Consider the following 55928-nt stretch of genomic DNA (forward strand, 5'->3'; position numbering starts at 1 on the left):
ATCGGCCCAATGCGCTGGCCCGGGGGCTTATCACCGGGCGCAGCCGGATCATCGGCCTTGTCGTCGCCTATCTCGACAATCCGTTCTATCCCGACGCCATCGAAAAGCTGAGCCATGCGCTCCAGGCCGAGGGCTATCACCTTCTGATCTTCACCACCGGCAAGCACGGGATCGACACCGAGCGGGTCATCTCCGAACTGATCGACTACCAGGTGGATGGCATCATCACCGCCTCGATCAACCTGTCGGGCGAATTGACCCGCGCCTGTGCCGCGGCGGGCATCCCGGTGGTCCTGTTCAATCGCGGCATTCCGGGCTCGGGTCTTTCGGCGGTGACCTCCGACAACCAGTCGGGGGGGCGCAAGGCGGCGGAATTCCTGCTGGCGGGCGGGCACGCGCGGATCGCCCATATCCAGGGGTTCGAAAAAGCCTCGACCTCCATCGACCGGCTCATCGGGTTCGAGATGGCGCTCGATGCGGCGGGTCAGGGTCTGCACGCCCTGGGCAACGGCAAATACGACCGGGCCAGCGCCGCCGAAGCCGCGCGCGTGATGATGGACGCGCCCGATCCGCCCGACGCGATCTTCGTGGCCAACGACCACATGGCGCTGGCGGTAATGGATGTGCTGCGCTTCGATCTGGGCCTCAGCGTGCCGGGCGACGTCAGCATCATCGGCTATGACGACGTGCCCATGGCGGCCTGGCCGTCCTATGACCTGACCACCCTGCGCCAACCGACCCGGCGCATGGTCGCGGCCACCGTCGAGGAGCTTCTGGCCCTGCTCGACGCACCCACGCGCCCCGCGCGCCGGATCGAGATCGACGGCCCGCTCGTCGTGCGCACCTCTGCCCGTATTCCCGATGGATGGACCCAATGAGCTTCGACAACCGTTTCAAGGACTTGCCCGACTACATTCTGGGCATCACCCGCGAAATCTGGGAGGATCGCGGCATCGCCACCCTCCACGAATACTACGCCCCCGACATCGTCGTCCGCTCGCCCGCCTCGGTGGTGGTGGGCAACCAGTCGGTCATCGGGGCCACCATGGCGACGCTGGCCGAATTCCCCGACCGGGAACTGTTGGGCGAAGATGTGATCTGGTCGGGCAATGACGCCGACGGCTATCTCAGCTCGCACCGCATCCTGTCGACGGCCACCCACGCCGCCGATGGCGTCTATGGCAAGGCGACGGGCACCCGCCTGCGCTACCGGATCATCGCCGACTGCCGCGTCCTGGGCATCACCATCGACGACGAATGGCTGATCCGCGATCAGGGCGCGGTGGTCCGTCAGATGGGCTGGACGCCCGAGGCCTTCGCCGCCGACCTCATCGCGCGCGAAGGCGGGCCCGCCAAGTGCGTCCGCCCCCTGACGCCCGAAACGGATCAGCCCGGCCCCTACAAGGGGCGCGGCAACGACAACCCCTGGGGCGCGAAACTGGCCGAGATCCTGACCCGGATCATGGGCGCCGACATGGCCGTCATCCCGCAGGTCTACGACCGCGCCTGTCACCTGGAATACCCCGGCGGCGTCACGGCCCACGGACACGCGGCGGCCGACCGCTTCTGGATGTCTTTGCGCGCCGCCTTCCCGAACGCGGCCTTCGCCATCGACCACGTCATCGGGCGCGACGATCCGATGATGCCGCCGCGCGCCGCCGTCCGCTGGTCGCTCTGGGGCCGGCACGAAGGCTGGGGCGGTTTCGGCATCCCGACCGGCGCGATGGTCTATGTCCTGGGCATCACCCACGCCGAATTCGGCCCGGACGGCCTGCGCCGCGACTACACCCTTTTCGATGAAACCGCGGTCTGGAAACAGATCCACCTGGGGTCCGCCGCATGATCCGCACCCTCGCCGCCCTCTGCCTCCTCGCGGGCCCCGCCGCCGCGCAGGGCTTCGCCACCAAGGACCTGACCCGCGTCACGGTCCCCACCGACCTGCTGGCGGGGCAGGCCAACACGACCCGGGCCGAGCCCGCGCGCCTGACGATCCTGTGCACCGACTGCGGGGCCGATTTCGTCGCCATCGACGTCCTTCTGGGCCGCCAGACCGACGGGACCGAAGCGCGCTTCCGCTCGGGCCAGACGACGATCGCCATGCTCGAGGCGCAGTGCAAGGCCCGCGCCCCCGAATGCACCCTGTCGCCGGTCTCGGTCGGCGGGGCGGTCGGCTGGATGTCCAGCTTCGCGTCCGGCAACGGGGCAGGGGCGACCGCCGTCCTTCTGCAAGACGGCGACATGCTCACCATCCGGTCCCTCGCCCCGACGGCTGACACCGCTGTCGCCAATGCCACGGCGGTCGCGAACCGGCTCGCCCCCCAGATCGTCAGCCCCTGATAGGCCGCCCGACTGAATCGACGACCCTCCGCATCATCGCCACCGACGATCCGCCGCCGAACGGTTTGGTTCGCCCCAATATGAACAATGTTCAAAAACTGCTTGACTGAACGTCGTTCATCGTGGCATCACGGACTTGAACATCGTTCAAGGAGCGCTGCCATGTACTACGTCGCCGATTCGAACCGCCTTCTCTCGGAAGGCGTCCTGACCCCGGATCAGGTCAACACCCTGCGCGAACAGGCGCGGGAGACGATGATGAAACTCGGGGTGAACACCCTGCTGACCGGGGGGATCATCGCTGCGACCCTCGGCTTGATCTTCTGGCTGGCCGCTCCGCTGCCGGTCGCCATCTGCGGCATCCTGGCCCTTGTCGCGGGCTTTGCGGCGCTGGCCATGGGTGGTGAAACCCTGCGCTTCTTCGGCAATGCCGCGGCCCTGATCGGGGCGGGGCTTCTGCTTGGCGGGGCTGGGTTCGAACTGGTCGACAGGCACGAAACCATCGCAGGTCCTGCCATGCTTGCCCTGGGCGGCGCGGTGGCCACGATCTTCGGTCTGGCGTACCGCCGTCCGCGCTTCACCTCGCGCTTCGCCTGCGGCTCCATCTTCCTGATGGGCGTGGCCCTCCACCTCTGGGGCCTGGGCTATCTGTCCGAACACAACGACTGGACGGGACTGCCCGTCGCCCTGGTCTCGCTATATGCCGCGCTCCTGATCGCCGGGGCAGGGGTCTGGACCGATGTCCGCCTGGTTACCGCGCTGGCCATCGTCCCCTTTGCCCAGGCCCTGTCGACCGGCACCGCTTACTGGCACGCGGCCTATGCGTTCTACTCCCCGGAATCGACGCTCACCATTCTCCAGATGACCACCGTCGTCCTGGCCGGCACCTATGCCGCCAGCCACCTGGCCCCGCGCTTTGCCCGCCACGGCGCGATCCTCGCGGTGATGGCCATGGTGGTCGCCAATCTCGCCGCCCTCGTCGGCTCTCTCTGGGGAGACTTGGTGGGTCAGACCGTCTGGGGCCCGGGGACAAGCTACTATCGCTCCGGCATGAGCTCCGCCGACTACCAGATCGCCTTCGAAACGTTTCAGGAAACCGCTCTGCACATTTCCCGCGAGGTCTACTCCGTCCTCTGGGCCATCGCCCTCGCTGTCGCGATCTTCTGGTCCGCCCACACGGCGCGTCGCGGCCTCTTCAACACCGCCGTCACTTTCGCGGGCCTCCATGCCTATACCCAGATGTTCGAAAGCTTCGGCGACGAACCGCTGGCCTATGTCATCGGCGGACTCGCTGCGATCCCGCTGGCCTGGGGTCTCTGGCAGGTGGACCGCCGCTATCTGGCCCCGCGTGCGTCGGGCCAGGCATCCTCTGCTTGAGCAGGGTGCCGATCAACCCCCGTGCGCCGCGCGTCTGTACGGGGGGTGTACAGGGGGTGTACGGGGGGTGACCCCCGTTTTTCCCATGAAAACTTGCCCTTTGCGGCCTGTCGTGGCACCCCTTTTCACAACCTCGTGAACAGGAGCCCCCCATGCCCATCCGCGTCACCCACACCGGCAGCCTTCCCCGCACCCAAGAGGTCGTGGACCTGATCTTCGCCCGCGAAAACGGTGACGCCTACGACCCCGCCACCTTCGATTCCGTGATGGCGAAGAACTGCTCCGAGACGGTCCGCAAGCAGGTCGAAGCGGGCATCGACGTCGTCTCCGACGGCGAGACGTCGAAGATCAGCTATGCCACCTACGTCAAGGACCGCTATACCGGCTTCTCCGGCGATTCCCCCCGCAACGCGCCCGCCGATCTCAAACTCTTTCCCAGCTTTCTCAAACGGTTGGCGCAGGATGGCGGAACGCCGAAATACGCCCGACCCATGTGCACCGGCCCGGTGAAATCCAAGGGCCAGGACGAGCTTCTGAAGGACATCCACCACCTCAAGGACGCCATGGCGACCCACGGCGCGGCCGAGGGATTCATGAATGCGGCGTCGCCCGGCGTCATCTCGCTCTTCCTGCAGAACGACCACTATGCCAGCCGCGACGAATACCTCGCCGCCCTGTCGGACGCGATGCGCGACGAATACCGCACCATCCTCGACGCGGGCCTTTTTCTGCAACTCGACTGCCCCGACCTCGCCCTGTCGCGTCACATGCTATTTGCCGACCTGTCGGACGACGCCTTCCTCAAGATCGCCGCCAGCCACGTCGAGGCCTTGAACAACGCCCTGCAAGGCCTTGATCCGTCACGGATTCGCGTTCACATCTGTTGGGGAAACTACGAGGGGCCGCACGTCTGCGACATCGACATGGACAAGGTGTTCTCCACCTTCCTGTCGGTCAACGCGAGCCAGCTTCTGTTCGAAACGTCGAACCCGAGGCATGCCCACGAATGGCAGGTGTTCCGCGACCGCGCGTCCGAAATTCCCGATGACAAGGTCCTGGTGCCCGGTGTCATCGACAGCACGTCGAACTTCGTCGAACACCCCGAAGTCGTCGCCGAACGCCTGACCCGTTTCGCCCATATTGTCGGCACCGACCGCGTCATCGCCGGCAGCGATTGCGGCTTCGGCACCTTCGCGGGCTTCGGCGCCATCGACCCCGATATCGCCTATGCCAAGCTCAAGAGCCTGGCCGAGGGCACGGCCCTCGCCAACGGCCGTCTCTAACGGCGGCTGACCGACCGGCGGTTCTGCAGGCCCTGCACCACGATTGTGCGGATCCCGGCCAGTTCTTGCGTGGTAAACGATTGACCGGCAAGGACTTCGCGCGACGGCTGCGTGCCCACGGGCTCGGGGCTGAGCGGTGGCAGGATCTGGAAATCGAGGACAAGGACGCTCGGGTCGTCGGACGGCATCCGGATCAGGTCGGCCTCCCAGAAGCCCTGGGTCGGCGGCAAACCGACGCTCGACACGATGGCCCCCGACGGCGTTGGTGCGACGTCCAGCGACACGACCTGCGCCACAAGGGGCCGCGCCACGTCACCGCGGGCCTGTGCGATCTGCTCCTCGCGCTCGGACCCGAACCAGTTGAACGGGTTGAGCCGCGATTGCCCCAGGCTGCATCCTGCAAGCGCGGTCACCGCCAGCACTGCGCCGATCCGTGTCGTCCAACCCATCGTGTCCCCCGTATCCTTTGCCCTTGGGCTAGCCCATTGTGCGAGGTTTGGGAAGCGGGCTGGACCTTTGCGGGATCCGCCCCTAGGTCGACGGGCAACGAAGGGGGCACCATGGCACAGGATCGCTTTGAAGAGCTTGTCGAGACGTTCGAATTTCTGGACGACTGGGAAGACCGCTATCGCCACGTGATCGAGATGGGCAAAGCCTTTCCGCCGCTCGAGGATGCGCTGAAGGTGGAGGCAACCAAGGTCGAGGGCTGTGCCAGTCAGGTCTGGCTGCATCCCCGGATCGAAGGGCAGGGCGCGACCGCCACGTTCGATTTCGCGGGCGAGTCCGACGCGATGATCGTGCGCGGTCTGATCGCCATCCTGCACGAGCTCTATGCCGGGTTGTCCGTGGAAGAGGTCACGAAGGTCGATGCCCGCGCCGAATTGGCCCGCCTTGGCCTGAACGAACACCTGTCGTCACAACGCTCCAACGGCCTGCGCGCCATGGTCGAACGGATCCGGGCGACCGCCGCCACGACCGCCGCGACATAAAAAAAGGCCGAGCTCAAGGCTCGGCCGAAGTCCAACAGGGAGGTGAAGGCGGCAATGCCGTCCTTCAAGCGTCCAATTATTGGTCACCCTGCCACCGATCAAGGCAGAAACTGAACGGATCGGTGCATTCCCGCTATGCGTTTGGTGCAGGGCTTTGGTCAGGCGCTGGCCTGGCGCGACTTGCGATAGGCCACCACTTCCTCGACCACGAAATCGCGGAACGCCTCGATCCGCTTGGAGCCCCGCAACTCCTCCGGGAAGGCCAGGAATACCGGAACCTCGTTCGACTCGATGTTCGGCAAGACCCTGACAAGCTGCGGGAAATCCTGGCTCAGGTAGTCTGGCAGCACGCCGATGCCGAGGTTTGCTAGAACCCCCTGCAAAACCCCGAAATAGTTGTTCACGGTCAACGTCCGGCCCACTTCGTAGGACAGCAGTTCCCGCACCAGAATGGCGCCGGCGCTGACTTGCGTCGCGGCGGCGGCCTGACAGATCAACCGGTGGTTCGGCAGGTCGCGCACGTTCTTGGGCGTCCCGGTCTTTTCCAGATAGGCGGGCGTCGCGAAAAGCTGCATCCGGATATCCATCAACCGCTTGCGCACCAGGTCGGCCTGGCTCGGCTCCTTCATCCGGATCGCCACATCGGCCTCTCGCATGGGCAGGTCCAGAACCCGTTCCTCCAGCATCAGGTCGATGCTCAGATCGGGGTATTTGTCATAGAGTTTCGACAGACGCGGGGCCAGCCAGATGGAGCCGAAACCGATGGTCGTGGTGACGCGCAGGTTGCCGAACACCTCCTCCTCGCTGTCGCGGATGCGCGCCGACGCTGCCTCCAGCCGCTTGTTCATCGCCTGCGCGGCGTCGAACAGCAGCTCGCCCTGTTCGGTCAGGATCAGGCCGCGCGCATGGCGGTGGAATAGCGTCGTGCTCAGACTTTCCTCGAGCGCGCGAATCTGTCGGCTGACGGCAGACTGCGACAGGTGCAGCGTATCGCCCGCATGGGTCAGGCTGCCCGCGCTGGCCACTGCGTGAAAGATGCGAAGCTTGTCCCAGTCCATCTGTTCGTCGTCCCATGTGTCCTGAAATCGTGTTTTGCTTATGACACACGGTCAGTTGAAGACCAGACAAAGACACGACCCCAAGAAAATGCTTTATAGGTCAGCAAATGTGACCTATATTGCTGCCAGGGAGGGCGTTCACATGCGTCACGATGTTTGTTTGAGCGATCGCTATGACCTGACCAAGGATCATGTCCTGTTGAACGGGACACAGGCCCTTGTCCGCCTGATGCTGATGCAGAAGGAACGGGATCGCAGGGCCGGTTTGAACACGGCTGGCTTCTGCACCGGATATCGCGGATCGCCGCTCGGGGCGGTCGATCTGATGATGACGAAGGCCGAAAAGGTCCTGACGGCGAACGACATCACCTTTCGACCCGGCCTGAACGAAGACCTGGCCGCCACGTCGGTCTGGGGCACGCAGCAGGCCGAATTGCGCGGCGAGGGGCGTTTCGACGGCGTCTTCGGTCTGTGGTACGGCAAGGGGCCGGGGGTGGACCGGTCGGGCGATGTGATGCGCCATGCCAACATGGCCGGCACCTCGCGCAATGGCGGCGTGTTGATGGCCATGGGCGACGACCACACCGGCGAATCCTCGACGACCTGCCACCAGTCTGACTGGGCGCTTGTCGATGCGCATATGCCGGTGCTGTCGCCCGCGGGCGTGCAGGAGATCCTGGATTTCGGCGTCTACGGTTGGGCGTTGTCGCGCTATGCCGGTGTCTGGGTCGGCCTGAAGACGATGAAGGACACGGTCGAGGTGACGTCGGTCGTCGACGGGCGTCCCGACCGGCTGTCCTTCGTGACGCCGGAGTTCGACATGCCGCCCGATGGCCTGAACATCCGGCTGAACGACCACTGGATCCCGCAGGAAGACCGCCTTCTGGGCTATAAAAGATGGGCGGCCGAGGCGTTCAGTCACGCCAACAAGATGGACAAGCGGATGCACGGCAAGCCGGGGGCCAGGATCGGCTTCGTGGCCGCTGGCAAGAACTGGCTCGACCTTGTGCATGCCATGGGTCTGCTTGGGCTGGACGACGCGGAATGCGAGCGGCTCGGCATCACCACCTACAAGGTCGGACAGACCTGGCCCATGGACATGAAGGGCCTGCATGACTGGGCCGAGGGGCTGGACCTGATCGTCTGCGTCGAGGAAAAGCGCAAGCTGATCGAGGTGCAGGTCAAGGAAGCCATTTTTGACGACCGCCGGGGTCGCCGAGTCTATGGCTACCGCAAGCAGAGCGGCGGGCCGATCCTGTTTCCGCAGGCCTATGCGCTCGACCCGGCCGACATCGCCGCGAAACTGGGGGATATCCTGACCGAGGAGGGGCGTGGCACCGACCGCATCGCCGCCGGTCTGGCCCGCATCGCCGAGGCGCGCCGCGCCGACAACGCGCCCGATATCGCCAAACGCACGCCCTGGTTCTGCTCCGGCTGCCCGCACAACACCTCGACCAAGGTGCCCGACGGGTCGCGTGCGGGCGCAGGGATCGGGTGCCACGTCATGGCGCTCTGGATGGACCGTTCGACCGAGGGCTATACCCACATGGGCGCCGAAGGCGTGAACTGGGTGGGCGAGTCGCTCTTCTCCACCCGCAAGCACGTGTTCCAGAACCTGGGCGAGGGGACGTACAACCATTCGGGCATTCTCGCCATCCGCGCGGCCCTCGCTGCCGGGACGAACATCACCTACAAGATCCTCTACAACGACGCCGTCGCCATGACCGGCGGTCAGCACAACGAGGGCGATCTGGCCCCCGAACAGATCGCCCGCGAACTTCAGGCCATGGGCGTCAAGACCATCGCCGTCGTCTTCGACCCCAAGGAAGGCGTGGACCGCGGGAAATTCCCCGGTGGCCTCGACTGGCACGAACGCGATGAACTGGATGCCGTGCAAAAGCGCATGACCCAGGTCGAGGGCGTCAGCGCCATCCTCTATATCCAGACCTGTGCCGCCGAAAAGCGCCGCCGCCGCAAGCGCGGCACCTTCCCCGACCCGGATCGCCGCATCTTCATCAACACCGACGTCTGCGAAGGCTGCGGCGATTGCGGGGTGCAATCCAACTGCGTCTCTCTTGTCCCGGTCGAGACTGAATTCGGCACCAAGCGCGCCGTGGACCAGTCGAGCTGCAACAAGGATTACAGCTGCGTCAAAGGGTTCTGCCCGTCCTTCGTGTCGGTCGAGGGGGCGCAGCTGAGGAAGAAGGCCACCGCCGAGGTCGAGATCGGCGATCTGCCCGAACCCGCCCTGCCGACGATCGACGGCACATGGAATACGGTCATCACCGGCGTCGGCGGCACCGGCGTGGTCACCATCGGCGCCGTCATGGCCATGGCTGCGCATCTGGATGGCAAGGGTGCGGGGATGATGGAAATGGCGGGTCTGGCGCAAAAGGGTGGGGCCGTGGCGCTGCACGTCCGTCTGGCCGAAAAGCCCTCCGATATCAGCGCGATCCGCGTCGCCCTGGGCGAGGCGGATGCCCTGATCGGCGGCGACCTCGTGGTGTCCGCCGATGCCAAGATGCTGTCGCTGACGACGACCGGTCGCACCGGCGCAGTGGTCAACAGCCACGAAATCGTCACCGGCGATTTCACCCGCAATGCCGATTTCAAGCTGCCCGCCGACCGCCTGTCCCTGTCGCTTCAGGCGCGGTTGCGCGAGGGGCTGACGCTGTTCGATGCGTCGAAACTGGCCGAGAAACTGCTGGGCGATACGATCTTTTCCAACATGATGATCCTCGGCGCGGCCTGGCAGCGGGGTCTTGTCCCGCTTAGCCGCGCGGCGATCCTGAAGGCGGTCGAGCTGAACGGCGCGGCGGTGGAGCGCAACCAGCGGGCCTTCGATCTGGGACGGTGGGCCATTGCCCGCCCCGAGGAGGCATCGAGCGTCGTGCGCGATGGCACCGTGGTCGCCCTGCCGAAGTCGCCCGAAGACAAGATCGCGGTGCGCGTCGCGCATCTGACCGCCTATCAATCGGCCCGCTATGCGCGTCGCTACACCCGGATGCTGGACCGGATTTCGGATCCGGCGGTCAAGGCTGCGGTGGCGCGGGGCTATCACAAGCTCTTGGCCTACAAGGACGAATATGAAGTAGCCCGCCTCTTGCAGGGGACGCGCGACAAGGCCCGCGCTGCCTTTGATGGCGATCTGAAGCTGACCTATCACCTGGCCCCCCCGATGCTCAGCCGGACGGGCCCGGATGGTCGCCCGGCCAAGCGCGACTTCGGCCCCTGGATCGAGCGGGCCTATCCCTGGCTCGCCCGAATGAAGCGGTTGCGCGGCACCCCCTTTGACGTGTTCGGCCGCACCGCCGAGCGGCGGATGGAGCGGGCGCTCATCAAGGAATACGAGGCCGACATGGCCGAGGTCCTGCCGATTCTGTCGGAGACGACGCGCGACGCCATCGTGGCGCTGGCCGAATTGCCGTTGCAGATCCGGGGTTTCGGCCCGGTCAAGGACGCGAACGCACGGCAGGCCGCAAAACGGCGCGAGGAACTGCTCGCCGTGATCCGCGCCGGTGGCCCGAGCGTCGCGCAGGCGGCGGAATAGGCGGCTATCTTTTGCGCAGGGTAAAGGTCGTGCCGGTCGCGCCCATGAAGTCGTGACCCGCTTCGGCACAGAAATGGGGCACATCCACATGGGCCGCCGGATCGTCGGCCAGAAGCTGCACCACGGCACCGGGCGGCAGGTCGGTCATTCGTTTGCGCAGGCGCAGGACGGGCAGGGGACAGAGCAGCCCCAGGGCGTCAACGACAAGATCGGGGGTATCGGACATATCCGGGTCCTTATTTTTGCCTTCGCGATCTGCCATCCTATGCGCAACCGACGCAAGCCAAGACCTTCCCCATGCGCCCAGTGAAACGCCGCCGCGTTTTGTACATTCCGGGGTACGACCCCTTCCACCCGCGGCGCTACCGTGAACTTTACCGCAAGGAAGGCGCGGCGCAGGCGGCCATTTCGGCTTATGCGCTGGACCTGTCCAAGGGGGACGGGCCCTATTCCTGGAACGTCCGCGCCGAGATGGACGGTGCGGTGACCGACACAAGGGTCGAGGTTCTGGTCTGGTCCGACATCGTCGCGGGCAGCATGTCGGGGTCGATCCCGGCGACCTATCTTCAACTGCTTCGCACCTCCTGGATCTACATCGGATCGGGCGCGCTGTTTCGCCTGATGCGCCTTCGCAAGGGGCCGGTGATCGCCGCGCTTTATCCGGTGGTTTTCCTGTTGGCTCAATTGCTTGTGGCGGTCCTGTTGGGGGTCTTTGCCTTCTGGCTGGTGCGCGCCGGGGTTTCGGCGCTGCCGGTCGGGGTGCCGTTGACGGTGACGGGTTCGATCCTGGGGGCCTTGGCGGGACTTGGGGTCGGGGTCTTGCTGCTGCGCTGGTTCAAGGCCAAGGATTCCAAGGTCTTCGCCTACTATCTGATGCACGACTACGCCTTTTCGGCCCGGTGGAAGGGGGCCAATCCTCCGGCACTCGAGGCGCGGATGGCGGATTTCGGGAAAAAGGTTCTCGACGCGCTCGACAGTGACGCGGACGAGGTGCTGATCGTCGGCCATTCGTCAGGCGCACATCTGGCGGTCTCGGTGCTGGCCGACCTGATCCGCGCGGGGCAGGTGCCCGAGGGTCGCCTGTCGTTCCTGAGCCTCGGTCACGTCGTCCCGATGGTCAGCTTTCTGCCGGATGCCAGACAGTTACGGCGCGATCTTCATGTGATGGGTGGCCAGAGCCTGATCCCTTGGGTCGATGTGACAGCCCCCGGCGATGGCTGTGCCTTCGCGCTCTGCGATCCTGTCGCGGTCAGCGGGGTCGCTCCCGATCCACAGACTGGCCCTCTTGTCCTCTCGGCGGCCTTCACGCAAACCCTGTCACCCGAGCAATGGAAGGCCATGAAGCGGCGGTATTTCCGACTGCACTTTCAGTACCTTTGCGCCTTTGACCGACCCGGCGACTACGACTATTTCCGGATCACTGCGGGGCCGATGACACTGGGCCAACGATACGAGGGGCGCGCGCCGAGTCCGTCGCGCCTGACCCGTCCGGTCAATGGCTATCCGGACATGGCCCCGTGATCCCGCCCAAGCCCCCGTCGCGCGAGGGCCGCGTGGGTCTGATCGGCTATGCCCGCCGTTTCCGGCAAGACATCCTGAGCGCGCAGCCCGCCCGGCTTTATCGCGCGTGGATGGCGGAATTTCGGACACCGTTCTTTCGCAGCTACATGATGAACGACCCGGAACTGATTGATCTGGTTCTGAAACAGCGGCCCGATGATTTCCCAAAATCCGACCGGGTGCGCGAAGGGCTGGCCCCGCTTCTGGGGCGGTCGGTTTTTGTCACGAACGGCGAGGAGTGGAAACGCCAGCGCCGCATCATCGACCCGGCCTTCGGCAAGGGCCGCCTGAAAGAAGCGTTTCCGGCAATGCTGGAGGCCAGCGACGCGATGGTCGCGCGACTGTCTGATGGCGTGCACGAAGTCGAGGAACTGGCCAGCTACGCCGCCGCCGATGTCATCTTTCGCACGCTGTTTTCCGTGCCCATCGAGGACCGGTTGGCGGCGCAGGTCTTTCAGGAATTCCGCGACTATCAACGCACACAACCCCTTCTGAACATTGCCGCTTTGCTGCCTTTGCCGCGCTGGATGCCGCGCTTTCACAAGCGGCGGACGCGGGCGGCGGCGGCGTCGATCCGGGCGGCGATTGCGGCTTTGGTGGACCGGCGGGCGGCGGAGATCGCGGCGGGGAGGGCGCCAGACGATCTGGCGACCAAGATCATGACCTTTGCCGACCCCGAGACGGGGCATCGCTTTTCCCCCGAAGAGATGGTCGATCAGGTCGCGATTTTCTTTCTGGCCGGTCACGAGACTTCGGCGTCGGCGCTGGCCTGGGGCTTGTACCTGTTGGCGCGGGATGCGCAGGCGCAGGACCGGGTCGCGAGCGAGGCGGCGCTCGATTGGGAAAACTTCACGTTTTCCGAGCTTTCCAAGCTGGTGTTCACGCGCGACGTGTTCCGCGAGACGCTGCGCCTCTATCCGCCGGTGCCGATGATGGTGCGCGAGACAACGCGGGCGGAGACGTTTCGGGGACGGGAGGCGCCAGTGGGGGCGCAGTGCGTGCTGAGCCCCTGGCACCTGCATCGGCATGAGCGGATGTGGGACGATCCGGACGCATTTGATCCGGGGCGGTGGCAGACGGAAAAAGGACGTGAAAGCAGCCGCTTGGCCTATATGCCGTTCAGTGCGGGACCGCGGGTCTGCACCGGGGCGGGCTTTGCCATGGCCGAGGGCGTTCTACTTTTGGCGCGGTTTATCAACGACTTCGAGGTCGCGCCCGACGGGCCGGAGCCGGTGCCGGTGGCGCATCTGACGGTGCGGGCGAAGGACGGCATCCGCCTGCGCCTGACCCGCCGGAACCGCCCGAAATCGACGTATTCAGAGCGGGTGATCCACGGGTGATCTGCGTCCGACGTGAATTCAGGCCACCCGCGCCCCCGGATCAATCCTTGCCGCGATAGGGCTGAACGTATTGCAGGGCCATGTCCCAGGGGAAGAAGATCCAGGTGTCCTGACTGACCCCGGTGATGAAGGTGTCGACCATCGGCTCGCCCTTGGGCTTGGCATAGACGGTGGCGAAATGCGCCTTGGGATACATCTGGCGCACGATTTCCAGTGTCTTGCCGCTGTCCACAAGGTCGTCGATCACCAGAATGCCGGTGCCGTCGCCCACCATCGCCTCGTCGGGCTTGGACAGCACCTGTGCATCGCCCTGGGCCTGATGGTCGTAGGACTTGATGGAGATCGTATCGACCAGCCGGATATCGAGTTCGCGCGCGACGATCATCGCCGGGGCCATGCCGCCCCGCGTGATGGCGACGATGGCCTTCCACGCGCCGTTGTCGGGGCCCTTGCCATCCAGCCGCCAGGCGAGCGCGCGGCTGTCGCGGTGGATCTGGTCCCAGGAGATATGGAAGCCTTTTTCGTGGGGGAGTTGGGTGGACATGGAAACCTCCGGGATCAGGACGTGATGAGAAGCCGCAGCCCGAGGCCGCCGAGGACAAGCGCCATGGCGCGCGACAGCGAAGGCTTGAGCGCGATGTAGCGGGCGCGGATGCGGTCGCGGGACATGAGATAGGCGAGGGCCGAATAGAGCACGATTTCAAGGACGATCTGGTTGACGGTGATCAGCGCCATCTCGGCCGCCGAAAGGCCCGGCGGGAAGATCACCAGAAGGACACCGGCAGCGAAGAGGATGCTTTTGGGATTGCCGAGGTTCAGCAGGAAGCCGTTGAGGAAGGCGCGGCGGCGCGACACGGGCGGCGCGGCCCCCGGCGGGTCGTTGGCGCCGCGCCAGATCAGGACGGCGAAGACCAGGACAAGGACCGCGCCACCGATGCGCAGGAACGTGTAGGCGGTCGGGATCACCTCGAACAGGGTGGCGAGGCCCAGAAGGGCGGCCAGCGTCCAGAGGCCCGCCATGACGCCAAGGCCGACGCCCGTCATCACGCCTTCGCCACGCCCGCCCCGCAGGGACGCCTGCACACAGATCAGGAACGCGGGGCCGGGGGCCGCGACGGCGAAGAACAGCGCCAGGTTGAAGGCCAGAAGATGCGTCGCGGTCAGCACCGCGTCAGCCGTCCTTCTTGTCCAGCGTCATGTCGGGGGCGTCGACGTTCTTCATGCCGACCACGTGATAGCCCGCGTCGACATGGTGGATGGTGCCGGTCACCGCCGACGACAGGTCCGACAGCAGATACATGGCCGATTGCCCGACCTCGTCCTGGGTGACGGTGCGGCGCAGGGGAGAATTGTATTCGTTCCACTTCAGGATGTAGCGGAAGTCGCCGATGCCGGACGCGGCCAGCGTCTTGATCGTGCCCGCCGAAATGGCGTTCACGCGGATGCCGTCGCGGCCCAGATCCTCGGCCAGATATTGGACCGAGGATTCGAGCGCGGCCTTGGCCAGACCCATGACGTTGTAATGGGGCATGACCTTTTCGGCGCCGTAGTAGGAGAGCGTCAGGGCCGAGCCGCCGTTCTTCATCATCTTCTCGGCGCGCTGCATCACGGCGGTGAAGCTGTAGACCGAGATGTTCATCGTCATCAGGAAGTTGTCGAGCGAGGTGTCGATGTAGCGGCCGCGCAGTTCGTTCTTGTCGGAAAAGCCGATGGCGTGGACCACGAAATCGAGGTTGTCCCAGAGATTGCCCAGATCGGCGAACATCTGGTCGATGGTCGCCCCTTCGCCCACGTCGCAGGGCAGGACGATGTTCGACCCGACCTGCGCGGCCAACGGCTCCACCCGTTTCTTGAGCGCCTCGCCCTGATAGCTGAACGCGAGTTCGGCCCCCTGCGCGTGGCAGGCCTTGGCGATCCCCCAGGCAATGCTCTTGTCGTTGGCGAGACCCATGATGAGTCCGCGTTTGCCTGCCATGATACCGGCCATAGTCCCCTCCGACTTGTCTTGGCACCGGCTTTAGGCGAAAGGCTGATGTGCAGCAAGGTTATCGGGCGCAAGGGGGTCGGGATGGCGGCGGAACGGAGCGGGATTTTCGAGGGCAACGACCCGATCGCGATTGCGCAGCGTTGGCTGTCCGAGGCCGAGAAGACCGAACCCGAGGACCCGAACGCCATCGCGCTGGCCACGGTGGATGCCGATGGGTTGCCCAATGTGCGGATGGTTCTGTTGAAGGAGATCGAGGCGGACGCCTTTGTCTTCTATACCAATTTCGAGGGCAAGAAGGGTCAGGAGCTGGCCGCCCATCCCAGGGCCGCCTTCGTCATGCACTGGAAGTCGCTGCGCCGTCAGGTGCGGGTGCGCGGCCCTGTAGAGCGGGTCGAGGATGCGCAGGCGGATGCCTATTATGCGTCGCGGTCGTTGCAGTCGCGTCTGGGGGCCTGGGCATCGGACCAGTCCCGACCGCTCGAAAGTCGGGCCAGCCTGATGGCCAAGGTCGCCAAGGTGACGGCGACCAAGGGGACATCCCCGGCGCGACCGCCGTTCTGGGGCGGGTTTCGTATTCGCCCCGTCGAGATCGAGCTCTGGGCGGACGGGCCGTTCCGGCTGCACGACCGGTTCCGGTTCGTGCGCGGGACAGATTCGCAGGGCGGCTGGACAGCGGCGCGCCTGAACCCGTGAGACACGGACGACAGTAAACGAACATTAACGAAAATACGGAAATGGTTAACGAAGATTAACCATTTTTATCGTCTGCCCGGCGGAGACGCGCGCATGACGCAACGGAAATGGCCGGGGAGTGTTCTGAAACTGCGAAAAATAGTTGCTTTGCGGTTCTGCGTCAGTTTTTCACCACCGTGCGCCAACGAGAATACCCTGATGGATTTTAGAAAGGGAACGTTGTGAGTAACGTTGAGGTATCGATAGCAGCTGCCAGAACGACCGGAACCGTGAAGTGGTTCGATGCAACCCGGGGGTTCGGGTTCGTGGTGTCGGACGAGGTGGAACGTGATGTTTTGCTGCACGTGAATGTCCTGCGGAATTTTGGACAGAGCTCGGTCGCCGATGGCAGCCGGGTGGAATTCAGTTATCAAGCCAGCGACCGCGGTCTGCAGGCCGTTGAGGTATTCGATATCGTGGCCCCCGAGGTGGAAGTGACCGAGGACGAGCCCGAGTATCTGCAGCCCGTGCCCGAAAACCTGCCTTATGAACCTGCCCGCGTGAAATGGTTCGACAAGGGCAAGGGGTTCGGCTTCGCCAACATTTTCGGGTCGGCCCAGGACATCTTCATACATGTCGAGGTATTGCGCCGCTTCGGACTTGCGGACCTGTTGCCCGGCGAGGCAGTCTGCCTGCGTGCCATGGACGGCACGAGGGGCCGTCTGGCCGTAGAGGTGCGCCGTTGGGAAGACTACAGTCGCTAGCCATCGCTCTGGCCGGTCTCGTCGTATCGACGGGGCTGGCTTATCCGGCCTGCGCCCCTGACCGCGTCGATATCCGGGGAGACTTCGGGTCGGCGCGATTCTCGGTTGAGCTGGCCGTCACGCCGCAGGAACAGGCGCGGGGTCTGATGTTTCGCGACTCGATGCCGAAGATGGACGGGATGCTGTTCCTCTATGCGCAGGCGCGCGATGTGTCCTTCTGGATGCGCAATACGCTGATCCCCCTCGACATGCTGTTCATCGACGCCGAAGGCCGGGTTCTGCGGGTGCATGCCAATGCCGTGCCGCTGGACGAGACGCCGATCAACGCGGGCGGGCCGACGATCGCGGTCCTGGAGATCAATGGCGGATTGGCCGAAACGCTCGGGATCGAGGCGGGGGCAGAGGTGCGGTCGCCCGCCTTGCCGCAGGAAAACGCGGCCTGGCCCTGCGACTGAGGTCGCGGGGCTTTTCCCCGTCGAACAACGCTGCTAGGGGACGGGCGTCGGGGCGTGGCGCAGTCTGGTAGCGCACCTGTTTTGGGTACAGGGGGTCGGAGGTTCGAATCCTCTCGCCCCGACCATTTTCCAAATCCCATCGCTGAAAACCTGTGAGTGGTTCTGTATGATCCACTCCGTTGCAGCCATGCCATAGTTTCTTGACGCAAGGTTAACATGGGGCCTGTGACGGCCAAAGTGGCGCGGACAAGGGGTTTTTATGGGTGTCATGAAAGTGACGTAAACGCCCCGAATCGCGCACCCCCGAGTCAACAGAAATTTCTTCCGGTTATCCCCGTTATCCACATTGACCGGGCAAGAACGGCGCAGCTATTGGTAGCGCCGTGCAGAGGTGCCACCATATGTAGTGGTCCCGCACCGAGGTCGAGCAGTCGCCTCAGACGAGACCAAAGGGGTCGGACGCGCCAGGTTGGCGGCCGCTCCCCTGTCGTCTGGCGAGGGGTCGGGTGGATGGATGGACGATTGGGCAGCCCATTGGTTCGGGCGCCTACTGCAAAATGAAAACACGGACTGGGGACGACACATCATGCGGCTTGAGCGGAAATTCACGGAAGCGGGCAAGGACGCCTACGCTTCGCTTGGTTTCACCACAACGACATCGGAGATCCGCAATCCCGATGGCACGGTCGTGTTCCGGCTCGACGCCGTGGAGATCCCCGAGGGCTGGAGCCAGGTCGCCTCGGACGTGATCGCGCAGAAGTACTTCCGCAAGGCCGGTGTGCCCGCCGCATTGAAGCGCGTGAAGGAAAAGGACGTCCCCGACTTCCTCTGGCGCTCTGTCCCCGATGAGGACGCGCTGGCCGAATTGCCCGAAGAGGAGCGGTTCGGCGGCGAGACGTCGTCCAAGCAGGTGTTCGACCGTCTGGCCGGGGCATGGGCCTATTGGGGCTGGAAGGGTGGCTATTTCAGCACCGAAGCTGACGCCCGCACATATTTCGACGAGATGCGTGTGATGCTGGCCCGCCAGATGGCCGCGCCGAACTCGCCCCAGTGGTTCAACACGGGCCTGCATTGGGCCTACGGCATCGACGGCCCGGCGCAGGGTCACCACTACGTCGACTTCAAGACCGGCAAGCTGACCCGCTCCAAGTCGTCCTATGAGCATCCGCAGCCCCACGCCTGCTTCATCCAGTCCGTCGCCGACGACCTGGTGAACGACGGCGGCATCATGGACCTCTGGGTCCGCGAAGCGCGTCTATTCAAATACGGCTCGGGCACGGGAACAAACTTCAGCCACCTGCGCGGCGAGGGCGAAAAGCTGTCGGGCGGCGGCAAGTCGTCGGGCCTGATGGGCTTTCTCAAGATCGGCGACCGCGCGGCGGGTGCGATCAAGTCGGGCGGCACCACGCGGCGCGCGGCCAAGATGGTCATCGTCGACATGGACCACCCCGATATCGAGGCCTTCATCGACTGGAAGGTGATCGAGGAGCAGAAGGTCGCGGCCATCGTCGCGGGCTCCAAGGCGCATCAGGCGCAATTGACCAAGGTCATGGAAGCCGTGCGCGCCTGGGACGGCGCCCTGGCCGATGCCTGCGATCCGGCAGTGAATGACACCCTCAAGGGCGTGATCCGTGCCGCCAAGAAGCACATGATCCCCGAGGCTTACATTCTACGCGTGCTGCAATACGCCAAGCAGGGCTACGACAGCATCGAATTCCCGGTCTATGACACCGATTGGGACTCGGAGGCCTACAACTCGGTCTCGGGCCAGAATTCCAACAACTCGGTCCGCGTCACCAACGCCTTCCTGCACGCCGTCGAAAAGGACGCCGACTGGGAGCTGACGAACCGCCGCGACGGCAAGGTCGCCAAGACCGTTCGCGCCCGCGAGCTGTGGGAGAAGGTCGGCCATGCCGCATGGGCCTGTGCCGATCCGGGGATCCAGTTCCACGACACCGTCAACGATTGGCACACCTGCCCCGAAGACGGCGCGATCCGGGGGTCCAACCCGTGCTCCGAGTACATGTTCCTCGACGATACGGCCTGTAACCTGGCGTCGATGAACCTGCTGAAGTTCCTCAACGCGGATGGCACCTTCGACCACGAAGGTTATGTCCACGCCTCGCGGTTCTGGACCATCACGCTCGAAATCTCGGTCGCCATGGCGCAGTTCCCGTCCAAGGAAATCGCGCAGCGGTCCTATGACTTCCGCACCCTCGGTCTGGGCTATGCCAACATCGGCGGTCTTCTGATGAACATGGGTCTGGGATATGACAGCCGCGAAGGTCGTGCCCTGTGCGGTGCGCTGACGGCCGTCATGACCGGCGTGTCCTATGCCACCTCGGCCGAGATGGCCGGCGAATTGGGCGCCTTCCCGGGCTATGCGCGCAACGCCGACCACATGCAGCGCGTGATGCGCAATCACCGCACCGCCGCCCTTGGCATGACCGACGGATACGAGGCCCTGGCCGTCAAGCCGGTCGCACTCGACATCGCGGGTTGCCCCGACAAGACGCTGACGGCCATGGCCGCGCAGATCTGGGACGATGTGGTCGAACTGGGTTCCAAGCACGGCTTCCGCAACGCGCAGTCGACCGTGATCGCGCCGACCGGGACCATCGGTCTGGTCATGGATTGCGACACCACCGGGATCGAGCCGGACTTCGCGCTGGTCAAGTTCAAGAAGCTGGCCGGTGGCGGCTACTTCAAGATCATCAACCAGTCGGTGCCCGCCGCCCTGCGCAAGCTCGGCTATGGCGAGGCGCAGATCGGCGAGATCATCGCCTATGCCGTGGGTCACGGGTCGCTTGGCAATGCGCCGGGCATCAACCACACCGCGTTGGTCGGCCACGGCTTCGGCCAGGCGGAGATCGACAAGATAGAGGCGGCGCTGCCCTCGGCCTTCGACATTCGCTTCGTGTTCAACCAGTGGACCCTGGGCGAGGAGTTCTGCACCCAGACCCTCGGCATCCCGGCCGCCAAGCTGAACGATCCGACCTTCGATCTGCTGCGGCACCTGGGCTTCTCCAAGAAGGAGGTCGAGGCGGCGAACGATCACGTCTGCGGGACGATGACGCTGGAAGGCGCCCCGGGCCTCAAGCCTGAGCATCTGGTGGTCTTCGACTGCGCCAACCCCTGCGGCAAGAAGGGCAAGCGCTTCCTGTCGGTTGAAAGCCATATCCACATGATGGCGGCGGCGCAGTCGTTCATCTCGGGGGCGATCTCCAAGACGATCAACATGCCCAATTCGGCCACGATCGAGGATTGCCAGCGCGCCTATGAATTGTCCTGGTCCCTCGGGGTGAAGGCCAATGCGCTCTACCGCGACGGCTCCAAGCTGAGCCAGCCGCTCGCCGCCTCGCTGGTCGAGGATGACGACGAGGCCGCGGATGTCCTGGAATCGGGCAACCCGCACGCCAAGGCGCAGGTCCTGGCCGAGAAGATCGTCGAGAAGGTGATCGTCAAGGAGTACCTGAAGGCGGCCCGCGAAAAGCTGCCCGAGCGGCGCAAGGGATATACCCAGAAGGCCGTCGTCGGCGGGCACAAGGTCTATCTGCGCACCGGCGAGTACAAGGACGGCAAACTGGGCGAAATCTTCATCGACATGCACAAGGAAGGCGCCGGCTTCCGCGCGATGATGAACAACTTCGCCATCGCGGTGTCGGTGGGCCTGCAATACGGCGTGCCGCTCGAGGAGTTCGTGGACGCCTTTACCTTCACCAAGTTCGAGCCTGCCGGCATGGTGCAGGGCAACGACTCGATCAAGAACGCGACCTCGGTGCTGGATTACATCTTCCGGGAATTGGCGGTGTCTTACCTGGACCGCGAGGACTTGGCCCATGTGAAGCCGCAGGGTGCCAGCTTCGACTCGATCCACGATGGCAACGAGGCGGGCCCGGAGGAGGGCAACCTCAACCCCGTGGGCGACGCCGCCGCGCGCAAGTCGCTGGAAGTGTTCAAGTCCGTGGCCTCGACCGGCTATCTGCGCAAGCGTCTGCCCCACGATCTGGTCGCCCTGCGCGAAGGGGTCGACCGGGCCGCCGCCGAGATCGCGGGCACGGCCACCATGGTCGTCGCCAAGTCCGAGACTTCGGTCGCCGCCGTCTCGACCGGCATGGACGCCCGCACAAAGGCGAAGATGCAGGGCTACGAGGGCGAGGCTTGCGGTGAATGCGGCAACTACACGCTGGTCCGCAACGGGACCTGCATGAAGTGCAACACCTGTGGCGGGACGTCCGGCTGCAGCTGAGTTGAGCAGGGGGAAGGGGCGGCTGTTGGCCGTCCCGGGGGGCCGCCACTTGCGGAACCGAAGAACACCTGAGCAGTGCGAAGGGGGGCCGAAAGGCTCCCCTTTGTCACATCCGGAGGACAGCGGCGGGATCAGCGATAGAGGCGCAGCCCCGCCACGGCGACATCGGCGTTCATCTTGCGCCCCACGGCAAGGATACCGATTCGGCGAAGTCGGGTCAGGTTGAGCGGCACATCGGTGCGGTTCGCCTCGAGTGCCGTGAAGGGCACGCGGATCACCGTCCAGTCATCGGTGGCGGTGAAGTCGGTGCGATAGCTTTGCCAGGGCCGGGTCAGGTCGGTCGTGCGCAGGCGCAGATCATAGGTCTGGCCGTTGCCCCGCACCTCGACCTCGATGCCGGTCCAGTCGCTGGCGTCCAGCACGTCGCCTGTGCCCAGATCGGCGGCCATCTGCACGAAACCGCCGTTGTTCTCCAGCGACACATCGCCGGTCAGCCGCGTGGCGCGTTGCCCGTCGATCATCGCCGTTTCGATCCCGCCGCGTGACACGCCGCCCATGACGGTGTCGGCGACATATTCCCAATTGGGGCTCAGGTTCATCGACGCCTCCTGCGCGAGTGCGGGGGAGGCGAGGGCCAGCGCGGCGATCAGAGCCTTGAGGATCATGTGCATCCCTCCGTTCCCGTTCGACCTAGGGCGGATTTGCCGCGCGAACACCCCGCTTTCGTCCGGCAGCCGCCCGCCCTAGAAGGCGGCCATGACCTATGATGCGATCATACTGGGGGCCGGCGGCGCGGGCCTGATGGCGGCGGCCACGGCGGGACAGGCCGGGGCACGGGTTCTGGTGATCGACCACGTGGAAAAAGCGGGCAAGAAGATCCTGATTTCCGGCGGCGGGCGCTGTAATTTCACGAACATGGGCACGGAGGCGGGGTGCTTCCTGTCCGAGAACCCGCATTTCGCCAAATCCGCGCTCAGCCGCTACACCCAATGGGATTTCCTGGCCCTGGTCGAGGCGCATGGCATCGCGTGGCACGAAAAGACCCTGGGACAGCTTTTCTGCGACGGATCGGCCCGGCAGATCGTGGCCATGCTGCTGGACGAATGCGCCAAGGGCCGGGTCGAGGTGCGCCTGTCGACCCCTGTGGGCCGGATCGAACACGCCGACGGGCGGTTCCGCGTCGGCGGCGCGACGGCTCCGGCGCTGGTCGTGGCGACGGGTGGTCCGTCGATCCCCAAGATGGGGGCGACCGGGCTGGCCTATGACATCGCGGCGCAATTCGGGGTGAAGGTTGTCACGCCGCGCCCGGCTCTGGTGCCCTTCACGCTCGGCGCGCGGGATCAGGGGTTCAAGGATATCTCGGGCGTGTCCTGTCCGGCGGTGGCTCGGGTGGGGGATGCGATCTTTGCCGAAGCCGCGCTCTTTACGCACAAGGGCCTGTCTGGTCCGTCCGTCTTGCAGGTGTCGTCCTATTGGCGGCCCGGTCAGGCGGTGTCGCTGAACGTGCTGGAGGATGCGGCGGCCAAGTTGCGCGACGCGCGCTCCCGGATGCCGCGCGCGCATCTGAAGGCTGCGCTGGCCGAACATCTGCCGACCCGGTTGGCCGACGCGCTGGCCACCCGGATCGGCCTTGCCACGGAACTGGGCAATGCGTCGGACCGCGTCCTGGACGAGGTGGCGCAGACCCTGACCGACCTCACCTTTCAGCCCACCGGGACCGAGGGCTATGCCAAGGCCGAGGTGACGGCGGGCGGCATCGACACCGCCGCCCTGTCGTCGCGCAGCATGGAGGCGCGGGAGGTTCCGGGCTTGTTCTTCATCGGGGAGGCGGTGGATGTGACGGGGTGGCTTGGTGGCTATAATTTCCAGTGGGCCTGGTCGTCGGGGGTGGCCGCAGGTCAGGAGATTGCGGCGCGCTCAGGCGGCTGAGACCCGCGCCTCGTTGCGGCGAAAGGCGGTCGGGGTAAGCCCCGTCTCGCGCCCGAAGGCCCGGGTGAAATAGGCCGCCGAACTATAGCCGAGATCGGTCGCGATCTGCCCCGCGGGCGCGTCGGTATCGGCCAGCCGCCGCTGCGCCTCGTGCATCAGACGGGCTTGCATGTACGCGGCGGCGGTCATCCCGCAGGTGTCGCGCAGAGTGCGCGTCAAATGGGTGGAGGTCACGCCGAGCCAGGCCGCCAGCTCTTCGAGCGAGGCCATGCGGCCCAGGTTATCCTCGACGATGCGGGCGAATTTCGCGGCCAGTTTCGCCTGGGTCGTGGGCTTTTCGGGGGCAATCTTGCCGCCTTCGCGTTCCAGGAGCGCCGAAAGCAGGACGATCCGCCCGATGGCCGCGCGGCCCGTCGGTGGGTCGGCAAGGTCGCCGTGCCGTTCCAGCCGGTCGACAAGCCCCGAAAGCTCTCCCTGGGTCGAGACGTCGGACAGGCGGAGGTGACGCGGCACGGCCGAGAAGGGCGCTTCGAACATGTCGGGCAAGCGGATCAGCGACCCCTCGGTCATGGCGCCCGGGTCGATGCTGAACGGGGTTTTCGGCGGCACCACGATGGCCGTCGCGGGCCCGAACCCGCGGGTCCGGCCCAGAACCGTGACGCGCCCCTGACCCCGGGTGATCCAGATGACGACGGGCAGCAGCTCCACATGGGGCAGGGCGCGCCGCCAGCGGCCATGACGCTTGAGCGGCGTGACCATTTCCAGCGACAGACCGGCCAGGCGTTCCGCCTCGCTCAGCCCCCGCGATTCGAAGAGGCGGATCTTGGACATTCGCCCAAGGTGACCACGGTCGGGCCGTTGCTGTCAAAGGTCCGCGCCCGAAACCCGCTGCCAGCCCGCCATGCGGGCTCGAAACCACGTTCGTTGCCGCTTGGCATAGCGGCGCGAGGCGATGATCGCGCGGTCGCGTGCGGTCGCGAGGTCGGTTTCGCCGCGCAGATGGGCGATGAGTTCCGGCGCGCCGATGGCCTGTGCCGCATTCAGCGACGGGTCCCAGCGGGGCAAGATGGCGCGCGCCTCGTCCAACGCGCCCTCCGCCAGCATCAGGTCGAAACGCCGCTCGATCCGGGGGGTAAGCCAGTCGACCGGCGCCTCGACCAGAAGGGGCGTGCAGTCGGTCAGCGGGATCAGCGGCGGCGGCGTTGCGGCCTGCCACGCGCGGATCGACCGGCCCGTGGCGCGCTTCACCTCCCAGGCGCGCAGCACCCGCATCGGGTTTTGCAGGTCCATATCGGCGCGCACGTCATCGTCGAGTTCGGCGGCCAGCGCGGGCAATCCGATGTGGTCCAGCCGGTCCTGCGCCTCCTGGCGGATATCGGGAGGCGTGGGCGGAATGTCGGCCAACCCTTCGGTCAGGGCGCGAAAATAGAGGCCGGTGCCCCCCACGATGATCGGTCGCGCCCCGGACAGCAGCGGCGCGACATCGCGCAACCAGTCACCGACCGAAAAGGCGCGCGTCCAGTCGACATGACCGTAGAGCGCGTGCGGGGCCAGAGCCGTCTCGGACTCGGACGGGCGGGCGGTCAGAATACGCCAGTCGGCAAAGACCTGGAGTGCATCCGCATTGACGATCACGCCACCGTCCCTGTGCGCGATCGCAAGCGCCAGCGCGGATTTGCCCGATGCCGTCGGTCCGGCGATCAGAACGGGGCGATCTGCGGGGATGGTTTTCAGCAATTCCAGCATCTTGTGCGTCGATGTTCATTCATGTCAGGGGGCGCTTCAACCCGGTTGCCCCGCCGGGGTTAATGGGCCATACGTCACGGCGCAACTGACGACAGGGGGATGATGCGATGGAAGACCAGACGCCAGAGGGCCCTGGCGGCCCCCACCTCAAGCGCGTGATGCTCAAGATCAGCGGCGAAGCCTTGATGGGCGATCAGGGGTATGGCCTCAATCCCCCCACTGTCGAACGCATCGCTCGCGAGGTTCAGTCGGTCCACCAGATGGGCGTCGAAATCTGCATGGTCATCGGTGGCGGCAACATCTTTCGCGGCCTTCAGGGCAGCGCCCAGGGGGTGGAGCGGACGACGGCCGATTACATGGGGATGCTGGCGACGGTGATGAACGCGCTGGCGATGCAGGGGGCGCTGGAATCGCTCGGCATCCACACCCGCGTCATCAGCGCCATTCCCATGGATCAGGTTTGCGAGCCGTACATCCGCCGCCGCGCCGTTCGCCACCTCGAAAAGAAGCGCGTCGTCATCTTTGCCGCCGGAACGGGCAACCCGTATTTCACCACCGACACCGCCGCCGCGCTGCGCGCCAACGAGATGGCCTGCGAAGCGATTCTGATGGGCAAGAACGGGGTTGACGGGGTCTATGACAAGGACCCGGCCCGGCATTCCGACGCGGTCCGTTACGACAAGATTTCCTATGACGATGTGCTGTCCAAGCACCTGAAGGTCATGGACGCATCCGCCATTGCGCTCGCGCGAGAGAACAGCCTGCCGATCATCGTGTTCCCGCTGGATGCGCCGGGCGGCTTCAAGTCGATCCTGGCCGGGCAGGGCACGTACACGCGCGTCGGCGACTAACCGGGCCTTGTGCCCCAAGGTCGGCTGGTCCGACACGGGTTGGCCCGCGTGGACGCGCTATCGGTTATGGTTCGGCTCTTGGAGCTGTTTCGATGTTTTCCGGCGCTGCCGGGATCAGGAACGCATAGGGCTGCCCGGGCGCGTCGTAGGCGCGGATCAGCAGTTGGTGGTTCGAATAGCTGCCTAAGTAGTAATGCGCGAGGATGTCCTCATCCGTCGGAAGCACCTCCGGGAGATCTCCTCGCCGGCCAATGCGCCAGAGGCCAACATACCGCGAGAGAGCATCACGATGCTCTCCGAAAAAGACGCCCGGCGGATCGTCGGCACGTTTGCAAATTTTCGCCCAACCGTGCCAGTCGATGCCCCCGATCTCGCTCAGTCCTTCGGGCAACGGCGCATCCCAGACCCGCTCGACCAATGCGATCTCGTCTTCGAAAGCCTGCGGCTCGCCATATTGGGCGATGCATTGTTCGATCATGGGAGCCTCCTGAGGTGGGGGGTCGGCATTAGGTGCCAATTGAAGTGCGGCAGTGACGCCAAATATCGCCAATATAGCAAGGACAAGGCGATACATTTAAAGGCCGTTGAGCGTGGTTGGAAACTGTTCATTTCCGATGAGGGCTCCAGCACTGCTGAGGCGGTAGTCCCGGTAGCGCTCTTGCATCACGTTGATTTGGCGGGCGGGAACCTCGAAAGTTGGTGAGAATGTCCGCAGCGCAAGGCGGGTCGACATATTGCCGCCAACAATCACGATATCGAGGTCGGGCGCACCCGATACATTGGTATTAACGCCTGCACTTCTCGCAACCTCTAGGGCGAAGGTGACGCAGTGATTGGCCGAGACGTCGTAGGCGTCCGCACGCCCCGCGTCTCGGCCAGCTGCAACATTGGCCATGCGCGTCCCGACAAAACTCACCATCGTATCGAAAGCACCGTTAGCGAGTTTGACCCAGACCCCCTCGACAGCCCGGCCTACGCCGTTTGTGCGGACCAATTCGCGTCCCAAGGCTGCCATGCTGGCCGGATTAGGGTTGCCCCCCTCGGTAAATGTGACCGTGACGCCTGCGACCTCGGGGATGAACCGAACCTCGCCAAAGCCGGCCCGATCATATCGCCCGTATTCAGCGTATTTCACAGCTCCCGTCAGCCCGTTGATCACGGCTATACCAGCATGACCCAGGCCAAGAACTTTGGGGCCGCTAGCGGTGGCACTTTGGATCGACAGAGGGGGATCGCTATCAGGATCTGTGAAAGTTTGGCGCAGCGTCTCGCGGACATCGATTTCGAATGGAATTTGGCGCGCCACCTCAGCTGTCGGAATCAGGATTGGTTGGTTGGGATAGACCGGAGGGATGGCGACGTCACAGGGGTTGTCACACGGGCTGACGGGGTTATCGATTTCACGCATCAGATCATTGCCTCGACGTCAATGCAGCCGCGATCGCGTGCAACATTGATCAACCTGTCCGCCCGAATCGCGGCCGGAAGTCGGTGGCCATCGGCAAGTTCGGCCAAAGCCCAATCTTCAGCCAAGCACATTCGCCCCATTCGGATCTGAAGGCGCGACAGGGATTCGACGGCGTCGGCATCGGTTAGCCCGTGACGTTCGACTGTCATGCGGAACCCGTCGAGATCGCTTTGCGATAGCCCTTCGCGCTGGAACTCCGTCCCTCTGTCGCACCAGAACCTCTCGGATGCGTGGTGCCCATAGGCTTGCCTAAGACGGTTCGTCAGGTAAACAAGTCGGCGCGGAAGCGGCATGTCGGGTTTGGGGCAAAGCCAACATCCGCTGTTCGCTATGCATAGTGCCGCCTCGACGTGTCCGCCGTCAAAGACGGCAGGCCCGAACATCTCAGGCTCGGTCTGAAGCGAAAGGGCCAAACTATCTGTCTCCCAAAATCGGAAGAACAGCGGGCGGCCACTTTCGGACAAAATGCGTGGCAGCTTGCGCAAGTGACGGGTCTAGGTTTCTGGCGTCGCGGACGACAGGATCAGAAGAGCGGAAAACCGATCGAAATTGTGCCAAGGCAAGGCGGAACGCGTCATTAATGCAGAGAAGATCTCATCCGATGGTGTCACCTTCACCAGCCAAGGAGCAACGTCACCGTATTCTTCGGCCCATACCCCGCGAAACAGGCATTGATGGAAAGCACTCGACCCGGCCAACCGCTCAACCAAATTTGGAAATCGCGAGGCATCGATGACCGCATAGAGTTGTGAGGTGAGATCGAACCTATCAAGAGCTGAGGCGACAACGTCCGGAACGCTGCCGGGTTCAGAAGCGTCGGTCAGAGGGGTTACCGCTCTGATTGAAACCGGTCGCATCAAGGCGGAATTCCATCAAAAAACTTCTTATGGGGCCGAAGACCGCGTCGTGTCAAATATGAGTGAAGCACCGTTTGAGGATACGTCAACGGCAGCGTGGGTAGTATTGCAGTCGCCAACCTGCCGACAAACCGAACCTGCGTAAAACGCCGATACCTGCACCCGTCCTGCGCCTGAGCCCCCTAGCCTTGCAGCCCTGCATTGGCTAGACGGTCGAAAACGAGAATTGAGCCTCTCTGGGCTCACGCCTGCATGGGGAAGTTAAATGGCCGACGATTTCGAACTCGACACCGATGACCTCAAGCGCCGGATGGATGGCACGTTGGCGAACCTGCGCACGGAATTCGGCTCGTTGCGCACGGGGCGCGCCTCGGCCTCCATGCTGGAGCCGGTGATGGTCGATGCCTACGGAAGCCCGACGCCGATCAACCAGGTGGGCACCGTCAACGTCCCCGAGCCGCGAATGGTCACCGTCAACGTCTGGGACAAGGGTCTGGTCGGGAAGGTCGAGAAGGCCATCCGCGAAAGCGGTCTGGGCATCAATCCGCAGCTCAACGGCACGATCATCATGCTGCCCATCCCCGAGCTGAACGAAGAGCGCCGCCGCGACCTGACCAAGGTCGCCGGGCAATATGCCGAAGGCGCGCGCGTCGCCATCCGCAACGTGCGCCGGGACGGAATGGACAAGATCAAGAAGGCCGACGGCCTGGCCGAGGACGAAGCCAAGATGTGGGAGGCCGAGGTTCAGGAGATGACCGACACCTACATCAAGCGGGTCGATCAGGCGCTGGAAGACAAGCAAGCCGAGATCATGCAGGTCTGAGCGGACCGGATGGCGCGGGGGCCGCAGATGAACACGCGAACAGGGCGCCGGGCGAAGGGCGCAGTCGCAGGCGGGGGATGTGCCCGTCATCCGGGGGGTGACGAATGACCAGCGAGACCAGAACCGGCCCGCGCCACGTCGCCATCATCATGGACGGCAACGGTCGATGGGCGCAAAAGCGCGGTCGTCCCCGTCTTCTGGGACACCGGGCCGGCGCGCGCCGGGTTCGCGAAATCGTCGCCTCCTGTCCGGATCTGGGGGTGGATTACGTGACGATCTTCGCCTTCTCGACCGAGAACTGGAAGCGCACGCAGGCCGAGGTGTCGGGCCTCATGTCGCTGTTCCGGCGCTATATCGAGAGCGAGGCGCAGACCCTTTTGCAGCAGGGAACAAGGGTGCGCTTCATCGGCGACCGGCTGCGTCTGGACGCCAAGCTGCGCGGCCTGATGGACATGATCGAGGCGCTGACGGCGCATAACACGCGCTGCCACCTGACGATCGCGCTGAACTACGGCGGGCGGGACGAGGTGGCGCGCGCCACCAAGCGACTGGCGCGGGATGTGGCGAGTGGCGCGCTCGACCCCGAAGACATCACGGACGAGACCTTGCCGCGCTACCTCGACACGCATGTTCTGCCCGACCCCGATCTGGTGATCCGCACCAGTGGCGAGGCGCGGATCTCGAACTTCCTGCTCTGGCAATCGGCCTATTCCGAGTATGAATTCGTCGACACCCTCTGGCCCGATTTCACCCGCGAGATCTTCGAGGATGTCCTGAGCCGCTACGGCAGCCGCGAGCGTCGTTTCGGCGGGGTGAAGGTATGAACGACCGCATCGACCCCGCAATCGAGGACGAGGAAGAAGAGCCGCCCCTGTTCGACTTCGCCATGGACCAACCGCTGGAGCCGCAGGTTGCGGGCCGGTTTCAGGACCTGATCCCGCGTCTGTCGACGGCCGTGGTCCTGTTTCTGATCGGGGGTGCTGCGATCTGGCTTGGCGGGCTTTGGTTTGTGGGCCTGATTTCGATCATCACCGGTGTGATGCTGTGGGAACTGGCGACGATGCTGCGCACGGGGCCCAAGCGCGCCAGGCTGATGGCCGTGGTCGGGGGCGGGGCGCTGTTCGTGGCGAACCTGATCCCCATCGGGTTCGGTCTGCCGCTTCTGATGCTGGTGCCGATGGTGGGCGTGGCCTTCATCCGGCGGCACCGGCGGATCATGGTCATGTTCTCGCTCGCCATGGTTCTGTCGGGGCTGAGCCTGACGCAGCACCTGACGCAATTCGGGCTGGCCTGGATGGTCTGGCTAATCCTTGTGGTGGTGGCGTCGGACGTCTGCGGCTATTTCGCGGGGCGTATCCTGGGCGGGCCGAAGTTCTGGCCGCGTGTCAGCCCCAAGAAAACCTGGTCGGGTACCATCGCGGGCTGGCTCGGGGCCGCGATCATCGGCTTGATCTGGACCGTCTGGCTGGATGCCGGATGGGAGACGATCGGGATTTCCATCGCCCTCGCCATGATGGCGCAGATGGGGGACATCGCGGAATCGGCGGTCAAGCGGAAGATGGGGGTCAAGGACAGCTCCAACCTGCTGCCCGGCCACGGCGGACTGTTCGACCGGTTCGACGCGATGCTCGGTGCGGCCCTGATGCTTCTGGTGATCGAGAGCCTGTCCGAATTTCCCCCGATCCCCGGCGTCGGATGAGGCGGGTCAGTGTTTTCGGGGCGACCGGGTCCATCGGGCAGAGCACCCTCGATCTGATCGGACGCGGCGCCTATGATGTCGTCGCCCTGTCCGGCGGATCCAACATCGGCCAATTGGCCCGGGACGCGATCCGCCTGCGCGCCGACGTCGCGGTCACCGCTTTCGACGACAAGTTGTCCGACCTTCGCGACGCATTGGCCGGGTCGGGGGTCGCGGCGGCGGCGGGCAAGACCGCGCTGGAGGAGGCGGCGGACCGGCCCGCCGACTGGATCATGTCGGCCATCGTTGGCGCCGCGGGCCTGACCCCCGGGCTGCGGGCCTTGCGCCATGGCACGACGCTGGCGCTGGCCAACAAGGAGAGCCTGGTCTGCGCCGGCCCCCTGTTGATGGCCGAGGCGCGCAGGCACGGCGCCACGATCCTGCCGGTCGACAGCGAACATTCCGCCGTCTTCCAGACGCTGGTCGGCGAAGACATGGCGGCGGTCGAAAAGGTCATCATCACCGGATCGGGCGGGGGTCTGCGCGACTGGCCGCTGGCGCGTCTGGCCGAGGCGACGCCCGAACAGGCGGGCAAACATCCCAACTGGGACATGGGCCAACGCATCACCATCGATTCCGCCTCGATGATGAACAAGGCGATGGAGCTGATCGAGACCAAGGAGTTCTTCGGCCTGCCACCCGAAATGATCGACACGATCATCCATCCCCAAAGCCTGATCCACGCGCTGGTGCAGTTCAACGACGGCGCGCTGATGGCGCATCTGGGCACACCGGACATGCGCCACGCCATCGGCTATGCGCTCAACTGGCCCGATCGCGGGCCCGTCCCGGTGGAGCGGCTGGACCTTGCGAAGGTGGCGCAGCTTGATTTCCACGCGCCGGATCCGGCGCGCTATCCCGCCCTTGATCTGGCCCGCCGCGTGATGGGGCAGGGTGGGCTGTCGGGCGCCGCGTTCAATGCCGCCAAGGAGGCCGCGCTCGACCTGTTTCTGGCGCGCGCCATCCGTTTCACCGACATGGCCCCCCTCGTGGCGCGGGTGCTGGATCAAATGGACGCGGACAATCGCCTTGAAGCTGACACGTTGAGCCTCGATATGGTGCAGGATACCGATACCCGAGCGAGACAGATTGCGCGCGACCTGGCCTGATACAAGGTCGGCGTGCGCCCCGAGCAGGAAAGAAGACCATGGACGCAAGCCTCATTCCGCAGTTCGGGGGATTCCTCTGGACCGCCGTCGCCTTCATCGTCGCCCTGTCCATCATCGTGGCGATCCATGAATACGGCCACTACATCGTGGGGCGGTGGTGTGGGATCAAGGCGGATGTCTTCTCCATCGGGTTCGGACCGATCATTTTCTCCCGGATGGACAAGCATGGCACCCGCTGGCAGGTCGCGGCCCTGCCGCTTGGCGGCTACGTCAAGTTCCGGGGTGACGCGAACGCGGCTTCGGTCGGGGCCGATGGGTCGGTCCAGCAGATGACACCCGAGGAACGCGCACAGACCATGACGGGGGCCTCGCTCTGGCGTCGGTCGGCGACGGTTCTGGCGGGCCCGGTCTTCAACTTCATCCTGTCCATCCTGATCTTCGGAGGCTTCGCGCTCATGTCCGGGCGGACCGTGGACGAGCCTGTGATCGGGCCGCTGAAGCTCTTGCCTGAGGAGGTTGTCACGCTTCAACCCGGGGACAAGGTCCTGGCGGTCGCAGGCATCGAAGTCGAGACGCTGGCCGATCTTGCGACCACCGCCGAGGCGCTCGAGCCGAGCCCGACGCTGCCTTACGTCATCCTGCGCGACGGTCAGGAAATGTTGGTCGATGCCGCTTTCCCCATGCCCGCGCGGGCCGATGCGGTGATGCCGCGCTCGGCGGCATGGGATATCGGGATGCGCCCCGGCGATGTGATCACGGCCATCGACGGCCAGGAGATTCATTCGTTCAACGCGTTGCGCAACACCGTCGCCGCGGGCGAGGGCGCGCCTCTTGGCCTGACCGTCTGGCGCCCGACCGAAGGCGGCGGCGGCGAAGAGCTTGAGTTTACGCTGACCCCGCGCGGTCAGGATCTGCCCCTTGATGAAGGCGGGTTCGAGCGGCGTTGGTTGATCGGTGTGAACGGCGGGCTGTTCTTCGAGCCGGCCACCGAATCCGCCGGTCCCATTGGCGCGATCAGCTACGGGGTCACGCAGACCTACGAGGTCATCTCTTCCTCTCTCAGCGCGCTTGGCCATATCGCGGCGCAGAAAATCAGCGTCTGCAACCTGTCGGGCCCGGTCGGCATTGCCCAGACGGCCGGCGCAGTGGCCAGTCAGGGCACCGTCAGTTTCATCTGGTTCATCGCCGTGCTGTCGGCCGCCGTGGGCATGCTCAACCTGTTCCCGATCCCGGTTCTGGATGGCGGACACCTGGTCTTTCATGCCTACGAAGGTGTGCGCGGCAAGCCGCCGTCGGATACCGCCGTGCGCATCCTGATGACCGTCGGTATCGCGATGATGCTGGGTCTGATGGTCTTTGCCACCTGGAACGACTTCACCTGCTAGGCCGACTTCTGCCGGAATGGCGGGGGCGTCTTGGCACGCCCTTGCCCGACACCGTGAACGTACCGAAATTGCCCAAGCGGTGCCGCATTCCCGCCCCAATCCGTCGGCAAAAGCAGGCAACGTCATCGGAGGTGCATCATGCGTCACATGCAAAACGGATATCGCGGCCTGTCGGTTTTCATGGGCCTGAACATCGATCGACTGCTGTCGGCCTTTGCCATCGTGTTTGCGATGTTGCTTGCCGCCTGGATTCAGTCGCTCTGATCCAACATGATTTTTAAGGCACAGGCCCCCGCAAGGGGGCTTTGCTGCTTTGACATGCTCCTGCACCATCTGTAGTGGTCTTCGGCAAGAAGATCGCAAATGGGGCGGATGACATGGACGATCACGGCGGAGCCTCAAAAGGGGCCGGTCGGAGGGCTGCGGCCTATCTGGTAAATGGCTTTGGATTTCTGCGGCTGTCGCTGCTGACGCTTCTTGGGGCCGTCCTGATTGCCGGTGCGGCACAGGCGCAGACCTATCGCTTCTCCACGTTCGAGGTTCAGGGCAACACCCGGATCGAGACCTCCACGATTCTGGCCAACCTGGGTGTCACCCCGGGCGAGTCGATCACGGCAGGCCAGCTGAACGACGGCTTCCAGCGGCTTCAGGCGTCGGGCCTGTTCGAGACGGTGGAAATCGTGCCGCAAGGCGGCAAGCTTCTGATTATCGTGAACGAATATCCCACGATCAATCGCATCTCCATCGAAGGGAACGACCGGCTCAAGGACGAAGACCTGCTGACAGTCGTGACCAGCCAGCCGCGCCGGGTCTATTCCCCCGCCGTCGCCGAACGGGACGCCGCCAATATCGCCGCCGCCTATGCGCAGGCCGGGCGTCTGTCGGCGACCGTCCAGCCCAAGATCATCCGGCGCAGCGACAACCGCGTCGATCTGGTGTTCGAGATCGCAGAAGGCCGCGTGAGCGAGATCGAGCGTCTGAGCTTTGTCGGCAACCGCGCGTTTTCGGACCGTCGTCTTCGCCGCGTCCTCGAGACGACGCAGGCCGGCCTTTTCCGCGCGCTGATCGGGTCGGATACCTTCGTCGGCGACCGCATCGCGCTCGACACGCAGCTGCTCCGCGATTTCTATCTGTCGCGCGGTTATGCCGATGTGCAGGTCCTGTCGGCCACGCCCGAATTGTCGCCCAACCGTGACGCCTATTTCCTGACCTTCCGCATTCAAGAGGGGCAGCAGTTCACCTTCGGCGACGTGACCGCCGTCTCGAACCTGCCCGAGATTGACGTCGATCAGTATCAATCAGAGATCCAGGTCCGCCGCGGCAACGTGTTCAACCCGCAAAGCGTCGAGCGCACAATCCAGCGTCTTGAACTGCTGGCGACGCGTCAGGGCCTGACCTTCGTGCGCGTGACGCCGACCGTGCGCCGCAACGACGCCGACCTGACGCTGGACGTCGATTTCGTGATTGAAAAGGGCGAACGCCTCTTCGTCGAACGGATCGACATCGAAGGCAATGCCACGACGCTCGACCGGGTCATCCGTCGCGAATTCGAGACGGTGGAGGGCGACCCCTTCAACCCGCGCGAGATCCGTGCCGCCGCCGAACGCATCCGTGCCCTGGGCTATTTCAGCCAGGCCGAGGTTTCGGCACGCGAAGGATCGGCACCCGAGCAGGTGATCGTCGACGTCGACGTCGAGGAGCAGCCGACCGGATCGCTCGGCTTCGGGGCCAATTATTCCGCCGAAAGCGGCGTCGGGGTGTCGTTCAGCTTTGCCGAGACGAATTTCCTGGGCCGGGGTCAGGTCTTCAACTTCTCGGTCGACACCGGATCGGAAACCTCCAGCTCGTCCCTGACGTTCGTGGAGCCGTATTTCCTGAACCGCGACCTCGCGCTGTCGTTCTCGATCTTCTACAACGAGTCGTCGCAGGATACGCTGACCTTCGACACGCGCTCGGCCGGGTTCTCCACGGGGCTCAGCTTTCCGGCGGGCGAATACAGCCGCCTTGCGCTCAGCTATGGCTTCACCACGGACAAGTTGACCGAACGGCCCGGCACGACCTTGTCGCCGGTTCTGTTGCGGGACGAGGGCGAGGCGATCACATCCTTTGTCAGCTACACCTATACCTACAACACCATCGGCGGCGGTCTTGACCCGACGCGCGGCGTGCGGTTGCGGTTCGGCCAGCAGTTTGCGGGCATCGGCGGGGACGAGGAATTCGTGAAGTCGACCTTCCTTGCATCGGCGCAGCGCACGATCCGCAACGACGAAGTCACGCTGAATGCGACGTTCGAGGGTGGGGTCATCAACTCTCTGGGCGGCACCTTGTCCCGCCAGTCCAACCGCTTTTTCAACAACCAGTCCATCATTCGCGGTTTCGAATCCGGCGGCATCGGCCCGCGCGACCTGAACTTCTCCAACGGCTCGCTTGGCGGCAACTACTATGCCGCGGCGCGCTTCGAGGCGCAGTTCCCGCTTGGCTTCATCCCGGACGAATACGGGATTTCGGCGGCCACCTTCCTCGACATGGGGTCGGTCTGGGGGCTTGATGATGCGACAACGGTCGGAATTCCGATTGATGATGGGTTCTTCCTCAACTCGGCCGTCGGCGTCGGTCTGCTTTGGGACACGGCGATCGGACCGCTGCGGTTCAACTTCACCCGGGCCATCAACAAGCGCAGCTTCGACCGCGAGCAGACGTTCGACCTGACGATCCAGACACGCTTCTGATGCGACGCCTTGCGGGCCTGCTGCTGGCTGGCTGTGTCCTAGCCTTGCCCGTATCGGCGCAGCAGGCCGGGATGCCGCCTGTCGGTGTGCCGCAATCGGCTGTTGTCGTTCTCGACCGGGATCAGCTGTTCTCGACAAGCCTGTTCGGGCGCAGGGTCGCCCGCGACGTGGAGGCGGCGTCGACCGAACTGGCCACCGAAAACCGGCAGATCGAGGCCGATCTGGAAGCCGAGGAAGCGCGTCTGACCGAATTGCGCGCCACGATGGACCCTGCGGAATTTCGCCAGCTGGCCATCGACTTCGACGCGCGGGTGACCGACATCCGCCGTGCGCAGGACGCCAAGGGCCGGGCCATCACCGGACAGATCGAACGGGCGCAGCAGATCTTCTTCGAGCGGATCAACCCGATCCTGGTGGATCTGGCCCGCGAGGCGGGGGCGCTTGTGATCCTGGACCGCCGTTTCGTCGTCGCTTCGGCCGATCAGGTGAACATCACCGCCGTGGCACAGGCGCGGGTTGACTCCATCCTGGGCGAGGGGCCGCTGACCGATGCGCCCGCGCCACCCCCTCAAAGCCCGGCGGAAACGCCGCCTGCCGCCGACTAGGTCGGCAGCGGTGTTGCGGACGGCTTGCCCCGCACCCCCGCCGCGCGGTAAGCCCGGGGGACAGAAGACTGGGGGGACCGATGACGACCGAAGCCGATATCCACCTGATCCAGCGGATCATTCCGCATCGCTACCCGTTCCTGCTGATCGACAAGGTGCGCGATATCGTGGCGAACACCTCGGCTGTGGGCATCAAGAACGTGACCTTCAACGAGCCGCATTTTCAGGGGCATTTCCCCGGCACCCCCATCATGCCCGGCGTCACCATCGTCGAGGCGATGGCCCAGACCGCCGCCGTGATGGTCGGGGCGTCCAACGGCTTGGCCGACAAGGAATTCCTCGTCTATTTCATGGCCATTGACGGCTGCAAATTCCGCCGCAAGGTCATACCGGGCGACGTGCTCGAGTTGAAGATCGACGTGACGCGCGGCAAGCCGGGTGCCAAGGTCTGGCGCTTCCACGGGGTTGCCACGGTCGATGGCGAAGTGGCCGCCGAAGCGGATTTCACCGCCATGATGGACCTGCCCAAGGACGACGCGGCGTGAGCGTCGACCCTTCGGCGCAGATCCACCCCTTGGCGGTGATCGAGCCCGGCGCGACCATCGGCGCGCGGGCCAAGGTCGGCGCCTTCAGCCTGATCGGTCCCGAGGTTACCCTGGCCGAAGACGTCGAGATCCGCAGCCATGTGGTGCTGACCGGCTGGACGGACATCGGGGCGGGAACCATCGTATATCCGTTCTCGTCGATCGGCGAGGTGCCGCAGGATCTCAAGTTCGGGGGGGAGCGGACACGCCTGCGCATCGGCGCGCGCAATCGCATCCGCGAACACGTCACGATGAACACAGGCACCGCACAGGGCGGCGGCGAGACGGTGATCGGCGATGACGGTTTGTTCATGGCCGGATGCCACGTTGCCCATGATTGCCACATCGGAAACCGCGTCATCGTGGTGAACCAATCCGCCATCGCGGGCCACTGCATGATCGAGGATGACGTGATCGTCGGCGGCCTTTCGGGCATCCACCAATGGGTGCGGATCGGGCAGGGCGCCATCATCGGCGCGCTGTCGATGGTGACGAACGACGTGGTGCCCTACGGCCTCGTGCAGGGGCCACGCGCCGAACTGGACGGGTTGAACCTTGTCGGGCTGAAGCGGCGCGGCGTGGACCGGACCGATATTCAGGCGCTGCGCGTGGCTCTTCTGACCTTGAAACAGGGCGAGGGCACGTTCCTTGAACGGGCGCGCCGTCTGGGTGAGGAAACCGAGAGCGCCTATGTCCATCGCATGGTGGAGTTCATCACCGGCGCATCGGACCGCAGCTTTCTGGTGCCGAAGTGAGCAAGCTGGCGCTGGTGGCCGGGCAGGGCGGCTTGCCGCATCGCCTGGTCGCGGCGCTGCCGGACCAGATCGCCACCGTGGTCCACCTCGACGGCTTCGCGCCCGAGGGGGTCACCTCCACCGCTTTTCGCGTCGAACACCTGGGCAGCCTGATCGCCCGGCTGGTTGCGGAGGGGGTCAGCGATGTCTGTTTCGCCGGGGCCATCGCGCGCCCGGCCCTCGACCCCGCGGCCCTCGATGCGGCGACACTGCCATTGGTCCCCCGGATGATGCAGGCTTTGCAGGCGGCCGACGACGCGGCCCTGCGGACGGTCCTGTCGTTCTTCGAGGAGGCTGGCCTGCGCGTGGTGGGCGCGCATGAGTTGCTCCCCGACCTGCTCACCGTGCCGGAGGTGGGAACGCCCTCCGACCGGGCGCGCGCCGACATCGACCGGGCGGCGGCTGTTCACGCGGCCCTGGCCCCACTTGATGTCGGACAGGGTTGCGTCGTGGCCGCAGGGCAGGTTCTGGCGGTCGAGGCGATGCCGGGCACCGACTGGATGCTGGCCAGCCTGACCCATTTTCACGGGCCGAAAGGCGGCGTCCTCTTCAAGGCCGCCAAGGCCGGGCAGGACCGACGGGTCGACATGGCAACCATCGGTCCGGGCACCGTCACTGCCGCCGCCGCCGCAGGCCTGTCGGGCATCGCGGTGCGGCAGAGCGATGTTCTGGTGCTCGACCCCGAAGGGGTGAGCGATGCCCTGACCCGCACGGGCCTGTTCCTGACGGCCGTCGCGCCGTGACACGGCTGTACCTTATCGCCGGAGAGCCGTCGGGCGACAGGTTGGGGGCCGCGCTGATGGCGGGCCTGCACGACTTGGACCCGTCCATCGAGATCGCGGGCATCGGCGGTCCGGCCATGACCGCCAAGGGCCTGCACAGTCTTTTCCCGATGGAGGTTCTGTCGGTCATGGGGCTGACCGAAGTGCTGCCGCGCCTTCCCGACCTGTTCCGCCGCCGCGATCAGGCGGTCGAGGCGATTGCGGCCTTGGCGCCGGATGCGCTTGTCACCATCGACAGCCCTGATTTCTGCCTGCGGGTCGCGTCACGCGCCCGGGCGGCGCGGCCCGATTTGCGGACCATCCACTACGTCGCGCCCTCGGTCTGGGCCTGGCGCGAGGGGCGGGCGGCCAAGATGGCGCGCAGCATCGACCATGTTCTGGCGCTCCTGCCGTTCGAACCGGCCTATATGGAAGCGGCGGGCATGACCTGCGACTTCGTGGGCCACCCGGTCGTGGCCGAACCCCAGGCGAACGAGGCCGAGATCGCGGCATTCCGCGCCGAGGTAGGGGAGTGGATCGCGCTGGTCCTGCCGGGATCGCGGCGCGGCGAAGTCGCGCGCCTTGCCCCGATTTTCGGTGAGGCGCTGGAGCAATTGCCGCCGGGCACAAGGGTCGTCGTGCCGACGGTTCCCCATCTGGAGGCGACAGTGCGCGACCTGACACAGACCTGGCCGGGCAATCCGTTGATCGTGACGGATGCCGCGGCCAAGCGGGCGGCTTTCGGGGCGGCGACGGCGGCACTGGCCGCGTCGGGCACGGTTAGCCTGGAACTGGCGGCCAGCAGCACGCCCATGGTCATCGCCTATGACATGAGCTGGCTCAGCTGGCAGGTCATCAGCCGGATGATGAAAATCGACACGGTGACGCTGGTGAACCTGATCGCGGGGGAAATGGCCGTGCCGGAATACCTCGGCCCCGCCTGCCGCGCCGGACCCGTAGGCGCGGCCTTCGCGCGGTTGATGACCGTGCCATCGGAGCGCGAGCGGCAGTCAGCGGCCCTTTCGCTCACCATGGACCGCCTGGGACGCGGGGGCGAAGCCCCGGGCCTGCGCGCCGCCCGGTCGGTTCTGGCGCAGCTGCCAAAGTGACTTGCGGGGGGCCGCGATCACCGCTATCCCCGCGCCAAGGCACCCATAGCTCAGCTGGATAGAGCGCTGCCCTCCGAAGGCAGAGGTCTCAGGTTCGAATCCTGATGGGTGCGCCAATCTCCTTTCGATCAGGATTGTCGGGCGCGTTTGCGAGCCAGGAATGCGCTGACTTTCGGCAGGCCGGCGGCCAGGTCCGCGGGCGGGTTGCCGAAGCCGATGCGAAGCGTGCCTTCGACACCCATGACCGCGCCCGGCGTGAAAAGCACGCCCTCTTCGGCCAACAGATCGAGGCAGAAGGCCTCGGACGCCATGGGCAGGTCATAGCGCACCAAGGCGGTCGTCCCGGCGGCGGGGCGCACCCACGCGAGGCCAGGCTCCGCGTCGATCCAGGCGCCAAGGGTGGCAAGGTTCGCACGGGTGATCCGGCGCGACCGTTCAAGGATGCGGTCCGAAGCTTCGAGGGCCAGGGCGGCAAGATGTTCGTCGATCATTCCGACCGAGATGGTGGAATAGTCCCGGTGATGCGACACGGCGCGCAATACATCTTGCGGGCCGACGACCCATCCCAGTCGCAGGCCCGCAAGTGAGAAGGCCTTGGACATGCCCGCCGTCGCGATGCCCCGATGATAGATGTCGACGATCGAGGGGCCGATGCCGCCATCCTGTTCCGTGCCGCGATAGACCTCGTCCACCAGAACATGCGCGCCGACGCGGTCCGCAATCTCGGCGATCCGGGTCAACCCGTCGCGGTCGATCAAGGCACCCGTCGGGTTGTTCGGATTGGTCAGGGCGATGACCTTGGTGTCGGGGCGCAGGGCCTTGGCCAGACGATCAGGGTCGGGCAGCCAGCCGTCGCTTTCGTCCAAGGCAAGGCGCGTGACTTCCGCGCCCAGGCTTTCGGGGATGGACACGTGTTGCTGATAGGTCGGCACCAGGCTGACCACATGGTCGCCCGCCCCCACCATCGCCTGCCAGACGAGGGCGTTGGCCCCGGCGGTGCCGTGGCAGGTCATCACGTCCTCCCGCGTCCGGTTCGCATAGAGCGCCGCGATGGCGTCGCGCAGGCGGTCCGAACCCTCGATCGCGCCGTAAGTCAGTTTCAGCGGCAGAAGTTCGGCCAGATCGCCGTCGTTGCGCCCGGTGATCTGCAACAGCTCCGCCAGGGTCAGGCTGGTGACGCAGGTTTCGGCCAGGTTGTGAAGGCAATTGTTTTCATGGGCGTTCATCCACATCTCGACGCCGAAAGGTTCGATTTTCATGAGGTCTCCGGAAGGTGGACAAGGTCGCGCGCATAGTCGCGGTGGAATTGGGCATAACCAGGGGTGACATGGCGGAGATGCCCGCGCGTGAGGTCATGCAACGCGGGCAGATTGTGGAACGGGACCGTCGGAAAGCTGTGATGTTCTGCGTGGAACGGCATGTTCCAGGCCAGCATCCGGACCGCCCGGTTGGTCAGCGTCGTGCGGGAGTTTTCCAGCATGTTGGCGACATGCGGACAGCGCCCGTGTTCGGCCAACAGGTAGAGGCGGAGGACGGGCTGACCCAGAAGCAGGGGCACGATCCAGAAGGTGAGGAGGACCGGGGAGGCTGCAACGACGCTGCCGATCAGGAGGGCGAGGTAGAAGGCGAGCATCCCCCGTGCCTCGGTCGTGATGGCGGCGCGGCGCGCGTCCGGCACGAAACTGTCGGCGTTCCGGCCAAGGGCGTTGATCCCGAGGACGCGAAGTTGCCCGGCCCAGACCGGCAGACCCGTCAGGTGCCAGAGGTAGGCGGGCCAGCTGTCCGGCTTGGCGCTGGCCAATTCCGGGTCCTTGCCGGGGATCTGCGTGTGGCGGTGATGCGCCATGTGGAAGTGGTGAAACCAGGTCGCGGGCAGAAACAGCAGGATGCCGACCGCGCGACCAACGGTGCGGTTGAGCCAGAGGCTGCGAAACGGGGTGCGATGCGTTGTCTCGTGCAGAAGCGTGAAGAGGAAGACAAGCGCCATGCCAAGCCCGAATTGCCAGAGGGGGGTCAGCGGCAGGGTTGCAACGGCCACGGCGAAGGCCGCGATGACGGCCAGGTGCAGCGCGAGGTGGCGCAGGCCCGCCACATCGGAGGTTTGCGTCAACCGCGCCCGGGTCTCGACCGGGATGGCCGCGATCATGGCCCGGTGATCGGTGGGGGAATCTGCACGGTTGTCCATTCCCGGACCCTAGGGCGGCGGATCGGTCAGGACCAGATGGCGCAGGCTGTCAGGCCTCGGCTTCGATGCGTTGGCCGGTCTTCGGGTCGAAGAAAGGAAGGTTCGCCGGGTCGACGCCAAAGCGCAATGTCTCGCCCGCGACGGCGTGATGGACGCCCGCCAGGCTGACCGTGAAGGCATCGCTGCGCCCCGCCATGCGCCCGTGCAGCAGGGTGTTCGCGCCAAGCGGCTCGCCCATCTGGACGGTCATCGCCAGCGGGCCTTCGGCGTCGGGGATGACATGTTCGGGGCGGATGCCCACGGTGACCGGCCCCGACAGGCGGCTGTGCAGTGGCAGGGAGCTGTCGCCGATCGAAAGCGATCCGTCCGCCGCCACGCCGTCGAGGACGTTCATCGACGGGCTGCCGATGAACTGCGCGGCGAACAGGGTCTGGGGTCGCTCATAGACCTCCAGCGGCGTGCCGATTTGTTCGGCCCGGCCCGCGTTCATCACGATCATGCGGTCGGCCATGGTCATGGCCTCCACCTGGTCGTGTGTCACATAGAGCGCCGTGATCCCAAGGCGGTTCTGCAAGTCACGGATTTCCAGCCGCATCTGTACGCGCAGCTTGGCGTCGAGGTTCGAGAGCGGCTCGTCAAAGAGAAAGACCTTGGGTTGCCGCACGATGGCGCGCCCCATGGCGACGCGCTGCCGCTGGCCCCCCGACAGGTCGCGGGGGCGGCGGTCGAGATAGGGTTCGAGTTGCAGGAGCTTGGCTGCGTCGTCCACCTTGCGGTCGATTTCGGCCTTGGGCAGTTTGGCGATCTTGAGGCCGTATCCCATGTTCTGGCGCACCGACATGTGCGGGTAGAGGGCGTAGTTCTGGAACACCATGGCGATATCGCGGTCCATCGGCTCCAGCTCGTTCACGCGCTTGCCGCCGATGCTGACTTCGCCTTCCGACACGCTTTCAAGCCCCGCCACCATGCGCAGCAAGGTGGACTTGCCACAGCCCGAAGGCCCGACGATCACGATGAATTCGCCGTCGGCGATGGAGGTGCTGACGCCGTGGATCACTTCGGTCGAGCCGAACCGCTTCTTGACCGCCTTCAGGTCTACAGTTGCCATGCGTGGTCTACCTCTGGCCTATTTTTCGCTGTCCACGAGACCGCGGACAAAGAGCTTCTGCATTGAAATGACGACGATGACCGGCGGGATCATCGCAAGGATCGACGTCGCCATGATGACCGGCCAATCTGCGATGTCGTCGCCCGAAGGGAACATCTGCTTGATGCCCATGACGATGGTGTTCATCGACGGATCGGTGGTGATGAGCAGGGGCCAGAGATACTGGTTCCAGCCATAGATGAAGAGGATGACAAAGAGCGCGGCGATGTTGGTCCGGCTCATCGGGAAGAGGACGTCGATGAAGAACCGCATGGGCGAGGCGCCATCGACGCGCGCGGCCTCGGCCAACTCGTCCGGCACGGTCATGTAGAACTGGCGGAACAGGAAGGTCGCCGTCGCCGAGGCGATGAGCGGCAGGATCAGGCCACCATAGCTGTTGAGCATGCCGAAGCCCGCGATGACTTCGTAGGTCGGCACGATCCGCACTTCGACCGGCAGCATTAGGGTCAGGAAGATCAGCCAGAAGAAGACCATCTTTCCGGGAAACCGGAAGTAGACGATGGCAAAGGCCGACAGGAGCGAGATGACGATCTTTCCGACGGCGATGCCGATCGCCATGATCATGCTGTTCACCAGCATCGTCGCCACGGGCACGTTGACGCCCGACCCGAGCGCCTTGCCGTAGTTGACCAGAAACTGATCCCCGGGCCAGAGCGGCATGGGCGGGTTGGTGATTTCGGGCTGTGTCACGGTCGACGCCACGAAGGCGAGCCAGATGGGAAAGAACACGATCAGGACGCCGAACATCATGATCGCATGGCTGACCCAGAGGCCGGCGCCCCGCCGTTCGACCATGCCCGGCGGCGGATCCTTGACGGCTTCGGTCAATAGTGGACCCTCCGCTCGATGAACTTGAACTGAAACACGGTGAGCGCGCCCACGACCACCAGCAGGATCACCGATTGCGCCGCCGACGATCCGAGATCCTGACCGACAAAGCCGTCGGAAAAGACCTTGTAGACAAGGATTGTCGTCGCCTGTTGCGGCCCGCCCGAGGTGATGGTGTGGATCACGCCGAAGGTCTCGAAGAAGGCGTAGACGATGTTCACGACCAGCAGGAAGAACGTCGTGGGCGACAGCAGAGGCAGAACGATGGTCCAGAACCGCCGCCAAAACCGCGCGCCGTCGATGGCCGCCGCCTCGATCACCGATTTCGGCACGGCTTGCAGGGCGGCGAAGAAGAACAGGAAATTGTAGCTGATCCGGCCCCAGGCCGAGGCGACGACCACAAGGCCCATGGCCTCCGTGTCGTTGAGGACGTGGTTCCAGTCATAGCCGAGGTTGCCCAGATACCACGACACTACGCCGACGCGGGTGTTGAACATGAAAAGCCACAGGACACCCGCAATCGCGGGGGCCACGGCATAGGGCCAGATCAGCAGGGTCCGGTAGGTGCCTGCCCCCTTGATGAGCCGGTCCGCCACCACCGCAAGGAAGAGCGCCGGGACCATGGAGACCAGGGTGACAAGCGTCGAAAAGATCGCCGTCGTCAGGAAAGAGGCGCGGTAATAGGGGTCAGACAGAAGGAACTCGAAATTCCCGAGGCCCACGTATTGCATGGACAGCCCGAAGGGATCGGGAATGAACAGCGATTGCCAGATCGCCTGACCTGCCGGGTAGAAAAAGAAGATGGCCGAGATGACGACCTGCGGCGCGATGAGGCACAGCGGCAGAAGCCAGCCCTTGAACGTGACCCGTTTTTCCATGGAATACGCCCCGCAGATGGGGCGGACGGCCCCTGTGGGCCGTCCGCGCCTTTGTGATCAGCGGTTTGCCTGCTCGAACCGGCGAAGCAGCTGATTGCCGCGTTCGACCGCGCTGTCGAGGGCGGCCTGGGCGTCCTTGTCACCGGTCCAGACGGCCTCCAGCTCCTCGTCGATGATCCCGCGGATCTGGTCGAACGACCCGAGGCGCAGGCCCTTGGAATTGGCCGTCGGCTCGTTCGTCGTCATCTGGATGACCGCGACGTCGGTTCCGGGGTTTTCCTCGTAGAAACCGGCTTCGCGCGTGGCATCAGCGGCAGCGCTCGTGATCGGCAGATAGCCGGTGTCCTGGTGCCACTTCGCCTGCACGGGCGTGGAGGACAGGAACGCCAGGAATTCGGCCACACCTTCGTAGTCTGCCGCCTCGTGGCCTTCCATCACCCACAGGGAAGCACCGCCGATGATGGTGTTCTGCGGGCTGTTGCCGACGCCATCCCAATAGGGAAGCGGGCGCACGTCGAAGGCGAACTGCGCCTCTTCCTTGATGCCCGCATAGCCGGCGGAGCTTTCGGTAAAGAGCGCGCATTCGCCCGCCCGGAAGTTTGCGCCACCCTCGTTGCGACGACCGGCGTAGATGAATTTGCCCTCTTGCGCCCATTCACCCATGGCCGAGATGTGCGCGACCTGTGCCGGGCCGTTGAAGGCCAGCTCGGTGTCGACACCGGCGAAACCGTTGTCCTTCGTGGCGAAGGGCACGTCGTGATAGGCCGACAGGTTCTCCAGATGGATCCAGCTTTGCCAGGCGGTCGTCATGGGGCAATCAACGCCCGCTTCGGCCAGCTGGTCCAGGACGGCATCGACGTTCTGCCACGTGGACAGGTCCGTGTCGGGGTCGATGCCCGCCCCTTCGAGCAGGTCGCGGTTGACCCAGAGAACCGGCGTGGACGAGTTGAAGGGCAGAGACAGCATTTCGCCATCCGAGCTGGTGTAATAGCCTTTGACCGCGCCGATATAGGCATCGGCATCGAACTCCGCGCCCGAGGCCGCCATCACCTCTGCGACCGGGCGCACGGCCCCCTCGGCCGACATCATCGTCGCGGTGCCGACTTCGAACACCATCAGGATTTCAGGCTGCTCGCCCGCGCGGAAAGCGGCGATGCCCGCGTTCAGCGTTTCGGAGTAGTTGCCCTTGTGCGAGGCGACCACAACGTATTCGTCCTGGCTTGCGTTGAATTCCTCGACCTGCGCGGCGACGAGCTCGCCCAGGCGGCCGGTGAAGGCATGCCAGAACTGGATTTCGGTCTGCGCGCTGGCCATGAATGGCGCCAACACGGTGGATGTGGCGATCAAGGCGCCCGTGGCAAGATGTTTCATGAGTCCCTCCCAATAAGTCCTCCGAGACGTAGGTTTGGACTATAAATATTTCGTGACGCAAGTGTTGGTATTTGCGGATCGCGCCTGGACCTCGGAAAGCGGGGTCGTTCAGCATCGAAAACGTACCAGATATTTCAATGACTTGGGGAGGAGCGAAGCGCTTGAAGGCATCGAAATCGGCCAATGTGCCGACAGGGGGCGCTTGAGGGCGGCAACGCCGGTTCGACAAATGGGCGGGGCAAGGCTGCGGATGGTCCGTCAAGGTTTACCTGCAGCGCGGTGTTGCTAGAGTAGTCGTCGCCCCTGACCTTGGGGCAGAAGCAGACTGACGGGGATGGGATGTCGATGACCTCTGAGGCGACAGGACAGGACGCAGGCGCGCCAGCGGGCGGCATCTCCATTCACGCGGTCGATGTTTCGCGGGGCATTCCGGCCCATGGCCTCGGCGTGCGTCTGTGGCGGATCGACGGTCAGGACCGCACGCAGATTGCGGCGGGCCCCTGCGGCAAGGACGGGCTTCTGGACCATCAGGGTGCCAAGGGGGCGGGGATATCCGCGGGCGTGTACGAAGTCGAATTCGATGTCGGGGGATTCTTTCGGCAGGCAGGCGTCGCCATTCCGGACCCGCCCTTCGTCGACCTGGCCGTCTTCCGCTTCGGCATCGCGCGGGTCGAGGAACATTTCCACTTGCCGTTCAAATTCACGCCCTGGGGGTTTTCGATGTTCCGGGGCGGGGCCTGAGACGCGTCGCCTCGGTCAAAGGCTGAATTCAGGCCCATCGTAGTCTGTGGCGATGCGGATGTCCCCCTGTGCCACCTCGTTCCGAAGGCGCGCCATGTCGGCGGCGATCGTCGCGTCCACATCCTCGGCCAGCGTCAGATCGACCATGTCACCCTCAGCCAGGCCCAGATGTTCCACGCGAGACGGGCGCAAACCGTCGATCATGTCGGCGGCGGCCCGTTCGACCGCAAGATCGATGCGAGCCACGGCCGAGGCGGCGAACACATCCGGCTCGATCACGCACCAATCGAGTGCATTGCCAATCTGGCGTGTTCCAGCCGCGCGGCAGGCGTCGATGGCCCCCTGTCGCGCGCCGTTGAGCATGGTGAAAAGGATGTCGGCCCCGGCCGCGATCTGGGCGTTTGCCCAGGCCCGGGTGGTCGCGCTGTCATCTTGCGTGCCGCAGAACCCGGTCAGAATGCTGATTTCGGGATCAATGTGACGCGCGCCCGCGATGAAGGCGGCGCGTCCTTTCAGGCCCGGCTTGACCCGGTGCCCCGACAGATGGCCGATGATGCCGCTTCGGGTCAGGCGTGCGGCCAGGCAGCCGGCAAGAAAGGCGGATTGCTCCTGCAGGACGTCATAGCTGGCCAGATTGGGGCCGCTCACATCGCCTTGGACAACGGCAAACGCCTTGTCGGGGGTTTCCCCGGCGACCACCGGACTGACCAGATTCCCCTGGCCGCCGATGAAGATTACGCCATCGCTGCGCCCGGCGGCATCGCGCAGGGCGCGCTCCATCTGGGCGGGGTCATAGGCGACACCGTCGACGATTTCGACATCCGCATCGCGCCGTTCGGCCACGCGGTTCGCGCCGATCAGGGCGGCAGCGTTGAACCCCCGGTCGTGAAGCTGTCCGACAAAGATGACGGCGAGTTTCAAGGTCTTGACCCTTTCACTGCGGGTAGCGGGAATTGACCGCGCGCTCGGCGGCGGCGGGCAGAAAGCTGGCATCGAACACTTCGTCCGGTGCGGGTTGGTTGTCGTATCCCTTCGCCTCGGCGATCAGCCGGGCGATTTCGCAAAGGCGGTCCGGGTCGGCGGGGCCGATGCCGTCGCCCGAAGGGTCGCGCATCTCCAGTCCGAGGGTTCCGATCAGGCGCGCGCGGTTGGCCTTGCGATCGATCTGCGGATTGCGCCGTGCGACCGCGTCGATGGCGGCGTCCACATCTGTGATGGTATCGGCAAGGCCCCGGTTTACGGCCCGGCACAGACCGGCGACGGCCTTGGGGTGGGCCGCGCGGAAGGCCTGCGTGACCATCATCGCGCCGCCATAGAAGGCCGGTGCGTGGTGATCCCATTCGAGGTGGCGCAAGGCGGTCGAAGGGTCCACGCCCGCCTCGATGGCCTGCGCCGCGACGGTGTTCACGAAGCCGAAGATGCCGTCCCATTCGCCGCCCAGCATTTGCGGCACCATGACCTTGTGCGACAGGCCCGAGATGGTGATGTGAACCGCGTCCGGGTCGAGGCCCGTCGCCTTGCAGAATTCCGGGAACAGGAGCAACGCGGCATCCTGATCGTGCGAAATCAACCGCTTGCCGCGCAGATCCTGCGGGCCGCGAATGCCGCCTGCCGCATCGACGGCGATGGTATAGGGCGCGCGCCGGTGGATCGCCATGACGGCAACCGGTGTCTCCGTGGCTCCCGCGGCGCGCATCCGGACCAGTTCGTTCAGATCGCCGTATCCCGCGTCATAGGGTCCGGTCGCCAAGGTCTTCACGGCACGGGCCAGCGAATTGCCTTCGGTGAACGACACCTCCAGCCCCTCGTCGCGAAAGTAGCCCCGGTCGTCGGCCAGAAAGAACCAGGCCTGCGGTCCCGAATAGAAGGTGTTGAGGATGAACCGCACGGGGAGAAGGTCCCCCCGTGCGGTCGTCTCGCCCATGGGCACATCCATCGCGGATCAGCCGCCGTTGACGTTGGCCGCGATGATGAGCGGGCGCCAGACTTCGATGGTGTTGGCGACGAAGGCGTTGAAATCCTCGGTGCTCATCTCGGTGTGGCTGATGCCCCAGGTGTCCATCTGTTCGATGACGGGCGGGAGGGCCATGATGTATTCGACCGTCTCATGGATGGTCGCGACCATGTCGGCGTCCATGCCCGCGGGGCCGGACAGGCCCGTCCAGTTCTCGATCACCACGTCGTAGCCCTGTTCGCGGAAGGTGGGGATGTCGGGGAAACGGACCGAACGTTCCGGCGAGGCGATGGCAAGGGCGACGACTTCGTCATCCTCGATCATCGCGGCGTTCTGGGCCATCGAGTCGTAGAAGGCGTCGAGGACTCCGGCGCGGAAATCCTGAATTGCGGGCGCGCTGCCTTGGTACGGCACGTGGATCGTCGTGATCCCGAGCGCGGAATCCACCGCATTGCCAAGGATATGGGTGATCGACCCGACACCGGAGGACCCATAGGTGATCCCGTCACCATTGGCCGCGGCAATGAAACCGTCCAGGTCGGTGATGCCGAGCGATGGCTGCACGAACAGACCAGGGGTTGATGCGCCCAGATTGGCGATATGCGTGAAGCTTTCGACCGGATCGTAGGGAAGTGTGTCGAACTGGGTCGGCGCGATGGTGAATGGCGCGTTGTTTCCGAGGATCAGGGTCGTGCCGTCGGCGGGCTGCTGCGCGACATAGTCGGCAGCGACGGTTCCGCCCGCGCCGGGGCGGTTGTCGACCACGGCCCGCTGGCCGAATTCGGATTCGAGGTATTGCGCCAGAAGGCGCGCGACCAGATCGCTGGTGCCGCCGGGCGGGAAGGTGACGACGATGCGCACCGGCTCGTCGCTCCAGGCGCCGGGTTCGGCATGGGCGGATGTGGCGATCAGGGCGGCGGCGGTGACGGCAAGGCAGAGGGTGGAATTCATGGGGTTCGGAACCTTTCAGGGACAGGGGATGGGTGACGTCAGGAGGGCACGGTCATGGCCGCGCGGGCGCGCTTGCGTGCCGACAAGGCGGAGGCAAAGGCGTAGATCAGAAGCAGGACAGTGACCGCGATCAGCGCCGCGCTGATCGGCCGGGTCAGGAAGACGGTGGGATCGCCGCGCGACAGCAGCATGGCGCGGCGCAGCTGTTCCTCCATCATCGGCCCCAGGACGAACCCGAGGAGGAGGGGCGCAGGCTCGAACCGGTAGAGCCGCATCAGGTAGCCCGCCCATCCGAACAGCAGCGTCAGCCAGATGTCGAAGACGTTGTTGTTGACCGAATAGACCCCGATGCAGATCAGCACGATGATCGTCGGATACATGAAGCGGTAAGGGATCTGGAGCAGCCGGACCCACAGCCCGATCATCGGGATGTTCAGGATCAGCAGCATGATGTTGCCAAGCAGGAAACTGGCCACCAGACCCCAGAACAGGTCCGCGTGTTCCACCAGAAGGCGGGGGCCGGGCGTGATGCCGTGGATCATCAGCGCGCCGATGACCAGCGCCATGGACGCGCTGCCCGGCACCCCGAGCGTCAGGGTCGGCACAAAGGCGGTCTGGGTGGCGGAGTTGTTGGCGGATTCGGGCACCGCCACGCCCTCGATGGCGCCCTTGCCGAAGTTGGACTTGTTGGGCGACAGGCGCTTTTCGACGGCGTAGGCGATGGCCGAGGCGACGGTCTGGCCCGTGCCGGGCAGGGCGCCGACGATGCTGCCGATGCCGCCGCCGCGCAGGATGGGTTTCACCATGGCGCGCCATTCGGCCCAACTGGGATAGAATTTCTTGTAGTCTAGCTTGGTCTGCTGCGCGCCGTGGCGGTTGGCCTTGATCGACACGATCAACTCGCCCACGCCGAAAAGGCCCATGGCCACGATCACGAGGCTGACCCCGTCGCGCAGTTCCGGGATGCCCAAGGTAAAGCGTTCCGTTCCCGTGGTCAGATCGACGCCGACCGTGCCAAGCATCAGGCCCGCGACGACCATCGCTACGCCCTTCAACGGGCTGCCGTTCGAGACGGCAGAGGCGGCGACGAGGCCCAGAAGGATGACGGCGAAATACTCGGTCGGGCCGAAATTGAGCGCGAGTGCGGCAAGGGCAGGGGCCAGGACCGCCATCACGACCATCCCGATCATGCCGCCCCCGAATGACGCGATGGCGCTGGCGAAAAGGGCGATGCCGGCCCGGCCTTCGCGCGCCATCGGATAGCCGTCGATGCAGGTAATGGAGGAGGAGGGCGTGCCCGGGATATTCATCAGGATCGAGGCGATCGACCCGCCGTATTCCGCGCCGTAGTAGACGCCGGCGATCATTACCAAAGCCGTGGTCGGTTCCAGATAGAAGGTCAGCGGCAGGATCATCGAAATCGCGGCCATTGACCCGATGCCCGGCAAAACGCCGATGAAGGTGCCCAGAAAGACGCCGACGAAGCAGTAGAGAAGGTTCTGCGGCTGCATCGCAACCAACAGGCCGTCCCCGAAATTCGACAGGATTTCCATCGCTCAGAACCCCATGTAGGCGCGGAAGGGCAGGTCGAGGACGCCGATGAACAGGCCCCAGGACGCCAGCGAAACGCCCGCGCCCAAAGCCGCTTTCCCGATCCAGGGCAGCGTCCGGTCCGGCAGGCTGGCCGTGATGGTGGCGAGGAACACCGCGGGCACAAGGCCGAACCGCTCGGCCACGAAGGCGAAGATCGCCAGCGCCGCGCCGATGGCGAAGAAAGAGATCCAGTCGGGAACCTCGTCCAGGTGTCCGTTTCTGAGGTCACCCAGGATGATGCCCACGCAGATGATCGCCAGCGTCAGGCCCGACAGCACCGGAAACGCACCGGTCCCCAACCTGCGCGGGGTGCCGACGCCAAGCTCTACCCCGCCGATGACGAAGACGAGGCTCAGGGCCAACAGGCCGACACCGCCGAGGATTGCGACCAGGACAGGGACGGACCGGGCTTCGTCGCCACGGGGCTCAACTGACGACTGGGTTTCGTCCTCTCTCCGTTTCGCCGCATCGGGCGCGGTATCATGCGTCAAGTTCTTCATTGTTGACCCTCTGACGATGTGCGTGCTGCCGATGACGCCTCCCGCTCCAGCCGCGCCGAGGCCACGGAGACGACCTCATCCAGGGCGCGGGCGATTTCGGTTTCGGTATTCTGGTCCAGGCTGGAGGCGAATTGCGCAAGGACTGCGGTCAGATCCGGGGCCGCGTGGAGGGCGATGATGAACGGGAAGCCGTGGCGCGCGCGGTATTCGTCGTTCAGATGGCGCAGGCGTGCCCCGATCTGGTCATCCGCACGATCCAGAGACAGACGGCCCTGTTCGACCTGCGAGGCCGATGTCATGAGTGCCGGCTCCGGCGGTGCCAACTCGGGATGCGCGCGCAGAAGAACCAGTCGTTCATCGTCGGAGAGCGTAGTGATCTGTGCTCTCATCTGGGCCGTCAACTCTGCAATGTCGGTGAAGGGTCGGGCATTGGCGACCCGCCGGGCCAGCCAGGGTGACCGCTCCAGAATAGGGTCCAGCATCCGCGCCGCGTCCGCATCAGAGGCCCTGTTCAGGGCCTCGAGAAAACGGTCACTGTGGTTGGGACGGGTCATGGGGTCACCTTCCGGAATGGGTCAACGCTAGCGTCGCCCTGCGTTGCCCACAATTTCAAAATAATGCATTCTGCATTCTCGAAAAGTGTATGACCGGCACAGCAGGAGGGCGGCGGCCATGGTAAAATCGATGCAACTTCTGCCCCGATCCCTGACTTACCTCGAGGCCGTGGCGCGGGAGGGTTCGATCCAGGGCGCCTCACGCTCGCTCGGGATCGCGGCGTCGGCCATCAATCGGCACATCCTCGCGCTGGAGGCTGAATGCCAGATGCCGCTCTTCGAACGCAAACCACGAGGCATGGTCCTTACCGCGGCAGGGGAAACGGCCGTTCTTCTGGCCCGTCGGTGGCGCGCCGATCAGGAGCGGCTGACCGACGCGTTCCGGTCGATGCGCGGCGTCGAAAGCGGGACGGTCCGCCTTGCCGGAATGGACAGCCTGTCGAATTCGATCCTGCCGGCGTGCGTTCACAAGGTGGCCGAAACCAATCCCGGCATCCACCTGTCCATCGACATCATGCCGCCACAACAGGCGGCGCGGGATCTGGAGGAAGGGCTGACCGATCTGGCCCTTGCGTTCAACCTGCCGCCCGACAAGCATCGGCATGTGCTGTGGACGGCGTCGCTCCCCTTCGGCTGCTTGGTTGGCCCGGGCCATGCGCTTTGGGACAGGAAGGGAGTCGCCCTGAAGGATGTGGCCAGTTTCCCGATCGCCGCGCAAAGCCGCGTGCTCCCGGTTCGTCAGTACCTCGACCGCAGCCACAGCTGGATTTTCGAGCCGACGGAGCCGGTTCTGGTGACCAATTCACCGCAGCTGCTCAAGCAGGTCCTGAGGCAGGGACAACACCTGACCATCACGTCCCAGATGGATGCCATTCTGGAGCTTCTGTCCGGGGATCTTCGGTTCATCCGGCTGTCGGACACGACGTTGAAGCCGCAGAGCCTGAGCCTGGTGCTCGACCCCCGCCGCAACCTGTCGCATGCATCGCGCAAGGTGGCCGATGTGCTGACATCGCTTTTGCGCGACTTCCACGACCGATTGACGGCAAGCCAGGCCTGAGGCCCTGCGGCCAATGGATTAGCCATGGCAACGCACTGCACGGCCTGTTACCCCTGTTGCAGGGTCATTGCCTGCGGGACGCGGGTCGGCCGATAAGGGACCGGGCCGCAAGACCGTGACAGTATCGGAGCCGACATGATTGACATGAGATCGCTTGCGTCAAAGTGCGACAGGAATGCGTTCGAAACCTGAAGACATACGAAGAAGATCAAGAAACAAGATGCACAACCGGTGCTGGAAAGAAGAATATGTCGATCAAAGCCGCCATCTACCATCTGACCCACTACGCGTATGATCGCCCCGTCTCGCTCGGGCCGCAGGTCATCCGGTTGCGCCCCGCACCGCACAGCCGGACGCGCGTGCTCTCACATTCGCTCCGGGTTTCGCCCGCCGATCACTTCGTGAACTACCAGCAGGATCCCTATGGCAACTGGCTGGCGCGCTTCGTCTTTCCGAACCCGGTCCGCGAACTGAAGATCGAGGTCGATCTGGTCGCCGACATGACGGTCTACAATCCGTTCGATTTCTTCGTCGAGGAAAGCGCCAAGGAGTGGCCCTTCGAATACCCTGAGGACATTTCCCCCGATCTGGTGATCTATCGGACGCCCGAGGCGACGGGCCCTTTGCTGGACAACTTCCTGGCGACCATCGACCGCAGCCCGCAGACCACCGTCGATTTCGTGGTCGGCCTGAACGCGCGCCTCGCGCAGGAGATCGGGTATGTGATCCGCATGGAGCCCGGTGTGCAGACACCGGAGGAGACGTTTCAGACGGGCAGGGGCTCGTGCCGGGATACCAGCTGGCTGCTGGTGCAGGTTCTGCGAAACCTCGGCTTTGCGGCGCGGTTCGTGTCCGGCTACCTGATCCAGCTGAAGCCCGACCTTGTCGCGATCGACGGACCCGCCGGGACCGACAAGGACTTCACGGACCTGCATGCCTGGTGCGAGGTCTATCTGCCGGGTGCAGGCTGGATCGGACTTGATCCGACCTCCGGGCTGCTGACCGGGGAAAGCCACATCCCGCTTGCCGCGACCCCGCATTACCGCAATGCGGCCCCCATTTCGGGCGCGGCCAGCTTTGCCGAAGTGAATTTCAACTTCGACATGCGGGTGGACCGCGTGGCCGAACATCCGCGCATTACCAAGCCGTTCTCGGACGAGTCCTGGGAGGCGCTGGACAAGATGGGGGCGAAGGTCGATGCGGCCCTGGATGCAGGCGACGTGCGCCTGACCATGGGCGGGGAGCCCACGTTCGTGTCGATCGACGATTTCGAGGCGGACGAATGGAACACCTCTGCCGTCGGCCCCACGAAACGCGGACTTGCCGATACGCTGATCCGGCGCCTGCGGGACGAATTCGCGCCGAACGGGTTCCTGCATTTCGGCCAGGGCAAATGGTACCCCGGAGAGACGTTGCCGCGCTGGACGTTCTCGCTCTATTGGCGTCGCGACGAAAAGCCGATCTGGTCCGACGACACGTTGATTGCCCGCGAAGACGCGGACAGCGGTGCCAAGGCCGAAGATGCCGAAGTGCTGCTGTCCCATATCGCCGACGAACTGGGCGTCGCGCAGGACTTTGTCGTGCCCGCCTACGAGGATCCGGCGGTCTGGATCGCCAAGGAAAGCAACCTGCCCGAGAACGTGACGCCGCAGAACTCCAAGCTGGAAGACCCCGAGGAGCGGTACCGCATCGCCCGCGTCTTCGCCCGGGGGCTGACGAAGCCATCTGGCTATGTCCTGCCGGTCCAGCGTTGGCAGGCGAAAGCCGCGGGGCGTGCCTGGCGGTCGGAGAAGTGGAAGACCCGGCGCGGCAACCTTTTTCTTGTTCCCGGGGACAGCCCGGTCGGTTACCGCCTGCCGCTCGGCACGCTGCCGCATGTCCCGGCCTCGGATTATCCCTACATCAACACCCAGGATCCGACCGTTCCCCGCGACCCCCTGCCGGACCCCGTGACGGAACCCGCCGCGCGGGAACAGAAGCAGGCGTCCTTTGCGGCAAGTGCGGCGGTGCAGGAGCGGGTCGAGCAGGAGCTTGGCGAG

55 protein-coding genes and 2 tRNA genes (2 of these 57 only partly in view) are annotated in these 55928 nt (G+C 64.9%); 32 read left to right on the forward strand and 25 right to left on the reverse strand.

The window, feature by feature from the left end:
• The 5 genes from BM002_RS01070 to BM002_RS01090 form a co-directional block, all read left to right on the forward strand.
• A protein-coding gene (locus BM002_RS01070; protein ID WP_092778550.1) for a LacI family DNA-binding transcriptional regulator crosses the window boundary here: on the forward strand, window positions 1-878 show its 3' portion. The gene continues 145 nt to the left of window position 1, outside the view; the window shows 878 of its 1023 coding nt (coding positions 146-1023); its start codon lies off the left edge, out of view; it ends in the stop codon at window positions 876-878.
• Window positions 866-1843: a nuclear transport factor 2 family protein gene (locus BM002_RS01075; RefSeq protein WP_425431821.1), complete on the forward strand. Its 978-nt coding sequence runs from the start codon at window positions 866-868 to the stop codon at window positions 1841-1843. The genes BM002_RS01070 and BM002_RS01075 overlap by 13 nt, the downstream gene beginning before the upstream one ends.
• Window positions 1840-2337 (forward strand): hypothetical protein, encoded by a 498-nt coding sequence (locus BM002_RS01080; RefSeq protein WP_092776436.1) that lies wholly within the window; start codon window positions 1840-1842, stop codon window positions 2335-2337. The genes BM002_RS01075 and BM002_RS01080 overlap by 4 nt, the downstream gene beginning before the upstream one ends.
• Before the next feature lie 162 nt (window positions 2338-2499).
• Window positions 2500-3714: a hypothetical protein gene (locus tag BM002_RS01085; protein ID WP_092776439.1), complete on the forward strand. Its 1215-nt coding sequence runs from the start codon at window positions 2500-2502 to the stop codon at window positions 3712-3714.
• A 152-nt stretch (window positions 3715-3866) separates the two neighbouring features.
• Entirely contained in the window at window positions 3867-4997 is a 1131-nt protein-coding gene (locus tag BM002_RS01090; protein ID WP_092776442.1) for a cobalamin-independent methionine synthase II family protein, read from the forward strand.
• Here the strand turns inward: BM002_RS01090 and BM002_RS01095 are convergent.
• Window positions 4994-5446 (reverse strand): hypothetical protein, encoded by a 453-nt coding sequence (locus BM002_RS01095; RefSeq protein ID WP_092776445.1) that lies wholly within the window; start codon window positions 5444-5446, stop codon window positions 4994-4996. The genes BM002_RS01090 and BM002_RS01095 overlap by 4 nt on opposite strands.
• Before the next feature lie 111 nt (window positions 5447-5557).
• On the opposite strand from BM002_RS01095, the gene BM002_RS01100 reads away from it, so the two are divergent.
• Window positions 5558-5986, forward strand: coding sequence for a SufE family protein (locus BM002_RS01100; RefSeq protein ID WP_092776448.1), 429 nt, complete (start codon window positions 5558-5560; stop codon window positions 5984-5986).
• A gap of 158 nt (window positions 5987-6144) precedes the next feature.
• On the opposite strand, the gene BM002_RS01105 is transcribed toward BM002_RS01100, so the two are convergent.
• The gene (locus tag BM002_RS01105) at window positions 6145-7044 is read right to left on the reverse strand and encodes a LysR family transcriptional regulator (RefSeq protein ID WP_092776451.1); all 900 of its coding nucleotides are present in this window, start codon (window positions 7042-7044) and stop codon (window positions 6145-6147) included.
• Window positions 7045-7186: 142 nt separating this feature from the next.
• Between BM002_RS01105 and BM002_RS01110 the strand changes: the two genes are divergently transcribed.
• The gene (locus tag BM002_RS01110; protein ID WP_092776454.1) at window positions 7187-10594 is read left to right on the forward strand and encodes an indolepyruvate ferredoxin oxidoreductase family protein; all 3408 of its coding nucleotides are present in this window, start codon (window positions 7187-7189) and stop codon (window positions 10592-10594) included.
• Between the two features lie 4 nt (window positions 10595-10598).
• Here BM002_RS01110 and BM002_RS01115 read toward each other — a convergent pair whose 3' ends face one another.
• Entirely contained in the window at window positions 10599-10820 is a 222-nt protein-coding gene (locus BM002_RS01115; RefSeq protein WP_092778551.1) for a sulfurtransferase TusA family protein, read from the reverse strand.
• A 71-nt stretch (window positions 10821-10891) separates the two neighbouring features.
• Here BM002_RS01115 and BM002_RS01120 point away from each other — a divergent pair, with 71 nt between their 5' ends.
• Window positions 10892-12115: a hypothetical protein gene (locus BM002_RS01120; RefSeq protein WP_092776457.1), complete on the forward strand. Its 1224-nt coding sequence runs from the start codon at window positions 10892-10894 to the stop codon at window positions 12113-12115.
• On the forward strand, window positions 12112-13494 hold the full coding sequence (locus BM002_RS01125; protein WP_092776460.1) for a cytochrome P450: 1383 nt from the start codon (window positions 12112-12114) through the stop codon (window positions 13492-13494). The genes BM002_RS01120 and BM002_RS01125 overlap by 4 nt, the downstream gene beginning before the upstream one ends.
• Before the next feature lie 40 nt (window positions 13495-13534).
• Here BM002_RS01125 and gpt read toward each other — a convergent pair whose 3' ends face one another.
• Genes gpt through fabI form a run of 3 tightly spaced genes read right to left on the reverse strand, consistent with a single transcriptional unit; the run spans window position 13535 to window position 15481 of the window.
• Complete coding sequence (gene gpt, locus BM002_RS01130) at window positions 13535-14038, reverse strand: xanthine phosphoribosyltransferase (RefSeq protein WP_092776463.1); 504 nt, start codon at window positions 14036-14038, stop codon at window positions 13535-13537.
• A gap of 14 nt (window positions 14039-14052) precedes the next feature.
• Entirely contained in the window at window positions 14053-14661 is a 609-nt protein-coding gene (locus tag BM002_RS01135) for a LysE family translocator (RefSeq protein ID WP_245749083.1), read from the reverse strand.
• Between the two features lie 4 nt (window positions 14662-14665).
• Window positions 14666-15481 carry an enoyl-ACP reductase FabI gene (gene fabI, locus BM002_RS01140; RefSeq protein ID WP_092776465.1) on the reverse strand — a complete coding sequence of 272 codons (816 nt, stop codon included), beginning with the start codon at window positions 15479-15481 and terminating at the stop codon, window positions 14666-14668.
• Window positions 15482-15562: 81 nt separating this feature from the next.
• Between fabI and pdxH the strand changes: the two genes are divergently transcribed.
• The 5 genes from pdxH to BM002_RS01165 all read left to right on the forward strand — a co-directional run bounded on the left by pdxH (window position 15563) and on the right by BM002_RS01165 (window position 21621).
• Entirely contained in the window at window positions 15563-16174 is a 612-nt protein-coding gene (gene pdxH / locus BM002_RS01145) for a pyridoxamine 5'-phosphate oxidase (RefSeq protein WP_092778553.1), read from the forward strand.
• A 269-nt stretch (window positions 16175-16443) separates the two neighbouring features.
• Window positions 16444-16917, forward strand: a complete 474-nt coding sequence (locus tag BM002_RS01150; protein WP_245749084.1) for a cold-shock protein — start codon at window positions 16444-16446, stop codon at window positions 16915-16917.
• Window positions 16896-17372, forward strand: coding sequence for a DUF192 domain-containing protein (locus BM002_RS01155; protein WP_092776468.1), 477 nt, complete (start codon window positions 16896-16898; stop codon window positions 17370-17372). Before BM002_RS01150 ends, BM002_RS01155 begins: the two co-directional genes overlap by 22 nt.
• A 48-nt stretch (window positions 17373-17420) precedes the next feature.
• Window positions 17421-17497, forward strand: a tRNA-Pro gene (locus tag BM002_RS01160).
• Between the two features lie 461 nt (window positions 17498-17958).
• Window positions 17959-21621, forward strand: a complete 3663-nt coding sequence (locus tag BM002_RS01165) for a vitamin B12-dependent ribonucleotide reductase (protein ID WP_092778555.1) — start codon at window positions 17959-17961, stop codon at window positions 21619-21621.
• A 131-nt stretch (window positions 21622-21752) separates the two neighbouring features.
• Here BM002_RS01165 and BM002_RS01170 read toward each other — a convergent pair whose 3' ends face one another.
• Entirely contained in the window at window positions 21753-22286 is a 534-nt protein-coding gene (locus BM002_RS01170; protein ID WP_342707289.1) for a CIA30 family protein, read from the reverse strand.
• A gap of 91 nt (window positions 22287-22377) precedes the next feature.
• Here BM002_RS01170 and BM002_RS01175 point away from each other — a divergent pair, with 91 nt between their 5' ends.
• Window positions 22378-23550: a BaiN/RdsA family NAD(P)/FAD-dependent oxidoreductase gene (locus BM002_RS01175; protein WP_092776471.1), complete on the forward strand. Its 1173-nt coding sequence runs from the start codon at window positions 22378-22380 to the stop codon at window positions 23548-23550.
• On the opposite strand, the gene BM002_RS01180 is transcribed toward BM002_RS01175, so the two are convergent.
• On the reverse strand, window positions 23539-24381 hold the full coding sequence (locus tag BM002_RS01180; protein WP_092776474.1) for an AraC family transcriptional regulator: 843 nt from the start codon (window positions 24379-24381) through the stop codon (window positions 23539-23541). The genes BM002_RS01175 and BM002_RS01180 overlap by 12 nt on opposite strands.
• Window positions 24382-24414: 33 nt before the next feature.
• On the reverse strand, window positions 24415-25296 hold the full coding sequence (gene miaA / locus BM002_RS01185; protein ID WP_092776477.1) for a tRNA (adenosine(37)-N6)-dimethylallyltransferase MiaA: 882 nt from the start codon (window positions 25294-25296) through the stop codon (window positions 24415-24417).
• Window positions 25297-25403: 107 nt separating this feature from the next.
• Between miaA and pyrH the strand changes: the two genes are divergently transcribed.
• Entirely contained in the window at window positions 25404-26147 is a 744-nt protein-coding gene (gene pyrH / locus BM002_RS01190; protein WP_092776480.1) for a UMP kinase, read from the forward strand.
• A gap of 64 nt (window positions 26148-26211) precedes the next feature.
• On the opposite strand, the gene BM002_RS01195 is transcribed toward pyrH, so the two are convergent.
• The 4 genes from BM002_RS01195 to BM002_RS01210 form a co-directional block, all read right to left on the reverse strand.
• The gene (locus tag BM002_RS01195) at window positions 26212-26625 is read right to left on the reverse strand and encodes a hypothetical protein (RefSeq protein ID WP_092776483.1); all 414 of its coding nucleotides are present in this window, start codon (window positions 26623-26625) and stop codon (window positions 26212-26214) included.
• Window positions 26626-26721: 96 nt separating this feature from the next.
• Window positions 26722-27555, reverse strand: a complete 834-nt coding sequence (locus tag BM002_RS01200) for a hypothetical protein (RefSeq protein ID WP_092776486.1) — start codon at window positions 27553-27555, stop codon at window positions 26722-26724.
• Window positions 27555-28100 (reverse strand): hypothetical protein, encoded by a 546-nt coding sequence (locus tag BM002_RS01205; protein ID WP_139212203.1) that lies wholly within the window; start codon window positions 28098-28100, stop codon window positions 27555-27557. The genes BM002_RS01200 and BM002_RS01205 overlap by 1 nt, the downstream gene beginning before the upstream one ends.
• Before the next feature lie 9 nt (window positions 28101-28109).
• Window positions 28110-28472, reverse strand: coding sequence for a DUF4123 domain-containing protein (locus BM002_RS01210; protein ID WP_092776492.1), 363 nt, complete (start codon window positions 28470-28472; stop codon window positions 28110-28112).
• Window positions 28473-28737: 265 nt separating this feature from the next.
• Between BM002_RS01210 and frr the strand changes: the two genes are divergently transcribed.
• The 13 genes from frr to BM002_RS01270 all read left to right on the forward strand — a co-directional run bounded on the left by frr (window position 28738) and on the right by BM002_RS01270 (window position 40225).
• Entirely contained in the window at window positions 28738-29295 is a 558-nt protein-coding gene (frr, locus tag BM002_RS01215) for a ribosome recycling factor (protein WP_092776495.1), read from the forward strand.
• 104 nt (window positions 29296-29399) lie between these two features.
• On the forward strand, window positions 29400-30119 hold the full coding sequence (gene uppS, locus BM002_RS01220; protein WP_092776498.1) for a polyprenyl diphosphate synthase: 720 nt from the start codon (window positions 29400-29402) through the stop codon (window positions 30117-30119).
• On the forward strand, window positions 30116-30994 hold the full coding sequence (locus tag BM002_RS01225) for a phosphatidate cytidylyltransferase (protein ID WP_245749085.1): 879 nt from the start codon (window positions 30116-30118) through the stop codon (window positions 30992-30994). The genes uppS and BM002_RS01225 overlap by 4 nt, the downstream gene beginning before the upstream one ends.
• Complete coding sequence (gene dxr, locus BM002_RS01230; protein WP_092776501.1) at window positions 30991-32142, forward strand: 1-deoxy-D-xylulose-5-phosphate reductoisomerase; 1152 nt, start codon at window positions 30991-30993, stop codon at window positions 32140-32142. The genes BM002_RS01225 and dxr overlap by 4 nt, the downstream gene beginning before the upstream one ends.
• Before the next feature lie 38 nt (window positions 32143-32180).
• Window positions 32181-33527: an RIP metalloprotease RseP gene (gene rseP, locus BM002_RS01235; RefSeq protein WP_092776504.1), complete on the forward strand. Its 1347-nt coding sequence runs from the start codon at window positions 32181-32183 to the stop codon at window positions 33525-33527.
• 138 nt (window positions 33528-33665) lie between these two features.
• A complete protein-coding gene (locus tag BM002_RS19595; protein ID WP_281243783.1) occupies window positions 33666-33791 on the forward strand; it encodes a hypothetical protein in 126 nt (41 codons plus the stop codon).
• Window positions 33792-33904: 113 nt separating this feature from the next.
• A complete protein-coding gene (bamA, locus tag BM002_RS01240) occupies window positions 33905-36256 on the forward strand; it encodes an outer membrane protein assembly factor BamA (protein WP_092778570.1) in 2352 nt (783 codons plus the stop codon).
• A complete protein-coding gene (locus tag BM002_RS01245; protein WP_092776507.1) occupies window positions 36256-36861 on the forward strand; it encodes an OmpH/Skp family outer membrane protein in 606 nt (201 codons plus the stop codon). The genes bamA and BM002_RS01245 overlap by 1 nt, the downstream gene beginning before the upstream one ends.
• An 80-nt stretch (window positions 36862-36941) precedes the next feature.
• Window positions 36942-37406 carry a 3-hydroxyacyl-ACP dehydratase FabZ gene (gene fabZ / locus BM002_RS01250; protein WP_092776510.1) on the forward strand — a complete coding sequence of 155 codons (465 nt, stop codon included), beginning with the start codon at window positions 36942-36944 and terminating at the stop codon, window positions 37404-37406.
• The gene (gene lpxA / locus BM002_RS01255) at window positions 37403-38200 is read left to right on the forward strand and encodes an acyl-ACP--UDP-N-acetylglucosamine O-acyltransferase (protein ID WP_092776513.1); all 798 of its coding nucleotides are present in this window, start codon (window positions 37403-37405) and stop codon (window positions 38198-38200) included. Before fabZ ends, lpxA begins: the two co-directional genes overlap by 4 nt.
• On the forward strand, window positions 38197-38982 hold the full coding sequence (gene lpxI, locus BM002_RS01260; RefSeq protein WP_245749086.1) for a UDP-2,3-diacylglucosamine diphosphatase LpxI domain-containing protein: 786 nt from the start codon (window positions 38197-38199) through the stop codon (window positions 38980-38982). Before lpxA ends, lpxI begins: the two co-directional genes overlap by 4 nt.
• On the forward strand, window positions 38979-40109 hold the full coding sequence (lpxB, locus tag BM002_RS01265) for a lipid-A-disaccharide synthase (protein WP_092776516.1): 1131 nt from the start codon (window positions 38979-38981) through the stop codon (window positions 40107-40109). Before lpxI ends, lpxB begins: the two co-directional genes overlap by 4 nt.
• Window positions 40110-40148: 39 nt before the next feature.
• Window positions 40149-40225, forward strand: a tRNA-Arg gene (locus tag BM002_RS01270).
• Window positions 40226-40237: 12 nt separating this feature from the next.
• Here BM002_RS01270 and BM002_RS01275 read toward each other — a convergent pair.
• From BM002_RS01275 to ugpB, 6 genes are read right to left on the reverse strand one after another with little or no spacing between them, the layout of a single operon-like run.
• A complete protein-coding gene (locus BM002_RS01275) occupies window positions 40238-41368 on the reverse strand; it encodes an aminotransferase class I/II-fold pyridoxal phosphate-dependent enzyme (RefSeq protein ID WP_092776519.1) in 1131 nt (376 codons plus the stop codon).
• Window positions 41365-42294: a fatty acid desaturase gene (locus BM002_RS01280; protein WP_092776522.1), complete on the reverse strand. Its 930-nt coding sequence runs from the start codon at window positions 42292-42294 to the stop codon at window positions 41365-41367. Before BM002_RS01280 ends, BM002_RS01275 begins: the two co-directional genes overlap by 4 nt.
• A 49-nt stretch (window positions 42295-42343) precedes the next feature.
• Entirely contained in the window at window positions 42344-43402 is a 1059-nt protein-coding gene (locus tag BM002_RS01285) for a sn-glycerol-3-phosphate import ATP-binding protein UgpC (protein ID WP_092776525.1), read from the reverse strand.
• Window positions 43403-43420: 18 nt separating this feature from the next.
• The gene (gene ugpE / locus BM002_RS01290; protein ID WP_092778588.1) at window positions 43421-44257 is read right to left on the reverse strand and encodes a sn-glycerol-3-phosphate ABC transporter permease UgpE; all 837 of its coding nucleotides are present in this window, start codon (window positions 44255-44257) and stop codon (window positions 43421-43423) included.
• 29 nt (window positions 44258-44286) lie between these two features.
• Complete coding sequence (ugpA, locus tag BM002_RS01295; RefSeq protein WP_092776527.1) at window positions 44287-45168, reverse strand: sn-glycerol-3-phosphate ABC transporter permease UgpA; 882 nt, start codon at window positions 45166-45168, stop codon at window positions 44287-44289.
• Window positions 45169-45225: 57 nt separating this feature from the next.
• Window positions 45226-46539, reverse strand: a complete 1314-nt coding sequence (gene ugpB / locus BM002_RS01300; RefSeq protein WP_092776529.1) for a sn-glycerol-3-phosphate ABC transporter substrate-binding protein UgpB — start codon at window positions 46537-46539, stop codon at window positions 45226-45228.
• Window positions 46540-46878: 339 nt separating this feature from the next.
• On the opposite strand from ugpB, the gene BM002_RS01305 reads away from it, so the two are divergent.
• A complete protein-coding gene (locus tag BM002_RS01305) occupies window positions 46879-47280 on the forward strand; it encodes a hydroxyisourate hydrolase (RefSeq protein WP_245749087.1) in 402 nt (133 codons plus the stop codon).
• A 15-nt stretch (window positions 47281-47295) separates the two neighbouring features.
• Here BM002_RS01305 and BM002_RS01310 read toward each other — a convergent pair whose 3' ends face one another.
• From BM002_RS01310 to uraD, 6 genes are read right to left on the reverse strand one after another with little or no spacing between them, the layout of a single operon-like run.
• Window positions 47296-48201: a BMP family protein gene (locus BM002_RS01310; protein ID WP_175484767.1), complete on the reverse strand. Its 906-nt coding sequence runs from the start codon at window positions 48199-48201 to the stop codon at window positions 47296-47298.
• A 13-nt stretch (window positions 48202-48214) separates the two neighbouring features.
• A complete protein-coding gene (locus BM002_RS01315) occupies window positions 48215-49204 on the reverse strand; it encodes an ABC transporter substrate-binding protein (RefSeq protein WP_175484768.1) in 990 nt (329 codons plus the stop codon).
• A gap of 18 nt (window positions 49205-49222) precedes the next feature.
• On the reverse strand, window positions 49223-50185 hold the full coding sequence (locus BM002_RS01320; RefSeq protein ID WP_092776535.1) for a Bug family tripartite tricarboxylate transporter substrate binding protein: 963 nt from the start codon (window positions 50183-50185) through the stop codon (window positions 49223-49225).
• A 38-nt stretch (window positions 50186-50223) separates the two neighbouring features.
• Entirely contained in the window at window positions 50224-51738 is a 1515-nt protein-coding gene (locus tag BM002_RS01325) for a tripartite tricarboxylate transporter permease (RefSeq protein ID WP_092776537.1), read from the reverse strand.
• Between the two features lie 3 nt (window positions 51739-51741).
• Complete coding sequence (locus BM002_RS01330) at window positions 51742-52278, reverse strand: tripartite tricarboxylate transporter TctB family protein (RefSeq protein ID WP_092776539.1); 537 nt, start codon at window positions 52276-52278, stop codon at window positions 51742-51744.
• Window positions 52275-52832, reverse strand: a complete 558-nt coding sequence (uraD, locus tag BM002_RS01335; protein WP_092776540.1) for a 2-oxo-4-hydroxy-4-carboxy-5-ureidoimidazoline decarboxylase — start codon at window positions 52830-52832, stop codon at window positions 52275-52277. The genes BM002_RS01330 and uraD overlap by 4 nt, the downstream gene beginning before the upstream one ends.
• Window positions 52833-52950: 118 nt before the next feature.
• Between uraD and BM002_RS01340 the strand changes: the two genes are divergently transcribed.
• Together BM002_RS01340 and BM002_RS01345 are read left to right on the forward strand one after the other, a co-directional pair.
• Window positions 52951-53889, forward strand: a complete 939-nt coding sequence (locus BM002_RS01340; protein WP_245749088.1) for a LysR family transcriptional regulator — start codon at window positions 52951-52953, stop codon at window positions 53887-53889.
• 248 nt (window positions 53890-54137) lie between these two features.
• Window positions 54138-55928, forward strand: the 5' portion of a protein-coding gene (locus tag BM002_RS01345) for a transglutaminase family protein (RefSeq protein ID WP_092776542.1). Its footprint extends 1530 nt past the window's final position; the window shows 1791 of its 3321 coding nt (coding positions 1-1791); its start codon is at window positions 54138-54140; its stop codon lies off the right edge, out of view.

The sequence above is a fragment of the Jannaschia pohangensis genome (assembly GCF_900113875.1).
Taxonomy (GTDB): Bacteria; Pseudomonadota; Alphaproteobacteria; order Rhodobacterales; family Rhodobacteraceae; genus Jannaschia; species Jannaschia pohangensis.

Excerpts from the sequence above, each read along its gene's own strand:
- ugpE (WP_092778588.1), bottom strand. The coding sequence starts at position 44,257 with ATGGTCGAACGGCGGGGCGCCGGCCTCTGGGTCAGCCATGCGATCATG.
- BM002_RS01210 (WP_092776492.1), bottom strand. The coding sequence starts at position 28,472 with ATGCGACCGGTTTCAATCAGAGCGGTAACCCCTCTGACCGACGCTTCT.
- BM002_RS01170 (WP_342707289.1), bottom strand. The coding sequence starts at position 22,286 with ATGATCCTCAAGGCTCTGATCGCCGCGCTGGCCCTCGCCTCCCCCGCA.
- fabZ (WP_092776510.1), top strand. The coding sequence starts at position 36,942 with ATGACGACCGAAGCCGATATCCACCTGATCCAGCGGATCATTCCGCAT.
- BM002_RS01100 (WP_092776448.1), top strand. The coding sequence starts at position 5,558 with ATGGCACAGGATCGCTTTGAAGAGCTTGTCGAGACGTTCGAATTTCTG.
- BM002_RS01165 (WP_092778555.1), top strand. The coding sequence starts at position 17,959 with ATGCGGCTTGAGCGGAAATTCACGGAAGCGGGCAAGGACGCCTACGCT.
- BM002_RS01080 (WP_092776436.1), top strand. The coding sequence starts at position 1,840 with ATGATCCGCACCCTCGCCGCCCTCTGCCTCCTCGCGGGCCCCGCCGCC.
- BM002_RS01195 (WP_092776483.1), bottom strand. The coding sequence starts at position 26,625 with ATGATCGAACAATGCATCGCCCAATATGGCGAGCCGCAGGCTTTCGAA.
- BM002_RS01330 (WP_092776539.1), bottom strand. The coding sequence starts at position 52,278 with ATGAAGAACTTGACGCATGATACCGCGCCCGATGCGGCGAAACGGAGA.
- dxr (WP_092776501.1), top strand. The coding sequence starts at position 30,991 with ATGAGGCGGGTCAGTGTTTTCGGGGCGACCGGGTCCATCGGGCAGAGC.
- BM002_RS01085 (WP_092776439.1), top strand. The coding sequence starts at position 2,500 with ATGTACTACGTCGCCGATTCGAACCGCCTTCTCTCGGAAGGCGTCCTG.
- BM002_RS01285 (WP_092776525.1), bottom strand. The coding sequence starts at position 43,402 with ATGGCAACTGTAGACCTGAAGGCGGTCAAGAAGCGGTTCGGCTCGACC.
- BM002_RS01225 (WP_245749085.1), top strand. The coding sequence starts at position 30,116 with ATGAACGACCGCATCGACCCCGCAATCGAGGACGAGGAAGAAGAGCCG.
- BM002_RS01090 (WP_092776442.1), top strand. The coding sequence starts at position 3,867 with ATGCCCATCCGCGTCACCCACACCGGCAGCCTTCCCCGCACCCAAGAG.
- gpt (WP_092776463.1), bottom strand. The coding sequence starts at position 14,038 with ATGTCCACCCAACTCCCCCACGAAAAAGGCTTCCATATCTCCTGGGAC.
- BM002_RS01115 (WP_092778551.1), bottom strand. The coding sequence starts at position 10,820 with ATGTCCGATACCCCCGATCTTGTCGTTGACGCCCTGGGGCTGCTCTGT.
- BM002_RS01315 (WP_175484768.1), bottom strand. The coding sequence starts at position 49,204 with ATGGGCGAGACGACCGCACGGGGGGACCTTCTCCCCGTGCGGTTCATC.
- BM002_RS01180 (WP_092776474.1), bottom strand. The coding sequence starts at position 24,381 with ATGTCCAAGATCCGCCTCTTCGAATCGCGGGGGCTGAGCGAGGCGGAA.
- BM002_RS01275 (WP_092776519.1), bottom strand. The coding sequence starts at position 41,368 with ATGAAAATCGAACCTTTCGGCGTCGAGATGTGGATGAACGCCCATGAA.
- BM002_RS01175 (WP_092776471.1), top strand. The coding sequence starts at position 22,378 with ATGACCTATGATGCGATCATACTGGGGGCCGGCGGCGCGGGCCTGATG.
- BM002_RS01200 (WP_092776486.1), bottom strand. The coding sequence starts at position 27,555 with ATGCGTGAAATCGATAACCCCGTCAGCCCGTGTGACAACCCCTGTGAC.
- ugpA (WP_092776527.1), bottom strand. The coding sequence starts at position 45,168 with ATGGAAAAACGGGTCACGTTCAAGGGCTGGCTTCTGCCGCTGTGCCTC.
- BM002_RS01280 (WP_092776522.1), bottom strand. The coding sequence starts at position 42,294 with ATGGACAACCGTGCAGATTCCCCCACCGATCACCGGGCCATGATCGCG.
- BM002_RS01325 (WP_092776537.1), bottom strand. The coding sequence starts at position 51,738 with ATGGAAATCCTGTCGAATTTCGGGGACGGCCTGTTGGTTGCGATGCAG.
- BM002_RS01320 (WP_092776535.1), bottom strand. The coding sequence starts at position 50,185 with ATGAATTCCACCCTCTGCCTTGCCGTCACCGCCGCCGCCCTGATCGCC.
- frr (WP_092776495.1), top strand. The coding sequence starts at position 28,738 with ATGGCCGACGATTTCGAACTCGACACCGATGACCTCAAGCGCCGGATG.
- BM002_RS19595 (WP_281243783.1), top strand. The coding sequence starts at position 33,666 with ATGCGTCACATGCAAAACGGATATCGCGGCCTGTCGGTTTTCATGGGC.
- uppS (WP_092776498.1), top strand. The coding sequence starts at position 29,400 with ATGACCAGCGAGACCAGAACCGGCCCGCGCCACGTCGCCATCATCATG.
- BM002_RS01105 (WP_092776451.1), bottom strand. The coding sequence starts at position 7,044 with ATGGACTGGGACAAGCTTCGCATCTTTCACGCAGTGGCCAGCGCGGGC.
- miaA (WP_092776477.1), bottom strand. The coding sequence starts at position 25,296 with ATGCTGGAATTGCTGAAAACCATCCCCGCAGATCGCCCCGTTCTGATC.
- pyrH (WP_092776480.1), top strand. The coding sequence starts at position 25,404 with ATGGAAGACCAGACGCCAGAGGGCCCTGGCGGCCCCCACCTCAAGCGC.
- uraD (WP_092776540.1), bottom strand. The coding sequence starts at position 52,832 with ATGACCCGTCCCAACCACAGTGACCGTTTTCTCGAGGCCCTGAACAGG.
- BM002_RS01245 (WP_092776507.1), top strand. The coding sequence starts at position 36,256 with ATGCGACGCCTTGCGGGCCTGCTGCTGGCTGGCTGTGTCCTAGCCTTG.
- ugpB (WP_092776529.1), bottom strand. The coding sequence starts at position 46,539 with ATGAAACATCTTGCCACGGGCGCCTTGATCGCCACATCCACCGTGTTG.
- BM002_RS01340 (WP_245749088.1), top strand. The coding sequence starts at position 52,951 with ATGGTAAAATCGATGCAACTTCTGCCCCGATCCCTGACTTACCTCGAG.
- BM002_RS01075 (WP_425431821.1), top strand. The coding sequence starts at position 866 with ATGGACCCAATGAGCTTCGACAACCGTTTCAAGGACTTGCCCGACTAC.
- BM002_RS01110 (WP_092776454.1), top strand. The coding sequence starts at position 7,187 with ATGCGTCACGATGTTTGTTTGAGCGATCGCTATGACCTGACCAAGGAT.
- pdxH (WP_092778553.1), top strand. The coding sequence starts at position 15,563 with ATGGCGGCGGAACGGAGCGGGATTTTCGAGGGCAACGACCCGATCGCG.
- BM002_RS01095 (WP_092776445.1), bottom strand. The coding sequence starts at position 5,446 with ATGGGTTGGACGACACGGATCGGCGCAGTGCTGGCGGTGACCGCGCTT.
- bamA (WP_092778570.1), top strand. The coding sequence starts at position 33,905 with ATGGACGATCACGGCGGAGCCTCAAAAGGGGCCGGTCGGAGGGCTGCG.
- BM002_RS01305 (WP_245749087.1), top strand. The coding sequence starts at position 46,879 with ATGTCGATGACCTCTGAGGCGACAGGACAGGACGCAGGCGCGCCAGCG.
- rseP (WP_092776504.1), top strand. The coding sequence starts at position 32,181 with ATGGACGCAAGCCTCATTCCGCAGTTCGGGGGATTCCTCTGGACCGCC.
- BM002_RS01120 (WP_092776457.1), top strand. The coding sequence starts at position 10,892 with ATGCGCCCAGTGAAACGCCGCCGCGTTTTGTACATTCCGGGGTACGAC.
- fabI (WP_092776465.1), bottom strand. The coding sequence starts at position 15,481 with ATGGCCGGTATCATGGCAGGCAAACGCGGACTCATCATGGGTCTCGCC.